The sequence below is a fragment of the Burkholderia sp. IO2 genome (assembly GCF_029522185.1).
Taxonomy (GTDB): Bacteria; Pseudomonadota; Gammaproteobacteria; order Burkholderiales; family Burkholderiaceae; genus Burkholderia; species Burkholderia cenocepacia.
Genome location: NZ_JAKWFH010000056.1, coordinates 1 through 48057, shown reverse-complemented (window position 1 = coordinate 48057; position 48057 = coordinate 1). Strand labels below are relative to the sequence as shown.

General features: G+C 69.5%; 43 protein-coding genes and 1 pseudogene. 20 read left to right on the top strand and 24 right to left on the bottom strand.

The window, feature by feature from the left end; translation table 11 throughout:
- The first annotated feature begins 344 nt into the window (after window positions 1-344).
- Entirely contained in the window at window positions 345-1700 is a 1356-nt protein-coding gene (locus MMB92_RS28415) for an allantoin permease (protein ID WP_006484074.1), read from the top strand.
- A 24-nt stretch (window positions 1701-1724) separates the two neighbouring features.
- Here the strand turns inward: MMB92_RS28415 and MMB92_RS28410 are convergent, their stop codons facing one another.
- The 5 genes from MMB92_RS28410 to MMB92_RS28390 all read right to left on the bottom strand — a co-directional run bounded on the left by MMB92_RS28410 (window position 1725) and on the right by MMB92_RS28390 (window position 5940).
- Window positions 1725-2813 (bottom strand): suppressor of fused domain protein, encoded by a 1089-nt coding sequence (locus MMB92_RS28410; protein WP_125332961.1) that lies wholly within the window; start codon window positions 2811-2813, stop codon window positions 1725-1727.
- A 61-nt stretch (window positions 2814-2874) separates the two neighbouring features.
- Window positions 2875-3600 carry a copper homeostasis protein CutC gene (locus MMB92_RS28405; RefSeq protein WP_006495447.1) on the bottom strand — a complete coding sequence of 242 codons (726 nt, stop codon included), beginning with the start codon at window positions 3598-3600 and terminating at the stop codon, window positions 2875-2877.
- A gap of 109 nt (window positions 3601-3709) precedes the next feature.
- On the bottom strand, window positions 3710-4114 hold the full coding sequence (locus MMB92_RS28400; RefSeq protein ID WP_277563103.1) for a hypothetical protein: 405 nt from the start codon (window positions 4112-4114) through the stop codon (window positions 3710-3712).
- Window positions 4111-4497, bottom strand: coding sequence for a hypothetical protein (locus MMB92_RS28395; RefSeq protein ID WP_077189569.1), 387 nt, complete (start codon window positions 4495-4497; stop codon window positions 4111-4113). The genes MMB92_RS28400 and MMB92_RS28395 overlap by 4 nt, the downstream gene beginning before the upstream one ends.
- Window positions 4498-4653: 156 nt before the next feature.
- Window positions 4654-5940 (bottom strand): EAL domain-containing protein, encoded by a 1287-nt coding sequence (locus MMB92_RS28390; protein WP_006484063.1) that lies wholly within the window; start codon window positions 5938-5940, stop codon window positions 4654-4656.
- A 308-nt stretch (window positions 5941-6248) separates the two neighbouring features.
- On the opposite strand from MMB92_RS28390, the gene MMB92_RS28385 reads away from it, so the two are divergent.
- Window positions 6249-7916 carry a Na+/H+ antiporter gene (locus MMB92_RS28385; RefSeq protein ID WP_277563102.1) on the top strand — a complete coding sequence of 556 codons (1668 nt, stop codon included), beginning with the start codon at window positions 6249-6251 and terminating at the stop codon, window positions 7914-7916.
- Between the two features lie 92 nt (window positions 7917-8008).
- Here the strand turns inward: MMB92_RS28385 and MMB92_RS28380 are convergent, their stop codons facing one another.
- On the bottom strand, window positions 8009-11581 hold the full coding sequence (locus MMB92_RS28380) for an indolepyruvate ferredoxin oxidoreductase family protein (RefSeq protein ID WP_062884282.1): 3573 nt from the start codon (window positions 11579-11581) through the stop codon (window positions 8009-8011).
- A gap of 1725 nt (window positions 11582-13306) precedes the next feature.
- A complete protein-coding gene (locus MMB92_RS28375) occupies window positions 13307-13864 on the bottom strand; it encodes a DapH/DapD/GlmU-related protein (RefSeq protein ID WP_048984858.1) in 558 nt (185 codons plus the stop codon).
- Window positions 13865-14218: 354 nt separating this feature from the next.
- On the opposite strand from MMB92_RS28375, the gene MMB92_RS28370 reads away from it, so the two are divergent.
- Window positions 14219-14833: a glutathione S-transferase gene (locus MMB92_RS28370; protein WP_277563101.1), complete on the top strand. Its 615-nt coding sequence runs from the start codon at window positions 14219-14221 to the stop codon at window positions 14831-14833.
- Between the two features lie 32 nt (window positions 14834-14865).
- Here MMB92_RS28370 and MMB92_RS28365 read toward each other — a convergent pair whose 3' ends face one another.
- The gene (locus MMB92_RS28365; RefSeq protein WP_006484077.1) at window positions 14866-15834 is read right to left on the bottom strand and encodes an ion channel; all 969 of its coding nucleotides are present in this window, start codon (window positions 15832-15834) and stop codon (window positions 14866-14868) included.
- 165 nt (window positions 15835-15999) lie between these two features.
- Window positions 16000-17019, bottom strand: a complete 1020-nt coding sequence (locus MMB92_RS28360) for a sulfate ABC transporter substrate-binding protein (RefSeq protein ID WP_006484066.1) — start codon at window positions 17017-17019, stop codon at window positions 16000-16002.
- Between the two features lie 451 nt (window positions 17020-17470).
- Between MMB92_RS28360 and dapA the strand changes: the two genes are divergently transcribed.
- A complete protein-coding gene (dapA, locus tag MMB92_RS28355; protein ID WP_006495455.1) occupies window positions 17471-18364 on the top strand; it encodes a 4-hydroxy-tetrahydrodipicolinate synthase in 894 nt (297 codons plus the stop codon).
- A 56-nt stretch (window positions 18365-18420) separates the two neighbouring features.
- On the opposite strand, the gene MMB92_RS28350 is transcribed toward dapA, so the two are convergent.
- From MMB92_RS28350 to MMB92_RS28340, 3 genes are all read right to left on the bottom strand, one after another.
- Window positions 18421-18801: a type II toxin-antitoxin system VapC family toxin gene (locus MMB92_RS28350; RefSeq protein WP_277563100.1), complete on the bottom strand. Its 381-nt coding sequence runs from the start codon at window positions 18799-18801 to the stop codon at window positions 18421-18423.
- The gene (locus tag MMB92_RS28345; protein WP_006484075.1) at window positions 18801-19010 is read right to left on the bottom strand and encodes a hypothetical protein; all 210 of its coding nucleotides are present in this window, start codon (window positions 19008-19010) and stop codon (window positions 18801-18803) included. Before MMB92_RS28345 ends, MMB92_RS28350 begins: the two co-directional genes overlap by 1 nt.
- A 114-nt stretch (window positions 19011-19124) precedes the next feature.
- Complete coding sequence (locus MMB92_RS28340) at window positions 19125-20177, bottom strand: LysR substrate-binding domain-containing protein (protein WP_034178329.1); 1053 nt, start codon at window positions 20175-20177, stop codon at window positions 19125-19127.
- 106 nt (window positions 20178-20283) lie between these two features.
- Between MMB92_RS28340 and MMB92_RS28335 the strand changes: the two genes are divergently transcribed.
- A complete protein-coding gene (locus MMB92_RS28335; protein WP_277563099.1) occupies window positions 20284-21555 on the top strand; it encodes an MFS transporter in 1272 nt (423 codons plus the stop codon).
- Between the two features lie 56 nt (window positions 21556-21611).
- On the opposite strand, the gene MMB92_RS28330 is transcribed toward MMB92_RS28335, so the two are convergent.
- Window positions 21612-22250, bottom strand: coding sequence for a glutathione S-transferase (locus tag MMB92_RS28330; RefSeq protein WP_006493377.1), 639 nt, complete (start codon window positions 22248-22250; stop codon window positions 21612-21614).
- Window positions 22251-22362: 112 nt separating this feature from the next.
- On the opposite strand from MMB92_RS28330, the gene MMB92_RS28325 reads away from it, so the two are divergent.
- Window positions 22363-23283, top strand: coding sequence for a LysR substrate-binding domain-containing protein (locus MMB92_RS28325; protein ID WP_058901861.1), 921 nt, complete (start codon window positions 22363-22365; stop codon window positions 23281-23283).
- A 9-nt stretch (window positions 23284-23292) separates the two neighbouring features.
- On the opposite strand, the gene MMB92_RS28320 is transcribed toward MMB92_RS28325, so the two are convergent.
- The 3 genes from MMB92_RS28320 to MMB92_RS28310 are packed head-to-tail and all read right to left on the bottom strand — an operon-like array spanning window position 23293 to window position 27290.
- The gene (locus MMB92_RS28320; RefSeq protein ID WP_277563098.1) at window positions 23293-25518 is read right to left on the bottom strand and encodes a xanthine dehydrogenase family protein molybdopterin-binding subunit; all 2226 of its coding nucleotides are present in this window, start codon (window positions 25516-25518) and stop codon (window positions 23293-23295) included.
- Window positions 25515-26516, bottom strand: a complete 1002-nt coding sequence (locus MMB92_RS28315; protein ID WP_277563097.1) for a xanthine dehydrogenase family protein subunit M — start codon at window positions 26514-26516, stop codon at window positions 25515-25517. The genes MMB92_RS28320 and MMB92_RS28315 overlap by 4 nt, the downstream gene beginning before the upstream one ends.
- Window positions 26517-26534: 18 nt before the next feature.
- Entirely contained in the window at window positions 26535-27290 is a 756-nt protein-coding gene (locus MMB92_RS28310; RefSeq protein ID WP_277563096.1) for a 2Fe-2S iron-sulfur cluster-binding protein, read from the bottom strand.
- Window positions 27291-27846: 556 nt separating this feature from the next.
- Between MMB92_RS28310 and MMB92_RS28305 the strand changes: the two genes are divergently transcribed.
- Window positions 27847-28128 (top strand): hypothetical protein, encoded by a 282-nt coding sequence (locus tag MMB92_RS28305; RefSeq protein ID WP_062884276.1) that lies wholly within the window; start codon window positions 27847-27849, stop codon window positions 28126-28128.
- A 259-nt stretch (window positions 28129-28387) separates the two neighbouring features.
- Here the strand turns inward: MMB92_RS28305 and MMB92_RS28300 are convergent, their stop codons facing one another.
- On the bottom strand, window positions 28388-29011 hold the full coding sequence (locus MMB92_RS28300) for an alpha/beta hydrolase (RefSeq protein WP_277563095.1): 624 nt from the start codon (window positions 29009-29011) through the stop codon (window positions 28388-28390).
- 345 nt (window positions 29012-29356) lie between these two features.
- Between MMB92_RS28300 and MMB92_RS28295 the strand changes: the two genes are divergently transcribed.
- Genes MMB92_RS28295 through MMB92_RS28280 form a run of 4 tightly spaced genes read left to right on the top strand, consistent with a single transcriptional unit; the run spans window position 29357 to window position 31999 of the window.
- Window positions 29357-30298 (top strand): glyoxylate/hydroxypyruvate reductase A, encoded by a 942-nt coding sequence (locus tag MMB92_RS28295; RefSeq protein ID WP_059721718.1) that lies wholly within the window; start codon window positions 29357-29359, stop codon window positions 30296-30298.
- Window positions 30299-30330: 32 nt separating this feature from the next.
- Window positions 30331-31263, top strand: a complete 933-nt coding sequence (locus MMB92_RS28290; protein WP_277563094.1) for a hydroxymethylglutaryl-CoA lyase — start codon at window positions 30331-30333, stop codon at window positions 31261-31263.
- A 26-nt stretch (window positions 31264-31289) separates the two neighbouring features.
- On the top strand, window positions 31290-31796 hold the full coding sequence (locus MMB92_RS28285) for a YbaK/EbsC family protein (RefSeq protein WP_006488642.1): 507 nt from the start codon (window positions 31290-31292) through the stop codon (window positions 31794-31796).
- Entirely contained in the window at window positions 31793-31999 is a 207-nt protein-coding gene (locus MMB92_RS28280) for a DUF1289 domain-containing protein (protein ID WP_277563093.1), read from the top strand. Before MMB92_RS28285 ends, MMB92_RS28280 begins: the two co-directional genes overlap by 4 nt.
- 252 nt (window positions 32000-32251) lie before the next feature.
- Here MMB92_RS28280 and MMB92_RS28275 read toward each other — a convergent pair whose 3' ends face one another.
- Window positions 32252-33154: a DMT family transporter gene (locus MMB92_RS28275; protein ID WP_006488637.1), complete on the bottom strand. Its 903-nt coding sequence runs from the start codon at window positions 33152-33154 to the stop codon at window positions 32252-32254.
- 112 nt (window positions 33155-33266) lie between these two features.
- On the opposite strand from MMB92_RS28275, the gene MMB92_RS28270 reads away from it, so the two are divergent.
- Window positions 33267-33758, top strand: a complete 492-nt coding sequence (locus MMB92_RS28270; protein WP_006488649.1) for an Lrp/AsnC family transcriptional regulator — start codon at window positions 33267-33269, stop codon at window positions 33756-33758.
- A 61-nt stretch (window positions 33759-33819) separates the two neighbouring features.
- Here MMB92_RS28270 and MMB92_RS28265 read toward each other — a convergent pair whose 3' ends face one another.
- Window positions 33820-34716 (bottom strand): alpha/beta hydrolase, encoded by an 897-nt coding sequence (locus MMB92_RS28265; protein ID WP_058901866.1) that lies wholly within the window; start codon window positions 34714-34716, stop codon window positions 33820-33822.
- 239 nt (window positions 34717-34955) lie between these two features.
- Here MMB92_RS28265 and MMB92_RS28260 point away from each other — a divergent pair, with 239 nt between their 5' ends.
- A complete protein-coding gene (locus tag MMB92_RS28260) occupies window positions 34956-35915 on the top strand; it encodes a nitronate monooxygenase family protein (protein ID WP_006488640.1) in 960 nt (319 codons plus the stop codon).
- A gap of 115 nt (window positions 35916-36030) precedes the next feature.
- Here the strand turns inward: MMB92_RS28260 and MMB92_RS28255 are convergent, their stop codons facing one another.
- The 3 genes from MMB92_RS28255 to MMB92_RS28245 form a co-directional block, all read right to left on the bottom strand.
- Window positions 36031-36993 carry a LysR family transcriptional regulator gene (locus MMB92_RS28255; protein WP_006488650.1) on the bottom strand — a complete coding sequence of 321 codons (963 nt, stop codon included), beginning with the start codon at window positions 36991-36993 and terminating at the stop codon, window positions 36031-36033.
- Window positions 36994-37176: 183 nt separating this feature from the next.
- Window positions 37177-38253 (bottom strand): porin, encoded by a 1077-nt coding sequence (locus MMB92_RS28250; RefSeq protein WP_006488646.1) that lies wholly within the window; start codon window positions 38251-38253, stop codon window positions 37177-37179.
- Between the two features lie 345 nt (window positions 38254-38598).
- Window positions 38599-39081 carry a peptide-binding protein gene (locus tag MMB92_RS28245; RefSeq protein ID WP_277563092.1) on the bottom strand — a complete coding sequence of 161 codons (483 nt, stop codon included), beginning with the start codon at window positions 39079-39081 and terminating at the stop codon, window positions 38599-38601.
- A 355-nt stretch (window positions 39082-39436) separates the two neighbouring features.
- On the opposite strand from MMB92_RS28245, the gene MMB92_RS28240 reads away from it, so the two are divergent.
- The 6 genes from MMB92_RS28240 (at window position 39437) to MMB92_RS28215 (ending at window position 46413) form a co-directional block, all read left to right on the top strand.
- Window positions 39437-40468 carry a bile acid:sodium symporter family protein gene (locus tag MMB92_RS28240; RefSeq protein ID WP_006482179.1) on the top strand — a complete coding sequence of 344 codons (1032 nt, stop codon included), beginning with the start codon at window positions 39437-39439 and terminating at the stop codon, window positions 40466-40468.
- A 185-nt stretch (window positions 40469-40653) separates the two neighbouring features.
- A complete protein-coding gene (locus MMB92_RS28235; protein WP_080322958.1) occupies window positions 40654-42498 on the top strand; it encodes a phosphodiesterase in 1845 nt (614 codons plus the stop codon).
- Window positions 42499-42880: 382 nt separating this feature from the next.
- Complete coding sequence (locus tag MMB92_RS28230; RefSeq protein WP_006482178.1) at window positions 42881-43900, top strand: LacI family DNA-binding transcriptional regulator; 1020 nt, start codon at window positions 42881-42883, stop codon at window positions 43898-43900.
- Window positions 43897-45177, top strand: coding sequence for an AGE family epimerase/isomerase (locus MMB92_RS28225; RefSeq protein ID WP_034201266.1), 1281 nt, complete (start codon window positions 43897-43899; stop codon window positions 45175-45177). Before MMB92_RS28230 ends, MMB92_RS28225 begins: the two co-directional genes overlap by 4 nt.
- A complete protein-coding gene (locus MMB92_RS28220) occupies window positions 45174-46082 on the top strand; it encodes a carbohydrate kinase (protein ID WP_006495474.1) in 909 nt (302 codons plus the stop codon). Before MMB92_RS28225 ends, MMB92_RS28220 begins: the two co-directional genes overlap by 4 nt.
- Before the next feature lie 109 nt (window positions 46083-46191).
- A complete protein-coding gene (locus MMB92_RS28215) occupies window positions 46192-46413 on the top strand; it encodes a hypothetical protein (RefSeq protein ID WP_006484657.1) in 222 nt (73 codons plus the stop codon).
- Window positions 46414-46467: 54 nt separating this feature from the next.
- Here MMB92_RS28215 and MMB92_RS28210 read toward each other — a convergent pair whose 3' ends face one another.
- The gene (locus MMB92_RS28210) at window positions 46468-46662 is read right to left on the bottom strand and encodes a DUF2905 domain-containing protein (protein ID WP_006484654.1); all 195 of its coding nucleotides are present in this window, start codon (window positions 46660-46662) and stop codon (window positions 46468-46470) included.
- Between the two features lie 13 nt (window positions 46663-46675).
- Window positions 46676-47866 carry an SAM-dependent methyltransferase gene (locus MMB92_RS28205; protein ID WP_277563091.1) on the bottom strand — a complete coding sequence of 397 codons (1191 nt, stop codon included), beginning with the start codon at window positions 47864-47866 and terminating at the stop codon, window positions 46676-46678.
- 13 nt (window positions 47867-47879) lie between these two features.
- Here MMB92_RS28205 and MMB92_RS28200 point away from each other — a divergent pair.
- Window positions 47880-48057 (top strand): annotated as a pseudogene (locus MMB92_RS28200) (short-chain dehydrogenase); the annotation flags it as partial.

Sequence of the window (48057 nt, the reverse complement as noted above, 5' to 3'; positions counted from 1 at the left end):
CAGCACGGCAACCGTGCGTTTTGTACTCAGTCACGGGCTCCAACACCCAAGCGCGGGGCAAACTGCACGGTCTCGTCTGGCTACCACCAGACTTTACCGTACTGGTCAGTACTGAACATACAAGCGCCACGCGCCCGGCCGTCGCGCCGGGCGCCGTGCGCCGCCATCCGTTTTCATCCTTCGCTTCCGTTTCCCGTCCGTGCGGCCGCGCGCGGCGCGGCGGGGACGCCTGCGCGCCGTTTTCGCCGGACCGGTTGCCCGCCCCGACGTCGGGGCAACCCCGCGGCTCGCATGGGCCGCGGCCCAGACGTCGTCCGCTGTTTCGCTCATCGAGGAGCACGCTCATGGCCAACCTGGCTCAGGCCCGCACCGACGAGGATCTCGACCTGTCGACGCTCGCCATTCCCGATCACGCACGCATGCCGCCCTTTGCGCTGACGATGGCGTGGTGGGCCGTCTGCAGCGCGGTGTTCTACATCGTCGTCGGCGCGACGCTCGCGCTCACCTACGGCGCGCGCAACGCGCTGATCGGGATGGCGCTGTCGGTCGTTTCGTACGGCATCGTCAATTCGATCATCAGCCGCTACGCGATCCGTACCGGCCTGTCGGTCGCGCTGTTCTCGCGCGTGCTGTTCGGCAGCGCGGGCGCGGCGCTCGCGACGCTGATCTTCTTCGCGACGGCGATCTACTACGCGGTGTTCGAGGGCTCGGTGATCGCGGTCGCCGCGCATCACCAGTTTCCGGCGCTCGACTACAAGTGGGCCGCGCTGATCGTCGTCTGCTACAGCGTGCCGCTCGTGTTCGGCAGCGTGCAGCACTGGCTCGACAAGTTCAACGGCGTGCTGCTGCCGTTCTACCTGTTCGGGTTGCTCGCGGCGGTCGGGCTCGCGACGGCCGAGTACGGCTATCACGCCGCGTGGCTCGATTTCGGGCCGGCGGGCGGCGCCCCGGCCGGCGGCTGGTGGCAGTGCTTCGTCTACTACATGGGCGTATGGGTGCTGATGATGTTCACGTTCGACTACGCGCGCTTCGGCCGCAAGGCCGACGCCCGCTATCACGGCCGCTTCAACTTCGGGATGCCGTTCTACCTCGTCACGTTCCTCGTCAACGGCGCGGCCGGCATCTATCTCGTCAGCACGATTCCCGGGCTCGGCACGCTGTCGGAAGTGTCGGTCGTGCTCGCGCTGCTGAAGCTGATGGGCGTGTGGGGGCTGCTGTTCGTGTGGGTCACGCAGTCGCGCATCAATACCGCGAACTACTACCTCGCGACCGTCAACATGCAGGCGTTCTTCCAGAAGGTCGCGGGGCTGCGCGCGCCGAAATTCGTGTGGGCGGTCGTGGTCGGCGCGGTCGTCTATGCGCTGATGATGGCCGACATCTTCTCGCGGATCCTGCAAGCGCTCGCGTACCAGGGCATCTTCGTCGTCGCGTGGGTCGGCGTCGCGCTCGCGCACATCCTGTCGGCGCGCTATGGGCAGCTCGTCGGCGACGACGTCGAATGCCGCGACGCGCACGTGCCGGTGTTCAATCCGGGCGGCCTGACCGCGTGGTTCGCGGGCGCGTTCGCGGGGCTCGCGCTGAATCAGGCGACCGGGTTCGCCGCGTCGCTGTCGGCGCCGGCCACCTTCGTCGTGTCGTGGCTCGTCTATCGCGCGCTGCTCGGCACCGCGAAGCGGACCTGGTTCGTGCGCAACACGTGACGCGCCGCGGCTCGGGCGCCGGCCCTAGCCGATCGTCTGCACCGGATGGCCCTGCGCGTCGCGGATCACCGTCGGCTCGACCCGCCAGCGCACGCCGTCGAGCCCGTCGATCGCATACTCGCCGGCGCGCGGCTTCAGCGTGCGCGCCAGCGCCTGCACCGTCGCGTCGGTGAGCCGCAGCGTCAGCGTGCCGTCTTCGTCGCTCACGCCGTTCGCGTCGCCGCGCACGAACCGCACCGCGCCGTCGTGACCGACGAGGCGAAACGGCCGGTCGAACGGCAGCCGCAGCGGCAGTAGCGTGACGAGTTCGTCGACCTGCCGCGCGCCGACGGTGATCTCGATCACCGGCGCGCGCAGCAGCCGCTTGCGGGTGCCCCAGCCGAGCACGTCGGTGAACAGGTAACCGCTCGCCGAGCCGTCGCGCTGCGTGCCCGCGTCGACCTGCTCGCGCACGTCCGCGCGTTCGAGCAGCGACGCGCGGCCGAGATCGGTCACCCACAGCGGCATGTGCGGCAGCAGCGTGTCGAGCAGCGCACGCGTGCGCCAGCGCTTCGCGGCGCGTTCCTCGTCGAGCGTCAGCCCGACGACCTGCAGGAACGCGAGACGGCCGTGCGGCGTGTCGATCGCCGGCAGCTCCGGATCGAACGCGAAGCCCATCGAGCAGAGCGCCGTATCGGTATCGAGCGTGATCGGGCCGTTGGCCGTCATCCAGTGGCCATCGTCGAACGCGTTGCCGCTCTGGAACACGTAGCGCGCGAGATTCTGCAGGAAGCTGAACACCCAGCGCGGCGGCTCGTCGTCGCCAGCCACGCACGCGACGCGCATCGTCAGCTCGAAGCCGAAACCGCTGGCGGCCGGATCGTCCGACTCCTTCGCATACAGCTCGCTCAGCCCGTACGTGACGAAATGCCAGTGCGGCACGGGCGCTGCGCGCCGCCACACGCTGATCCCGTCGAGCGGATCGGGGCCGCCGAGCCGCCACTTGACCAGCGTGCCGTAGTGCTTCGGCTCCTGGCCCGGATAAAGGCGCGCGAGCGCGGCGTCGATCGCGTCCCAGCCGGGCGCGGCATCGTCGTCCGCGCCGTCGTGCGTGTCGTGCGTGGCGTCCGTCATGTGGCCCGCTCTCCCCGATGATGTCGTGTGGTGTTTGTGTCGTGCGGTGTCGGGACGTGCGTCACACGTGCGACGCCGCGCCGTCGAGCGCCGCGCGCACGCGCTCGACGCGTTGCCCGTCGACGGGCGCCAGCACCTCGCCGCGCGGCCGCACGCCCGAGCCGAAATGCACCGCACGCACGCCGGTGGCGCGGACGAAATCGCCGACCGCGTCGATCGTGAGCCCCGAGCCGGCCAGCACCGTGCAAGTCGTGCCCGCCGCCTGCCGCACGAGCCGCGTGATCGTCGCAACCGCGTCGAGCACCGACGGATGACCGCCCGACGTCAGCACGGACGTGACGGCCGGCACGCGCAGCAGCGCGTCGAACGCGGCGTTCAGATCGCGCGCGACGTCGAACGCGCGGTGAAACGTGAGCGCGCGCCCGTCCGCGGCGGCCGCGATCCGGGCCAGCGCGCCGAGATCGACGTCGCCGCGCGAGTCGAGCGCGCCGAACACGACGCCGTTCGCGCCGGCCGCGACGGCCGCGCGCACGTCGCGCTCGATCACGCGCAGGTCGTCGGCGTCATAGACGAACGAGCGGCTGTGCGGACGCACGATCACGTTGACGGGAATCGGCACGGCGGCCACGACGGCCTCGATCAGGCCGACGCTCGGCGTCAGCCCGCCTTCGGTGATCGCAGTCACGAGTTCGAGGCGGTCGGCGCCCGCGCGGGCGGCGGCCTGGGCATCGCCGACGGTCGTGGCGATCACTTCGAGGAGGACGGAAGAAGCGGCATGTCGGTTCATGGGCGGCCCGCGAATCGTCTGGATAATTCGCGCATCCTAGCCGAGCCGCGTGACGGACGCCAGCGTGCCGGCGGCCGCGTATTTCAGTCGCGCATTTCAGCCATGTCCTTCAGCCGCGCCGCACGAGCCAGACGCCGACCAGCGCGGACAACCCCGTCACCGCGGTGCCGGACACGAACCGGAACATGCGCGCGTCGAAGTACGCGCCCTGCTGCTGCATCATGTCGACGATCGCGGGCGTGAGCAGGAGCATTCCCCAGCCGATCATCCCGAGCGCGGTGGTCGCGGCCGCGGCCAGCAGCGTGATGCCCGCGCCGCGCGCACGCGGCCGGAATGCGCCGGCAAACGCGCCCGCAGCCAGCAGCACGGCCGACGCTGTGAACAACACGGCGACGAATACGACCGTCGCGCCCGCGTGGCCGACTTTCAGGAACGCGGCCAGCTGCGCGGCCATCACGCCGAAGCCGGCGATCGTGAACAGCACGATCGCCAGCGCGTTGCGCACGACGCTCATGCAACGGTCTGCCTGAAATACGCAGTCGCCGGGCGCCGGAACAGCAGGTAGACGAACACGGCGAACAGCAGGACGCCCGGGATCAGCACCGCGAGCATCGACGCCGGCATGTTGATCAACGAGAACGCGATGCCGAACACGAACGTCACGATGTACGCCTTGCGCGACCACTCGCGCCCCTTGAGGATCGCGATGCCGATCACGACGTTCGCGGCTTCGATGATCACGCTGATGCCGAGCGTCGCCCAGACGGGCAGCAGGTAGTGCGACAGCAGCGCCTGGGTGGTCGGCATGCCGATCGAGAACGGCGTATACACGCAGGTGATCGCGTTGGTCACGATGATGACCCACGCGAGGATGGTCAGCGAAATCGGTCGTTTCATGGTTTTTTTCCTTTTTTATTCGCCGCCATGGTGGCCCCCGGGACGGCGCGCGCGGTCACGATGGCCGCGGTCGCGCCATTGTCGGGGAAGCCCGCGGTGAACGCAACGGCCGCCCCGCGCCCCGCTCGCTGCTCATCGCATGCGCGCCGTGCGTCGCTACGCGACTGGCGCGTCGTCGTCGACCCAGTCGATGTCGCCGCACAGCACGCGCTGCGCATCGCCGACACGCACGGCCACCGACAGCGTCACGCACGGCTGCGCCTCGTTGATCGACAGGTACGGCCGCGTGACCTGCACGCGCCCCGGTTCGGCGATCGCCGAGCGGAAATACGGCCGGCGCAGCCAGTTCGCGCCCTGCGCGTCCGCCAGCGGCGAAAAGCGCGCCTCGGCCAGCGCGCGATCCGCGCGCAGCACGACGTTGCGGCCCGACTGCCGGCCCTGCGCATCGAGCAGGAAACAGCGCGCGGCCGCGTCGAGCGCGAGGAAGTTCCAGCACACCTCGTCGAGCGGCTCGCCGGCCTCGAGGCGCTCGGCCGCCCGTTCGAACGCGCGCAGGTACGGCGCGAGCCGCTGCGTGTCGCGCCGCTCGCGCGCTTCGGTCTGCTGACGAAAGCGCTCGGTCAGCTCGCCGATGCAGCCGGTCGCGGCCGCGCTGTCGGGCAGCCCCGGCGCCGGCCGGCCGAAGTAGTAGCCCTGCACGAAATCGGCCTCGCACGACAGCGCGATCTGCGCTTCGTGCTCGGTCTCGATCCCTTCGACGAGCACCAGCTTGCCGGCCTCGTGCAACAGCGTCACGAGCCCGTGCAGGATCGCGGTCAGTCCCGTGCGATGTGCCGCATGCGACAGCATGATCCGGTCGAGCTTCACGATGTCCGGGTTCAGCTGCCAGATCCGCTCGAGGTTCGAATGGCCCGCGCCGAAATCGTCGAGCGCGATCAGGAAACCCTGCGTGCGGAACGCGCGCACGGCCTCCGCGAGCCGCTCGACGTCCTCCGCGCGCTGTTCGAGCACTTCGAGCACGATGCGCCGCGGCGGCATGCCGAGCCGCTTCAGGTTCGCGAGCAGCGCGGCCGCCTGGAACGGGTCGGTGAGCACGCCCGGATGGACGTTGAGAAACAGCCACTCGCGCTCGGCGCCGAGCAGCGCGAAGTTCTCCAGATGCAGCGCCTGCGCGAGCCGGTCGAGCTGCAGCAGTTCGCCCTGGCGCGCGGCTTCGCCGAACACGTCGAGCGGCGACACGGCGCGGTCGAGCGCATCGTGCGCGCGCAGCAGCGCCTCGTAGCCGACCGCACGCTGGTGCGACAGGCTGAATATCGGCTGGAACACGGTCGTGAGCGTCAGGTCGCGGTGCTGCGTCGCCAGCCGTTCGAAGCCGGAGCTCATCTCCCGCTCGAACCGGTACGGCGACGCGGCGGCCGGACGCTCCTGTTGCACGATCGTCATGCCCTTCTCCTGGTGATGCACTCGAACGCGCCGTCCGGCGTCACGGACGACGACCGGGACGGCGCGCGCAATGTCATGGTTGGACCCTCGGTTGCCCGGCGCGGGCCGGGCGGCTGCTCTCCCTCAAGCAAGCTCCGTGCAAGGTGCGCATGAGCCGTGCGCCGCAGGGTCGCGCCGGGCTGCCGCACCACCGTGGCGCGCCGTCGATGCACCATTTCCGTGCGCACGCACCGCCCGTTCGAGCGCATCCGTCACGTCGGCACGCTACACTCCGTACGATCGTTTCATTCTGCCTATCCGCCGTATCGATGGAAATCGTCTTCACCGTCCTCATTCTGCTGCTGACCGTCGCGCTGTCCGGCGCCGTCACGCGCCTCCTGCCGTTGCAACTGCCGCTGCCGCTGATGCAGATCGCGTTCGGCGCGATGCTCGCGTGGCCGAAGCTGAACCTGCACGTCACGTTCGATCCCGAGATCTTCATGCTGCTGTTCATTCCGCCGCTGCTGTTCGCGGACGGCTGGCGGATTCCGAAACGCGAGCTATACCTGCAGCGCCGCGCGATCCTGATGCTCGCGTTCGGGCTCGTGTTCATGACGGTACTCGCAGTGGGCTACTTCGCCCACTGGCTGGTTCCCGAGTTACCGCTGCCGATCGCGTTCGCGCTCGCGGCCGTGCTGTCGCCGACCGATGCGGTCGCGCTGTCGGGCATCGCCGGCAAGGGTCGCATCCCGCCGCAACTGATGCACATCCTCGAAGGCGAGGCGCTGATGAACGACGCGTCGGGCCTCGTCGCGCTGAAGTTCGCGATCGCGGCCGCGCTGACCGGCGTGTTCTCGCTGCGCGCCGCGTCGGTCACGTTCGTGATCGTCGCGGCCGGCGGGCTCGCGACGGGCGCGATCGTGTCCTGGCTGTTCAGCGCGCTGTCGACACGCTTCCTGAACGCCGAACAGGAAGGCGACCCGGCGCCCGGCATCGTGATGACGCTGCTGGTGCCGTTCGCGGCCTACCTGTTCGCCGAGCACCTCGACCTGTCGGGCGTGCTCGCGGCCGTGTCGGCCGGGATGATGATGAATTACACGAGCTTCTCGCGCAAAAGCACCGTCGCGTCGCGCGTGCGCGCCGAAAGCACGTGGGCGATGATCGAGTTCGTGTTCAACGGCATGGTGTTCATCATGCTCGGGCTGCAGTTGCCGCACATCATCGGCCGCGCGCTCGTCGACGCGCACCATACGAGCGACGCGCTGGTCGGCCGCATGATCTTCAACGTGTGCGCGATGATGCTCGCGCTGTATGCGATCCGCTTCCTGTGGGTATGGCTGCTGCGCTGGTTCGCGAGCCGCCGCGCCGCGCGCCAGGGCCTCGCCGGCACGATGGCCGGCGTACGCACGATCGCGGTGATGACGGTCGGCGGCGTGCGCGGCGCGGTCACGCTCGCCGGCGTGCTGTCGATCCCGGTCGCGCTGTCCGACGGCGCGCCGCTGCCCGGCCGCGACACCGCGATCTTCATCGCGTCGGCCGTGATCCTCGGCTCGCTGATCGTCGCGGTGATCGGCCTGCCGCTGCTGCTGCGCGGCGTGCGCTCGTCGCGCAACCCGCTCGGCGACGAGGAGCGCATCGCGCGCTCGGCCGCCGCGCAGGCCGCGATCCGCGCGATCGATTCGTCGCACGACGCGATTTCGGCCGATCTCGACGAATCGGGCGCGGCGCGCTGCGCGGACATCTCCGCACGCGTGATGGACCAGTATCGCCGCCGGCTCGCCGCGCTGGCCGAGGACGGCCCCACGCCGCGCGCGGAAGCGAAGCAGGCCGAAACGATGGAGCTGCAGATGCGGATCGCGGCCGTGCGCGCGGAGCGCTCGGCGCTGTACCGGCTGCGCAGCGACAGCAAGATTTCCGACGAGACGCTGACGAAGCTGATTCGCGAGATCGACCTGTCGGAAACCGCGCTGTCGACGCGCAAGAAAGGCATTCTTTGACGGGCTTGCAACGGCCTGCGCGCGGCAACCGGCATGCATGAAAAAACGGCGACGCACCCGCGTCGCCGTTTTCGCATCCACTCGCGTTCGCGTTACTTCGCGACGACGACCGGAATCCCCTTCAGCATCCCCGCACCCTTCATCTCGTCGAGCGCGTGCTGCACGGCCGCGCTCGTCGCCGCGTCGATGCCGAGCTGCAACGCGAGCTCGCGTTCCGCGCGCTTCACGCCGGCCAGGTTGCGCACCTTCACGTGACCGAAGCCGCGCACGCGGGCGTGCAGGTCGGCCAGTTGCGCGACCTGCGCCGCATTGCCGGGGGTCATCGCGGCGAACGCACGCGTGAGCGTGGTCTCGTAGTCGTCGGCCAGCGCGCGCTCCATCTTGCGCTCGACGGTGCGGCCGAACGGATCGAGCCACGTGCCGCGCAGGCTGCGCACGCGCGCCAGTAGGCCGAGCACCGGCCACATCCACTGGCCGAACACGCGCTTCTTCGGCGTGCTGCCGTCGCTGCCGGCCTTCGCGACCGTCGGCGGCGCGAGGTTGAACTTCACGCGGTACGCCTGCCCCGGCACGCCTTCGAACTGCGCTTCGAGCGCGGTGCGGAACGCGTCGTCCGTGTACAGCCGCGCGACTTCGTATTCGTCCTTCACCGCGAGCAACCGGTAGAACGTCGTCGCGACCGCGCGCGTCAGCGTGTCGTCGCCCTTCGCGCGCGCCGCACTCACCAGCGCCCGGTAGCGCTCGACGTAGCGCGCGCCGCCGTAGGCGTCGAGGCGCGCCTCGCGATCGGCGATCAGCTCGGCGAGCGTCTCCGGCGCGGCATGGACGGCCACCGTATGGCGCGCGTTCCACAACGCATCGAGGCCCGCCGCGTCGCCGGCCGCCATCCGGCCGATCGAGAACGCGAGCTTGTTCATCGGCACCGCGACGTTGTTCAGCTCGATCGCGCGCATCATCGCGGCGAGCGACACCGGCACGAGGCCGAGCTGCCACGCGTAGCCGAGCATCAGGATGTTCGCGCCGATCGAATCGCCGAGGAACTTCGCGGCGAGCGCCTGCGCGTCGCAGCTCGACAGGTAGCCGTCGCCGGCCGCGTGGCGCATCTTCTCGAGCAGTGCGTCCGCATGCAGGTTCGCGTCGGGGTTCTGCACGAACGACGCGTTCGGGATCCGGTGCGTGTTGACGACGATCCGCGAACGCTCGTGACGCACCGTCTGCAGCGCCTCGGCGCTCGCGCCGACCACCATGTCGCATGCGAGCAGCACGTCGGCCTGCTGCGTGTCGATGCGCACCTGGTTCAGCCAGCGGTCGCTCGACGCGATCCGCACGAACGACAGCACCGAGCCGCCCTTCTGCGCGAAGCCCATGAAGTCGAGCACCGACGCGCTCTTGCCTTCGAGATGCGCGGCCATGCTGATCAGCGCGCCGACCGTCACGACGCCGGTGCCGCCCACGCCCGTCACGAGCATGTCGAACGGCGCGGCATCCAGATGCGTCGCCGGCACCGGCAGCGCGTCGACGCGCGCGGCGAGCGCCGCTTCGTCGAACGCGGCGCCGGCGGCCTTCTTCAGCGCCGCGCCTTCGACCGTCACGAAGCTCGGGCAGAAGCCGTTCACGCACGAATAGTCCTTGTTGCACGACGACTGGTCGATGCGGCGCTTGCGGCCGAGCGGCGTCTCGAGCGGCTCGACCGACAGGCAGTTCGACTGCACGCCGCAGTCGCCGCAGCCTTCGCAGACCGCGTCGTTGATGAACAGGCGCTTGTCCGGGTCGGGGAATTCGCCTTTCTTGCGGCGGCGGCGCTTCTCCGCCGCGCAGGTCTGGTCGTAGATCAGCACGGTGACGCCCGGCGTCTCGCGCAATTCGCGCTGCACCGCATCGAGTTCGCTGCGGTGATGGAACGTCGTGCCCGTCGGGAACTGCCCGTGATGGCCGTCGTACTTCTCCGGTTCGTCGGACACCACGACGAAGCGCGACACGCCTTCCGCCTCGACCTGCCGCGCGATCTGCGGCACCGAGATGCTGCCGTCGACCGGCTGGCCGCCCGTCATCGCGACCGCGTCGTTGTAGAGGATCTTGTACGTGATGTTCGCTTTCGCGGCGACCGCCTGGCGGATCGCGAGGATGCCCGAGTGGAAGTAGGTGCCGTCGCCGAGGTTCTGGAACACGTGCTTCGTGTTCGTGAACATCGCGTGTGCGGCCCAGTCGACGCCCTCGCCGCCCATCTGGATCAGGCCCGTCGTGTCGCGCTCCATCCACGACGCCATGAAGTGGCAGCCGATGCCGGCCTGCGCGATCGAGCCTTCGGGCACCTTCGTCGACGTGTTGTGCGGGCAACCCGAGCAGAAGTACGGCGTGCGCTTCACCGCGTCGGCCTCGTTCGACAGGATCTGCGGCGCGACGAGATCGACGACGCGCTCGCGACGGTCGAGCGCCGGCTTGTGCCGCGCGAGCCAGTCGGCGAACACCGGCAGGATGCGCGACGGGCGCAGCTCGCCCAGCTCCGACAGCAGGCACCCGCCGGCCGCGTCGTGCTTGCCGAGCACGCGCGGGCGCGCGCCTTCGGTGCGGTTGTACAGGTAGTCCTTGATCTGCTGCTCGATGACCGGGCCCTTCTCCTCGATCACCAGCACTTCGGCCAGCCCGTCGACGAAGGTCTCGAGCCGCGTCATTTCGAGCGGATACGACAGGCCGACCTTGTAGATCCGCACGCCGGCCGCGTCGAGATCGGCGACCGTCAGGTCGAGGCGGCGCAGCGCCTCCATCAGGTCGAGGTGCGCCTTGCCGCAGGTGACGATGCCGACGTTCGCGTGGGTGCTCGGCGCGATCCATTTGTCGATGCTGTTGGCGCGCGCGAAATGGCGGACCGCGTCGAGCTTCGCGGCGAGGCGCGCCTCGATCGTGAGGCTCGGCAGGTCGGGCCAGCGGTTGTGCAGGCCGCCCGCCGGCGGCGTGAAGCCGGCCGGCGCCGGCCAGCGCGTCTGCAACGCATCGAGGTCGACGGTGGAGCCCGACTCGACCGTTTCCGAGATCGCCTTGAAGCCGACCCACGCGCCCGAGTAGCGCGACAGCGCCCAGCCGTACAGGCCGAATTCGAGCATGTCGGCGATGTTCGACGGGTTCACGACCGGCATGTGCCACGCCATCATCGCGAAGTCGCTCTGGTGCGGCATCGACGACGACACGCAGCCATGGTCGTCGCCCGCGACGACCAGCACGCCGCCGTGCGGCGACGAACCGTACGCGTTGCCGTGCTTCAGCGCGTCGCCCGCGCGATCGACGCCCGGGCCCTTGCCGTACCACATCGCATACACGCCCTCGACCGTGCGCTCGGGGTCGGCCTCGACCCGCTGCGTGCCGAGCACGGCCGTGCCGCCGAGTTCCTCGTTGATCGCCGGCAGGAAGCGCACGCCGCTGGTGTCGAGCAGTTTCTTCGCCTTCCACAGCTGCTGGTCGACCATGCCGAGCGGCGAGCCGCGATAGCCGCTGACGAAACCGGCCGTGTTGAGCCCCTGTTCGGTGTCGACCGTGCGCTGCATCAGCAGCAGGCGAATCAGCGCCTGCGTGCCGGTCAGGAAGATCCGGCCGCGCGTCGCGGTCAGGTTATCGGTCAGGCGGTAGTCGGACAGGGCAGGCGTGCCGTCGACGGGCAGGCGGGCGGTCATGAGGGGATGTCTCCGGATTGTGCTGTTCTGGGCCGTGCGCGGCGGAGCGTCGGATGACGCGCGGGTGCCGGCAGCGAATGGCTCTATTTTTTCGCGCGCCGGCGAGAATGTTTTTTCTCATCTTGCGCGGACCGGCCCGTGGCGAGAAAAACTGCGCAGCTTTTTGCCGTGATTTGAGAGAGTTTTCGCGCGGGTGGCGGGAGCGTGACAGGCGGCGCGTCAGGGCGGTCGAGTGGTTCGGCAGAAAAGCCGGTGCGTGCCGCAACGCTCGCCGCCAGCCGGGTGGAGGGCGCTCGAACCCCGAGCGGCAAGGGTTTCGGCGGCATCGGGACGTCACGCTCACCGTCGAAATACACAGCGTTCCGACTGGTCGGTGGCGGCGGATGTCCACAACGACGCGTCCTTCGGCCGGTCGGGCAAGCGCGCTCACCGTTCGATTGCACAGCGTTTCGAGTGGCGTCGGGGGCGGGATGTCCACCTCCGGAATCGGCATGCAGAGCGCTCGGAGGCCGACGCTCACCGTTGAAATTCACAGCGCGGCGAGTCGGTTTGTGGGCGGATATCCACATTGGAGCCCGCGCATTTCGTCGCTCGGCTGCTCGCCCTCACCGGTCGGATACACAGGCCCGCGAGTACGTCCGTCCGGCGGACGGTCGCGCCGGAATACGCCGGTCGAGGGACTATCGCTTCACCCTCACCGTTGAAATACACAGGACTTCGAGTGGTTGCCGCGACAGTTGTCCACGCCCGGACCAGCGTTGCCCGCCGGCCTGGCGCGCACCCTCACCGTCGAAAAACACAGCGCTTCGAGTGGTCCCGGGAACCGGATATCCACATGGACGAATGTGCCTGGATCGACGGAGGATGCACGCGTCGAAACCCATCGGCGACCGGCAATCCGTACCGGAAGCGGCACCGCGCCCGACGAAGCGCCGATGCTCACCGTCGAAAGTCACAGTGGCGAGAGTCGTTTCGGCGGCCGGATATCCACACGGGAATGCGTAGACGCCTCGCTCGCAACCTCGCGTCCAAGGGTGACACGGACGGTGCTTCGCGTGGCTTCATCGGTCGAGCGGCTGCTTCTTCGCGCGCTGCGCGCAGATCAAGGGTCCAGATTCACCGTTGGGTTACACGATGCGTCGAGTCCCGCGAACAGGCGAAGACGCGCACCGAAACCCGCATGTTGCGAACCACGCGCCGGCGCTCACCGTTAGAATGCACAGCCCTTCGATTGGGGCCGGAGCCGGATGCATACGTCCCCGGGCACGTATGCGGCAGTCACGCGCTCGCGACAGTCGGCTAGAATGCGCGGCGCGCCGAACCGCGGCAAACGGCGCGAAACCCGCGCCGGTGCAGGCGCCCCGCGTGATCGGGCGCGACACTCACCATCGAATTTCACAGCGTTTCGCTTCGTCTTGCCGCGAGTTGTCCACAACCTGCGTCATCTATCGCGCCGCATCCGGTCACCCTCACCTGTGAAAACCACAGCGCGCCGAGTCGTTTCGCGGCGCGGATATCCACAACCCGTACGCGACCGGATTTTCATCCGCCGTTCGGCGGATGCGTGGTTGGACGAAAGCAGCGGAAAGCCCGGAGGGCTTGTCCGGGCGGCCTCGGCGGCACGCTCACCGTTCAGATGCACAGCGTTTCGAGTGGCTGGGGCGACGGGTTGTCCACATCCGTTCGACGACGCCTCACCGCACCGGCACGCGCGCCCGGACGACGTTATTCGGCAATCGACCGGATGACCTTCGCCGGATTGCCGCCGACCAGCGTATTCGGCGGCACGTCCCGGGTGACGACGGCCGCGGCCGCGACGACCGCGTTCTCGCCGATCGTCACGCCGCCGATGATCGTCGCGCCCGCGCCGATCCACACGTTGCGTTCGATCACGATCGGCTTCGCGACCACGCCATCGCGCCGCCGCGAAGGTTCGACCGGATGACCGGACGTGATCAGGCTGACGTTCGGGCCGATCATCACGTCGTCGCCGATCTCGAGTCCGCCCAGATCGTAGAACGTGCAGTTCTGGTTGACGAACACGTTGCGCCCGAGCTTCATGCCGGTGCCGCCGGTCGCATGGAACGGCGGGATCAGCACAAAGCCGTCGTCGACCTGCGTGCCGATCAGTTCACCGAACAATGCGCGCACGTCGGCCGCATCGTCGAACGTCAGGCGGTTGAGCCGCGCGGTGATCGCCATCGCCCGTCTGACCTCGGCCACCATGGCCGCCGATTCGGGCGTTCTGCGCGGAACGAACGTGGTGCGATCGTCGTTTGTCATGCGTGATGTGTCTCCTCGTTATTGCGGCGGCGCGTTTCCGGTCGCAGCCGGACGATCGCGTTGCAGTATGCGCGGGTACGGCGGAATGCGGCCGGGCGCATCGTAACGATGCGGATTTGCGTTGAAACCTCTCGATTTTTATAACTAGTTTATAAATAACTAGTCATTCATTGAACTTCCATTGCCTAAGGCTTCACGAGGCATTTCGCCCGGTTCACCCGTGCTCCCGCGCACCGAATCAGGCACAGGCAACCGACCGGCGCCCCTGGCCGGGTTCCTCTGTCCGAACCTCCCGCGCTCGGGTACGCTTGAGCATCCACCGGATCGACAGCAGCACCCAAACGCGGAGGCGCGATGAAGCTCTACTACTGGCCGAAGACCCGGGCATTCCGGGCGCTGTGGATGCTCGAGGAACTCGGTGTGGTGTACGAACTCGTGCCGATCGACCTGCGCTCGCACGAGCAGGGCAGCGATGCGTTCGTGCAAGTCAACCCGATGGCCAAGCTGCCCGCGCTCGACGACGGCAGCGCGCCGTTCGCCGAATCGGGCGCCGTGCTGCTCTATCTCGCCGACCGTTGCCCGGGCGCCGGGCTCGGCGTCGCGCCCGACGATCCGCTGCGCGGCCGTTTCCTTCAGTGGATGTTCTTCACACCGACCTGTCTCGAACCGGCGATGGCCGAGAAATTCACCGGCGCGTCCGGCAATCCGGTCGCGTTCGGCTGGGGCAACATCGCGCGCGTGCAGCGCGCGCTCGCGCAAGCGCTCGCCCACAGCCGCTGGCTCGTCGGCGACCGCTTCACCACGGCCGACCTGCTGCTGGCCAGCACGCTGAAGATCGCGTTCGACGCACATCTGCTGCCGCACGAAGGCGTGCTCGGCGACTACGTCGCGCGCGCCGAGGACCGCGACGCGTTCCGCCGCGCGGTCGCGATCGAACAGCGCGAAGCGGCGCGTCTGCTGCACGCGTGACGCCCGAACGGGCGGCGCCCCGCCGCCCTCGATCACGCCTGCGCGGCCGGCCCCGGCGATGACGCGTCCGCGTCGATCACCACGCCCGGCGAACCACGCTCGTCCGTGTCGACGTCGATCGGCACGACTTCGTGAAAATGCGTGTAATCGATGTGCGTGATGCCGTCCTCGTCGTGCATCAGGTCGACATAGCGGTGGCGCCAGCGGATCTCGCCATGCGCCCACGCATGACGCGCCTGCATGACCTGCGCGGTGGTCTCGTCCGAGCCCTCGATCGTGATCAGCAATTGCGCGTCGCGCGCGGCGAGCGATTCGGGCGTCTCGCCGAACAGCGCGCTCGACTCGTCGATCACGTGCATCAGGTTCCAGCCGAGCAGGAAGATCGGATGCTCGCTGCGCACGAGCGGCAGGTCGTGAATCTTGCGCAGCGAGTAGCCCTCGTGCGTGCCTTCGACGCGCATCAGCCGCAGTTTCGCCTGCGCCTCGGCAATCACGTTCTGGCGGGCATTCGCGGCGCGCACCATCAGCGTCATCCGGCCGTTCAGCGGCCGCACGATCGCGTAGCGCGCGAACAGGATCTTCGCCTGCGGCCGCGAAAACCGCGCGAACACGAGCCCGGTGGCCAGCGCGATGCCCGACATCCCGACGAAGATCTCGAACGTCGCGACGAGGTGCGCATAGACCGTCTGCGGATGCATGTCGCCGTAGCCGACGGTCGCGAGCGTCTCGACGCTGAAGAAGAACGCGCCGCCGAAGCCCGCCGGCGACTGGTTCGCGATCGGCGCATGGCCGAGCAGATAGAGCGTCGCGAAGCCGCCGTTGAGCAGCAGGAACAGCACCGCAAGCGACAGGAAGAACACCGGCCAGCTCACCGTCAGCGCGCGATGGTAGAAGTCGCGCCAGCCGAGCGGCGGCATCCCGTACGCGATCACCGGGCGGGTGCCCGACCAGATCTTGCGGCCACGGCCGCGGGAGGCTGGGGAGGACGAATCGACGTTCATCGCGCGGCGCCGGTTGCAGGGAGGCGATGAGCGTAGCACGCGCGGCGGCGGCCGGGAATGCGGGCCGGCTCGGAACGGAAATCCGCCGCGCAGGCACAAAAAAAGCCGGCCGCGGGAGCGGCCGGCTGCGTCGTCATGCGAGGGCGCGCGTCGTGCGCGCCGCGCTCACTTCCGGTCGACGATCACCTGGTCGAACGTGCCGCCGTCGGCGAAATGGGTCTTCTGCGCGTTCGCCCAGCTGCCGAAGACCTGCTCGACGCTGAACGTCTTCAGCGCCTTGAACTCGGCCGCATGCTTCTTCAGCACGGCCGCGTCGCGCGGGCGCAGATGGTGCTGCGCGATGATCTCCTGCGCTTCCGGCGTGTACAGGTAATCCAGATACGCCTGCGCGACCTTGCGCGTGCCTTTCTTGTCGACCACCTTGTCGACGACGGCGACGGGCGGCTCCGCGAGGATGCTCGCCGACGGATACACCGCGTCGAATTGCGCGCCCGATGCGCCCGTGTCCATCAGCGCGACCTCGTTCTCGAACGTGACGAGCACGTCGCCGATGCCGCGCTGCGTGAACGTCGTCGTCGCGCCGCGGCCGCCCGAATCGAGCACCGGCACGTTGCGGAAGATCGCCTTCTCGAAGTCGAGCGCCTGCTGGTCGGTCGCACCCTTCTGCTTCTGGAAGCCCCATGCGGCGAGATACGCATAGCGGCCGTTGCCCGACGTCTTCGGGTTCGCGATGATCACCTGGACGCCCGGCTTCGCGAGATCGCTCCAGTCCTTGATCGCCTTCGGGTTGCCCTTGCGCACGAGGAACACCATCGTCGTCGAGTACGGCGAGCTGTTGTCCGGGAAGCGTGCGCGCCAGTCCTTCGGCAGCAACTGGCCGCGCTCGGCGAGCAGGTCGATGTCGTTCGGCTGGTTCATCGTCACGACGTCGGCCTGCAGCCCCTGCAGCACCGACAGCGCCTGTGCGCTCGATGCGCCGTGCGACTGCTTGATCGTGACCGTCTCGCCGGTCTTCTGCTTGTAGGCGGCGGCAAAGCTCGCGTTGATGTCCTTGTACAACTCGCGCGTCACGTCGTACGACACGTTCAGGATCGACGTGTCCGCGTGCGCGGCCGTCGCCGCCACGACCAGCGCCGCCGCCGCGCCCGTGTGCAGCCAGCGGCCGATCCCCTTGATGCTTGCCATCGTGATATGCCCCGTTTCCAGTGGTGGTGAGTGTGCGTGACCGCACGCGTACGCGCTGTCATCGAAACGTAAGCGGGCATTCTAGCGGCCGGGCGCGGCGCGCTTTCCAATCAGTCGTGGAAAGCAAATCTCGAATCCTGCTAAGCGGCGGCCGGGGCTCGCGCGCGCCGCCGCTCCGGTGTTAAGATCGCCGCTCAGCCCATTCACGGTTCATCCATGTCCGCTACCCTGCGCTCGCCCTCGATCCTCGCCGCCGTCGCGGCAGGTGCGCGCGCGGCCGGGCTGAAACTGAAAAAACGACTCCTCGACTGACGGGGACGTCGCGTCCCGTCAGGCGAATGCCGGACGGGATGCCCGCAGGTCGTTTCATTCTCCTTGCACGCACGCCTCGCTCCGGCACGCCGCCGGCGGAACGGTTCCTTCCCACTCCGTTTCCACCCTGAGGTTTTGCATGAACACACGTTTCGAAGGTATCTGGCTGCCGATCATCACGCCGTTCCACCACGGCGAGGTCGACCATGCGGCGCTCGCGCGGCTTGCGCGCCACTATGCGGCCGCGGGCATCGCGGGTTTCGTCGCGGGTGCGACGACCGGCGAAGGCGTGCTGCTCGACGCGCGCGAACAGGACGCGGTGTTCGCGACGCTGCGCGACGCGGCGCCCGGGCTGCCGATCGTCGTCGGGCTGACCGCGAGCGCGACGCATTTCGCGGCCGCCCGCGCACGGGAACTCGCGGCGCTGCGCCCGGACGGGCTGCTCGTCACGCCGCCCGTCTACGTGCGGCCGACCCAGGACGGCATCCGCCGCCATGTCGAGGCGATCGTCGACGCGGCCGACCTGCCGGTGCTCGTCTACAACATCCCGTACCGCACCGGCGTGAACGTCGAACTGGACACGCTGCAGGCGCTCGCCCGCGATCCGCGCGTCGCGGGCATCAAGGAATGCGGCGGCACGCTCGACCGGATGAGCCGGCTGGTGCACGACACGCCGCTCGCGATCCTGTCCGGCGACGACAACCAGAACTTCGCGGCGATGTGCGCGGGCGCGCACGGCGCGATCGCGAGCAGCGCGCACGTGCTGCCCGACTGGCATGTGCGGATTCACGCATGGCTGCGCGACGGGCGGCTCGCCGATGCGCGGCGCCTGTCGGTCGCGCTGCAGCCGCTTGTCGCGGCGCTGTTCGCGGAACCGAACCCGGCGCCGGTGAAGGCCGTGCTCGCCGCGCAAGGGTGGTGCGAGGACGGATTGCGGCTGCCGTTCGTGCCGGCGAGCGAAGGGTTGCGAGCACGGTTGGACGCGCTTTGCGCGGCGCTCGAAGCAATCGAGCCGGACGTCGCCACGGCATAGGCCGCTAAGCCACGCATGGCGCTGGCGGCAGATGAATCCCGCCCCGACGGATTATTTCAAACTGTCAAAACCAGGGACCGGCCATACCGAGCCAGATGCGCGTCGGCCGTCACAAGCCGAAGGGGTTCATGTCGCGCCTGCGCGACCAGCAATCGATCGAAAGGATCGCGATGGTGATGAGGCAAATCGCGCACCGCGGCTCCATGTACGGCGCGAACCGGTAATTCGCGAATCCCGCTTGCGCTGATTGCGCGGATCAGCTCGCCAACGTCGATGTCGAGCTTCCCAAGGCCGGCCTTGATGGCGGCCTCCCAGATGCTCGCGCTGCTGACGAAGCGTTCGTCAGCAGCCGAGATCAGTCTGCGCGCACGCGTGCTGAGCCTCGGATCGTTGGTCGCGATCCACAGGAAGATGTGCGTATCGAGCAACAGGCGCATCACCGTCCTTCGAAAGCATCCAGCAGATAATCGGGCAGCGGCGCATCGAAGTCGTCCGCGATCCGGACCTGTCCCTGCAGGACCCCGAACCGAACTGGTAGCGAGGCAGGCGCGGACTGATCGGCGGGTTCCCCGTCACTGCGGATCGAACCATCCGTCCGATGCGCAGGATCGATCGCGCCGGCACCGGGAACATTCGCTTTTTGCATGATGACCTCCGTTTCAGATGATCATCACTGTAGTCAGGTTCGCCCGATCGATCCATTCGGCCAATCGGCAGAGGGGCTGTCGGATAACCGGCAGTGACCATCGCGAACGTGTCGTCAGGCCGCCAACGCCGCGCCTTCCGCCCCCGTCGCCCCCCGCACCGCCTGCGTCACGATCCGTGCAAGCCGGTCGACCGTCGGCGTCGCCGACGACGTGCGCCGCAGCAGGATCAGCGGCAGGCCAGGCAGCGCCGGCAGCCCGCACGACGCCGCATCGAGCACGCGCACCGACGCGGGCAGCCCGTAATGCGAGCGCACCGTCAGCCCGAGGCCGGCCGCCGCGGCCGCCCATAGCCCGGCCAGGCTCGGCGTCGTGAACGCGACGCGCCACGGCACCCCCGCGCGGTCGAGCGCATCGGTCGCCGCGCCGAAGAACCGGCACGGCCGGTCGAACACGACGAGCGGCAACGGCTCGCCCGTCGCGTGCACGGCGCGACCGCCGGTTTCGTCGACACGGCCCGTCACGCCGGCATCCCCGCCGCCATCCGGCACACCGGCACCACCACCCGCCGCCGCGCCGATCCATTGCATCGGCACCTGCGCGATCGCTTCGCTGTCGATCCCCGCCCGCGACACGAGCGCCGCCGACGCCGGATCGCCCCACACGAGCGCCAGATCGAGCTGGTTCGCGTCGAGCCGGTCGAGCAGATCGGCGTTGCGCGCCACGCGCGCCTCGATCTTCACTTTCGGATGCGCACGCGCGAACCGCCCGAGCACGTCGGGCAGGATCGCTTCGCCGAAATCCTCCTGCAACCCGACGCGCACCCAGCCGTCGAGATTCACGCCACGCACGGCCGCGGCCGCTTCGTCGTTCAGCTCGATCATCCGCCGCGCGTAGTGCAGCATCGCGTTGCCGGCGTCGGTCAGCGCGAGCCCGCGTCCGGCCTTCACGAACAACGGCGTGCCGGCCTGCTCCTCGAGCTTGCGGATCTGCGCGCTCACCGCCGACGACGAGCGCGCGACGCGGTCGGCCGCCTTGGCGAAACTGCCGAGATCCACGCCCGCGACGAGGCTGCGCAGCGCCGCGACATCGAAGTTGGGCCGCGCCAGCGCGGCATCGGCCCCCGCGAGCGGCTCGCCGCCGTCGCGCGGCAGGTCTTGTCCAGGCATTTCAACCATCCTGTTTCATCGAACGATTCATCAAAAACTTTCCGATTTTCAGGATGAATGTAGGCCGCCAGACTATGGACGTCAACTTCGAACCGGGCCTGCCGTCATGGACACTTCGTGCATCGTTTCTCCTGCTTCGCCAGCCCGCGACGTGCGCGGGCCGGCCCATCGCTGGCGCGTGCTGGCCGCCGGCGTCGCCGCGAACATGAGCTTTTCGGCCGCCGCGGCCGGCATTCCGACCACGGCCGTGTGGATGCGCTCGGCCTATCACCTCGACAACGGCGCGCTCGGCCTCGTGCTCGGCGCGCTCGGCTTCGGCGTCGCGCTGTCCGAGCTGCCGTGGGGCATCGCCGCCGACCGCTTCGGCGACCGCCGCGTGCTGCTGACCGGGCTCGTCGCGACGGCCGCGATGCTCGCGCTGATGGTGGGCACGGTCGTCCCGACCGCGCACGCGGCGCCGCCGCTGATGCGGGTCGTCGCGGCCATGTGCTGCATCGGCCTGCTCGGCGGCAGCGTCAACGGCTCAAGCGGACGCGCGGTGATGCGCTGGTTCGGCGAGCGCGAACGCGGGCTCGCGATGAGCATCCGCCAGACGGCCGTGCCGCTCGGCGGCGGTCTCGGCGCGGCGCTGCTGCCGTCGCTCGCGTCGCATGCCGGCTTCGCCGCGGTGTTCGGGGCGCTGATGCTGCTGTGCGCGGGATCGGCCGCGCTCACCTGGCGCTGGCTGCACGAACCGCCTGCCGAGCCGGCCGCGGCGCCCGTCGCGACGCGCCGCATCGCCCAACGGCCACCGACCGCCGGCCACGCGCGCAACCCGCTCGCGAGCGGCCCCGTGTGGCGCATCGTGCTCGGCATCGGCCTGCTGTGCGCGCCGCAATTCGCGGTGCTCACGTTCGCGACGGTGTTCCTGCACGACTTCGGCCGGCTCGGCCTGGCCGGCATCAGCGCGGCGATGGTCGCGCTGCAGCTCGGCGCGATGGTGATGCGGGTGTGGAGCGGCCGCCATACCGACCGGCACGGCAATCGACGCGCGTACCTGCGCGGCTCCGTGTTCGTCGCGGCCGGGTCGTTCACGCTGCTCGCGGCGGCGACGGCCGGCAGCCCGCATGTGCCGCTCGCCGCGATCGTCGCGATTCTCGTGTTCGCCGGCATCTGCGTGTCGGCGTGGCATGGCGTCGCGTACACGGAGCTCGCGACGCTCGCGGGCGCGGACCACGCGGGCACCGCGCTCGGGATGGCGAACACGATCGTCTACCTCGGACTGTTCGCGACGCCGCTCGCGATTCCGCCGCTGCTCGCCGCGAGTTCGTGGAGCGTGGTGTGGCTCGCGGCCGCGCTGGTCGCGGGCGCGACCTATCCGCTGTTCGCGGCGAAATAACCACCGCCCGTTTCACTCGGACGTCGCGGCAAGGACCCGCGACGCCCGCTCCCCCGTCAGGCCGCCTCGCGCGCCAGCGCGCGCCGCGCGGCCGGCCGTTCGGCCTCGCGCTGCGCATGAGCGGTCCATGCGGGATGCCGCGTCATGTCGAGCCCGATCGCGACGCCCCACCGATACAGCACGAGCAGGAACGGATCGACGATCGAATGCGCGCCCGGCTCGGCCCACGTGCGCCCGTCGGCCAGCAGGGCTTCGATCGACGCGTTCGCGGCCTCGATCGTGCCGCGCCCATGCGCGCTGATCGCGCCGTGCAGCGCCGGATCGTCGATGAAGCGCCCCGGCCGCCACAGCGCGCCATACCCGACGCCATGCACCCAGCCGACCAGCCAAGCGAGCCATTCGTGGCAGCGCGCCTCGCGCAGCGGATCGTCGAGCGGCAGCAGTTGCGCGTCCGGATAGCGGCGCGCGAGATACGTGAGGATCGCCGGCGTTTCGGTCAGCACGCGCGGCTCGCCCGGAATCGCGAGCACGGGCACGCGCGCCTTCGGGTTGATCGCGAGATAGCGCGCTTCGAGGTTCTGCTGTTCGCGCACGGACACGATTTCGACGTCGAACGGCGCGCCGGTTTCCTCCAGCGCGATGTGGGCGGCAAGCGAGCAGGCGCCCGGCGAAAGGTAGAGACGATAGGCGTTCATGGCGGTGTGGCCCGATGGGGCTGTGGAAGACGGAACCGAGTGTAGGAACGCGTACCGATACGCGGCAAACGATGAATTGTCGTGCTAGGACATTAGTGTTACTAATACCCGTATGCGACGCATCCACCTCCCTCCGCTGCAGACGCTGCGCGCGTTCGAAACTGCCGTGCGGCTGCAGAGCTTCACGCGTGCGGCCGACGAACTCGCGCTCACGCAAGGGGCGGTCAGCCAGCACATCCGCGCGCTCGAGGCGCAGCTCGGCTATCCGCTGTTCACGCGCGAGCGCAACGGTGCGACGCCGACGCACGCCGCGCATGCCCTCGCACTGCAGGTTCGCCAGGGCCTGAGCGTGCTCGAACGCGCGTTCGAACCCGCGCTGGCGGTGCGCCGCCGCCCGCGCACCTGCGACGTGACGCTGAACGTCAGCGTGCTGCCGAGCGTCGCCGAGCGCTGGCTCGCGCCGCGCCTGCCGCGCTTCTCCGCCGCGCATCCGCACATCTCGATCGTGCTCCATCCGGACGTGGCGCTCGCGCCGCTGCGCAAGCGCGACCGCATCGACGTCGCGCTGCGCTACGGGCCCGGCACCTGGCCCGGCGTCGTCGCCGAGAAGCTGATGAACGAGACGATCTTTCCGGTCGCGAGCCCCGCCTACCGCAATCGCGACGGCGTCGCCCCGCGCACGCCGGCCGACCTCGTCCGCGCGACGCTGCTGCGCCATCCCGCGCAACCGTGGGAACCGTGGTTCCAGGCCGCGCGGCTCGACCTCACCGAATCCGCGCGCGCGCCCCGTTTCACCGATACGAACGCGCTGATCGACGCAGCACGGCAAGGCCGCGGCGTCGCGCTCGCGCGCCGCTCGCTGATCGAGCCCGAACTCGCGGACGGCACGCTCGTGCGCGTGTCGACGGTGCGCATCGCCGACGTGTATGCGCACTACGTCGTATGGCGCCCCGGCCATCCGCACGAGGCGGCGATCCGCACCTGGCTCGACTGGCTGCGCAGCGAAGTGCGGCGCAGGACGCCGCGGCGCTGACGTCGCGGCTCACGCACGCGTCGGCATCGCCACCTTGTCGAGCGTGATCGGCAAGTCGCGCACCCGCACGCCGGTTGCGTGATAAACCGCATTGGCGATCGCGGCCGGCACGCCGGTGATGCCGATCTCGCCGATGCCGCGAATGCCGAGCGGATTGAAATGCGTGTCGCTTTCGTCGACGAAACTCACGTCGAGCGCGCCGATGTCCGCGTTCACGGGCACGTGATATTCGGCAAGATTCGCGTTCGTGAAGCGGCCGTGGCGCACGTCGAGATGCGAACCCTCCTCGAGCGCGGTACCCAGTCCCCATACCATTCCGCCGATCAACTGGCTGCGCGCGGTCTTCGCGTTGAGCAGACGGCCGACGCTGTACACGCCGACGATGCGCGGGACGCGGATCGTGCCGAGCTCGGCGTCCACGCGCACTTCCGCGAACACCGCGCCGAACGAGTGAGACGCGTAGCGCGACTTCTCGTCGCCCGGCTTCGTCGTCGCCTGCGCGTCGATCAGTCGACCGCCCGCGCGCGCGAGCACCGCCGCGGCCGGATCGCGCCGCGACGGCGCGCCGCGATGCACGATCCAGCCGTTGTCGACCGTCACGTCATCGGCCGCGGCGCCGTGCAGCGGCGACCCCGGATCGGCGATCGCCAGCGCGATCAGCTTCGCGCGCGCCTGCCACGCGGCCTCGCGCACGGCCGGCGCCACGCTCGCCGCCGACTGCGAGCCGCCCGATACCGGCGCGCGCGGCAGGCTGGAATCGCCGAGCACGAAGCGCACGTTCCGCGGCGCGAAACCGAGCGCATCGGCCGCGACCTGGGTCATCACGGTGTAGGTGCCGGTGCCGATGTCCTGCGTGCCCGACGCGACTTCGGCCGTGCCGTCCGGCAAGATCCGCGCACGCGCCGACGCCTCGCTGCGGTTCGCCGGATACGTGGCGGCCGCCATCCCGAGGCCGATCAGCGTGTCGCCGTCGCGCATCGTGCGCGGCGCGCCGGCACGGCGCGACCAACCGAAGCGCTGCGCGCCGACGCGGTAGCATTCGCGCAGCGCGTTGCTCGACCATGGCTTGCCGTCCTGCGGATCGACTTCCGCGTAATTCGCGAGCCGCAGCGCGACCGGATCCATGCCGAGCCGCCACGCAAGCTCGTCCATCGCCGATTCCAGCGCGAACGAGCCGGACGCCTCGCCGGGCGCGCGCATGAACGTCGGCGTGCCGACGTTCAGCGACACGATCCGGTGCGTGGTCGCGTGGTTCGGCACCGCGTACAGGATGCGCGACGGCATCCCGCAGGTCTCCATCCAGTCCTCGAACGTCGACGTGGTGGCGATCGTGTCGTGGCGCATCGCCGTCAACGCCCCGTCCTGGCGCGCGGCCAGCACGATGCGCTGCTCGGTGAACGGCCGCCCGCCGACCGGGCCGAACATCTGCGGCCGCGTCAGCGCGAGCCGAACCGGGCGCCCGACCTGCTTCGCCGCCATCGCGCACAACGACACGTGCGACCACGACGAACCCTTGCAGCCGAAGCCGCCGCCGAGGAACGGCGAAATCACGCGCACCTGCTCCGGTGCGATGCCGAAGACCGCGGCCACCGCCGCGCTCGCGCCCGACACGCCCTGCGTCGCATCGTGCAGCGTGAGCATCGGGCCGTCCCAGCGCGCCATCGTCGCGTGCGGCTCGATCGGGTTGTGGTGCTGCATCGGCGTCGTATAGGTTGCGTCGATGCGCACCGCGCCTTCGCGCAGGCCGGCATCGAGGTCGCCGCGCAGCGTGTCCATCGCACGCCCCTGCTGTTTCGGCGGCACGCGCGCGCCGTGCTTCGCCTGCGCGAAATCGAGCACGGCCTCGCTCGCGCGATAGCGCACCTGCACGGCGTTCGCGGCGTCGGTCGCCTGCTCGAGCGTCTCGGCGACGACGACCGCGACGGGCTCGTTGCTGTAGCGCACCGTGTCGTCCTGCAACAACGTGAGCCGGCGCCCGGCGGGCGGCGACAGCGGCGGCCGGCCGCCGTCGGGCAGCCGCATCGCGTTCTCGTGCGTGATCACGATCAGCACGCCCGGCATCGCGCGGGCGCGCGCCGCATCGATCGATTCGATGCGCCCGGATGCGATCGTGCTCGTCACGAGCACCGCGTGCGCGAGCCGCGCATCGGCAAACTCGGCCGCGTAGTGCGCGCCGCCCGTCACCTTGAGTACGCCGTCGACACGGTCGAGCGGCTGTCCCGTCAACGTGTTCATGCGACACCTCCCGTCGTGGCGGCTGCCGTTGCGACCGCACGGACGATCGCCCGCTGCGCGAGCGCGACCTTGAATCCATTGCCGTCGAGCGGCCGCGCATCGCGCAACGCCAGCGCGGCCGCCTCGCGCAGCGTCGCGTCGGTCGGCGTGCGGCCCGCGAGATGCGCTTCCGCCTCCAGCGCCCGCAACGGCTTGTGGGCGACGCCGCCCAGCGCGATCCGCGCGTCGGCAACGTGCGGGCCGTCCATCCGCAAGGCGGCCGCGACCGACACCAGCGCGAACGCGTAGCTCGCGCGATCCCGCACTTTCAGATAGTGCGCATGGTCGGCGTAGCGCGGCGGCGGCAAGTCCACCGCGGTGATCAGCTCGCCCGGTTCGAGCGTCGTGTCGAGATCGGGGCGATCGCCCGGCAAGCGGTGAAACGACGCGATCGGAATCTGCCGTGCGCCGCGCGGGCCGCTCACCTGCACGACGGCATCGAGCGCGGCGAGCGCGACGCTCATGTCCGACGGGTTCACCGCCACGCAGTGCGGACTGGCGCCGAGGATCGCGTGCATCCGGTTGTGGCCGCCGATCGCCGCGCAGCCGCTGCCCGGCTCGCGCTTGTTGCACTGCGCGAACGCGGGGTCGTAGAAATACGGGCAGCGGGTGCGCTGCATCAGGTTGCCGCCGACGGTCGCCATGTTGCGCAATTGCGCGGACGCCCCGGCGAGCAACGCCTGCGACAGCAGCGGATAGCCGGCGCGCAGGCGCGGATGATCGGCCGCATCGCTGTTGCGCACGAGCGCACCGATGCGCATACCGCCGCCGGGCAGCGCATCGACCGTATCGAGGCCCGCGATCCGCGTGATGTCGATGAGCGTGACGGGCCGCGCGACGCCGCCCTTCATCAGGTCGAGCAGGTTCGTGCCGCCGCCGATGAAGGCCGTGCCGGGCCGCTGCGCCGCGCGCACGGCGCCGGCGACGTCGGTCGCGCGCTCGTAGGAGATCGCTTCCATTGCGGTGCCCTCCGTCGGCTAGCCGTGCGCCGCATGCGCGGCGCGCACGGCGGCGACGATGTTCGGGTACGCGCCGCACCGGCACAGGTTGCCGCTCATGCGCTCGCGGATCTCGTCGTCGGACAGGCGCGCGGGGCGACGCCGCACGTCGTCGGTGGCGGCGCTCCCGGCGCCGGCCGCGAACTCGTCGAGCAGCGCGGTCGCGGAGCAGAGCTCGCCGGACGTGCAGTAGCCGCACTGGAACGCATCGTATTCGACGAACGCGCGCTGCACCGGGCTCAGCACGCCGTCGCGCGCCAGCCCTTCGACGGTCGTGATCCGCTCGCCTTCGTGCATCACCGCGAGCGTCAGGCATGCGTTGATGCGCCGCCCGTCGACGAGCACCGTGCACGCGCCGCACTGCCCGCGGTCGCAGCCCTTCTTCGTGCCCGTGAGGCCGGCGTATTCGCGCAGCGCGTCGAGCAGCGTCACGCGCGGTTCGAGCTGCAGCGTGTACGCGCGCCCGTTGATGTCGAGACGCACGGGCTGCGCCGGCGCCGTATCGCGGCGCGGCGCGGCCGGCTGCGCTGCCGCGTGCGGCGGCTGCGAATGAACGTGCGATGCGGCGCTGACGGTCGCGGCAGCCGCCGCGGATTGCAGGAAGCGGCGCCGCGCGGCGCTGGACGGCGTATCGTGCGGCAACGGCGGCGCCACGGGATGGCCGGGCCCGAGCGGCGACGGGGCGGCATCGCGCGCCGGTTCGGCGGACGGAGAATCGGATCGATCGCTGGACATGGCTTGTGCTCGCTCCATGGTGGAGGGACGCGGATGTGCCGCTCGTACCCGGAAGGCAGCGCGGTCGGCACGCGGATCGGCAAACGAGCAATTCCGGTGCCGCGCCACCGCGGGAAGCCGCGCCCCTGCAGCGTGCCGGCGCCGGGCCGCGGCGCGCACAAGCGATCGCCAGGCTCGGGCGCCCGAGATCGCGCGTTCATGACGCCACGCTGACGCGCGGCTGGCAGTTCACTGACGAAGCGGCAATAACGCCCGGTTTTCGGGCGAAACCGGCCGCCCGTCGATCGCAAGTTGCCGGTCGCATCACCAATGGCGCGCATGGCGGCCGCTTCGCGGTGGCCGGGTTGGGAAGTTGCGCGCCGTGTAAATGCGCGCAGCATCCGCGTCTGCTGGAAAATTCCGCCATGCGTGCAGGCGGATCGCCGCGAAGGCGCGCGGTCGGCCTGACGAAAACATGTCGCGATCGCGCCCCGATCGCCAACGATTCACCGAAACGTCGCATCGCGGCGGCATACTCGAAAACGTTTCCCGATCAGCCTGCCAGGAGAGAGAAGTCATGCGTCGCGTTTCCGTCGCCGTCGTTCTGTGTGCCGCCGTATTCGCCGCCTGCAGCGACGACGCACCGCCCGACGCTCACGCGACCGACGCCGCGCCGCAGGCCGGCGCATCGAGCGGCGCCGCCAGCGCGTTCAACAGCGACGCGCCCGCGAACGCCGCCGCATCCGATGCCGCGCCGCTCGCGCCGCCCGTCGTGCACTACCCGCCCGATGACGACGACGATGCGAAGCCCGCCACGAACGCGGCCGCATCGAGCGCCGCCGCCTCGTCGCCGGGTTGATTCCTTCGTAACCTGACAGGAGTCGGCACCGCTCGCACAGAGCAGCAGGCGCTCGTGCGGAGGCGTGACGGGTATGACGTAACGGTGGGGTGGACGGCGGCGCAAACGGCACGTTCGCGCGCCGCTTCGCGAGCCACATCGAGAACGGCCGGCCGAGCGATTCAGCGCCGGCCGGCTTCAGGCCGGCGCGTCATCGGCGCGTCATCGGCGCGACATGCCGCGGCAGCCGCCGCGCAGCCTGCGCCGCGCGGCCAGCCCGTCAGACCGCGTGCGCGAGCGCGCGATCGACGAGCGCGGCCTCGAAGCCGTCGTCGGCGTCGCGAAAGCGCAGCGGCGCCGCGCAATGCACCAGCGTGTCGATGAAGTATTTCGCGCGCGGCCACGGCCCGAAGCCGGCCGCGGTGTTGATGTGCCCGGCGTCGCCGAGGTTCACGAACGCGCTGCCCAGGCGCTGCGCGAGCGTGCGCGCATCGGCGAGCGGCATCCACGGATCGGTCTCGCTGCCGATCACGATCGACGGCACCGCGAGCCGGCGCGCGTCGAACGGCCCGGCAAACGTGAATTTCTTCGGGCTGGCCGGCGCGACGAACAGCACGCCCGCGACATCGCCCACGTGCGGCCACTGCGCGAGCGCATGCGCGGCCGCGAGGCAGCCGAAGCTGTGCGCGGCGAGCACGAACGAGCCGCGCTCGCGATCGAGCAGCGCCCGCACCGATTGCGCCCAGCCCGCGAGATCGGGCGCATCCCAGTCGTGCTGCTCGACGCGCAACGAGCGCGGGAACTGCCGCTCGAGCCAGGTCTGCCAGTGGGCGCCTTCGCTGCCGTGCAGGCCCGGAACGGTGACGAGCCGCGGCGGCCACGCCGATTTGCTGCATGCGCGCATGATTGCCCTCGCTTGCTTGAAGACGAGGTTCGATTGTGGCGCCGGGTACGCGGCGGCCGAACCAATATTTTGTGCTTTGCTTTTGCACGACCGGTGCCGCGGTGGCGGCCGGTGGCCGCGTGACGGCGGCCCGCACCGGCCGCCCGTCCCGCACGACGGCGCGATGTGCCGCGAAACCGTAGAATGTGGGCTTCCCGTCAGCTTCACACGGAACCGGTCCCCGCGCCGACGCGCCGGACCGCTCGTCAGGAGACGCCCGATGTCCGCTACGTCCGCCGGTGCGCTGCACCCGGCTTCGCTTGCCGTTCCCGCGGCGCGCCTTGCCGGCGCGCGCGCCCTCACGCAATGAAGATCCTGTTCTACTCGCCGCATCAGGACGCCGGCGCATGGCGCGACGAGATCGCGCGTGCGCTGCCGGAAGCCGAACTGCGCGCGTGGCAGCCGGGCGATACGGCTGCCGCCGACTACGCGCTCGTGTGGCGCCCGCCGCGCGAGTTGTTCGCGCCGCGCGACGGCCTGCGCGCGATCTTCAACCTCGGCGCGGGTGTCGATGCGCTGCTCGCGCTCGACCGCGCGCATCCGGGCACGCTGCCCGCGCACGTGCCGCTGGTGCGGCTCGAGGATTCGGGCATGGCGCAGCAGATGGTCGAATACGTGACGCACGCGGTGCTGCGCTACCTGCGCCGTTTCGACGAATACGACCTGCAGCAGCGCGAGCGCCGCTGGCAGCCGCTCGAGCCGCATGCGCGCGCGAACTTCACCGTCGCGGTCCTCGGGCTCGGCGTGCTCGGCGCCGAAGTCGCCCGCGCGCTCGCCGCCCTCGGCGTGCCGGTGCGCGGCTACAGCCGCAGCGCGAAGCAGCTCGACGGCGTCACGACCTTCGCCGGCGACGGCGCGTTCGACGCGTGCATCGACGGCGCGAAGGTGCTCGTCAACCTGCTGCCGAGCACGCGCGACACCGACGGCATCCTGTCGTCGCGCGCATTCGCGCGGCTCGCGCCCGGCGCGTACGTCGTCAACGTCGCGCGCGGCGCGCATCTCGTCGAAGCCGACCTGCTCGACGCGCTCGCGAGCGGCCAGGTCGCCGCGGCCACGCTCGACGTGTTCCAGCACGAACCGCTGCCGGACGACCATCCGTTCTGGCGTACGCCGCGCATCACGATCACGCCGCACAGCTCGGCCGAGACGCTGCGCGCGGAAGCCGTCGAGCAGATCGCCGGCAAGATCCGCGCGTTCGAGCGCGGGGCGCCCGTCAGCGGCATCGTCGACTACGCGCGCGGCTACTGAATTCCGCCACAAAGAGAAACCAGGAGACAACCATGACGTTCCCCACCGCCGTCAAGATCGTCGAAGTCGGCCCGCGCGACGGGCTGCAGAACGAGAAGACCTTCGTGCCGACCGAGGTGAAGATCGCGCTCGTCGACCGGCTGTCGCGCGCCGGCTTCCGCAACGTCGAGGCCGCGTCGTTCGTGTCGCCGAAATGGGTGCCGCAGATGGCCGACGGCGCCGACGTGATGGCCGGCATCGAGCGTCGCCCGGGCACCGTGTACTCGGTGCTCACGCCGAACCTGAAGGGCTTCGAGAATGCGGTCGCGGCACGGGCCGACGAAGTCGTGATCTTCGGCGCGGCGAGCGAGGCGTTCTCGCAGCGGAACATCAACTGCAGCATCGCCGAGAGCATCGCGCGCTTCGAGCCCGTCGCGAAAGCCGCGAAGGATGCGGGCCTGCGGCTGCGCGGCAGCGTGTCGTGCACGCTCGGCTGCCCGTACCAGGGCGAGGTGCCGGTCGCGTCGGTGGTCGACGTCGTCGAACGGTTCGCCGCGCTCGGCTGCGACGAGATCGACATCGCCGACACGATCGGCGTCGGCACGCCGAAGCGCACGCGCGAAGTGCTCGCGGCCGTCACGCGCGTGTTCCCGCGCGAACGCCTGTCGGGCCACTTCCACGACACCTACGGCCAGGCGCTCGCGAACATCTACGCGGCGCTGTTCGAAGGGATCGAGATCTTTCACGCATCGGTCGCGGGCCTCGGCGGCTGCCCGTACGCGAAGGGCGCGACCGGCAACGTCGCGACCGAGGACGTGCTGTACCTGATGCAGGGCCTCGGCATCGAAACCGGCATCGACCTCGCGCAGGTCGTCGCCGCCGGCGATTTCATCTCGAACGCGATCGGCCGCGCGAACGTGTCGCGCGCCGGTCGTGCACTGCTCGCGAAAGCACGGAGCGCGGCCGACGCCGCGAACTGCGTCTGATCGCGCCACTCCACGGATTCATCAACATGACGACACCCGCTTCATTCGATTCCCTCCCCGATTCCGCGCGACGCGTCGCGCTGCTGCTGCGCGAGCGCGGCCATGCGAAAGGCATCGTGATGCTCGCCGAAACCGGCAAGACGTCGGCCGAGGCCGCGGCCGGGCTCGGCTGCTCGGTCGCGCAGATCGCGAAGTCGATCCTGTTTCGCCGGCAGGCCGACGGCGCGCCCGTGCTGGTGATTGCGAGCGGCGTCAACCGCGTGGACGAAAGGAAGGTCGCCGAACAGGTCGGCCCGGTCGGCCGCGCGGACGCGAAGTTCGTGCGCGACAACACCGGCTATGCGATCGGCGGCGTCTGCCCGATCGGCCATCTGGTCGAACCCGTCACGCTGATCGACGCCGATCTGCTCGCGCTCGACAGCCTGTGGGCCGCCGCCGGCCATCCGCACGCCGTGTTCAACCTGTCGCCGCACGAACTCGTGTCGCTCACCGGCGCGCCGGTCGCGGACGTCGCGTTGCGGGAGTCCGCATGAGCGACGTGACGATGCCGGTCGCCACGGTCGCGTCGCCGTGCACCGACGTCTGCCGGATCGATCCGCGCACCGACTGGTGCGCGGGCTGCCTGCGCACGCGCGGCGAGATCAAGGGATGGCATACGTCGGACGACGACGCGCGGCGCGCGCTGCTCGCGCGGCTCGACGCACGGCGGCGCCTGATCGCAGGCAGCGAGACATAAAAAAAAGCCGTTCAGCCTCACGGGCGAACGGCATCGAGATCGGAATCCTGTGAACGTGATCAACGTCACAGCCCGCATCATACGAGCGACGCGGCCGCATCGCATCGGGTGTTTCCCTACAACTTCTTACAGCGCTTTTCCGAGTGCGCGCGGCGTCCGCTGGGCGTCGTTTCAAGCGCAATCTCCGTTCCCGACTCGCCCCTTCGACGGCCGCTGCATGAGCCCGCCACGGCGCCGAATCGTCTGACCGTATCAGTTGCCGACCGCCGTGCGACGCGCCGGCACGATGCGCCAGCCGAGGTTCACGCCGGCCGCCGCGAGCAGGATCAAGAGCGCGCCGACCACCTGCGTCCACGCGAGCGTCTGCCCGAACGCGACACGATCGACGACGATCGCAACGACCGGATAGACGAACGACAGCGCGCCCGTCATCGCGGTCGGCAGCTTCTGGACCGCGCCGTACAGCAGCACGTACATCAGCCCGGTGTTGACGATGCCCAGCACGATCAGGTCGGCCCATTGCCCGACCGTCGCCGGCAAGGTGTCGAAGTGTGCGAACGGCGCAAGCAGCAGGACGCCGAGGCCGACCTGCAGCAGTGCGAGCAGATGCGGCGGCGTGCCCTTCAGGTGCTTCGTGATGATCGACGAGATCGCATACAGGAACGCCGCACCGAGCGACAGCGCGACCCCTTCCAGGTATTCGCCGGGCACCGCGAGCACGGCCGGCTCCACGCGCACCACGAACACCAGCCCCGCGAACGCGAGCACGAGCCACGCGACCGTCGACGCGGTGATCCGCTCGCGGAACACGATGGCGCCGAGCGCGACGAGCATGAACGGCTGGGTGTTGTAGACAGCGGTCGCCATCGAGATCGACGCGCGCGAATAGGCGGCGAAGAGCAGCAGCCAGTTTGCGACGATCGCGAGGCTGCCGAACATCGTGAGCACGAGCATCCGCGGCGAGAACAGCGAGCGGCGCAGGAAACCGAACGCCGCACAGACGATCGCGAGCGTCGCGGTGCCGAATACGCAGCGGAAGAACACGACATTGGTCAGCGGCTGCTGCGACGACATCACGAGCCAGCCGATCGTGCCGGACATCAGCATCGCGACGATCATCTCGGCGGCGCCGCGGCGAATTTCATTCGTGGCCATCAGGAACTCCGTTGAAGAGAGTGGATGACTTCGATTCTAGAAACTTGCTTTCGCCGCAACCACGGCTAAACTGAAGTGAATCAGCCGATTCACCTTCGAAAGCAAAGCAATCATGCCGAAACGCCTTTCCCCGCCTGCCGTCGCGTCGCTCGACGCGACCGACCGCGCGATCGTCGCCGCGCTGGCCGACGACGCCCGCATCGCGACCAGCGAACTCGCCCGGCAGATCGGGTTGTCGGCGCCCGCGACCGCCGACCGCGTGCGGCGGCTCGAGGCGCAAGGCGTGATCGCCGCGTTCACCGTCGAGCTCGACCCGCGCGCGCTCGGCTACACGCTGCAGGCGATCGTCCGCGTGAAGCCGCTGCCGGGCCAGTTGCATCTGGTCGAGGAGTTGCTGCGGCGGATTCCCGAATTCGTCGAATGCGACAAGGTCACCGGCGACGACTGCTTCATCTGTCGGCTCTACCTGCGCACGATCGAGCATCTCGACGACATCCTGTCGAAGGTGACGGAGCGCGCGGAGACGAGCACCGCGATCGTGAAATCGACGCCCGTGCCGCGCCGCCTGCCGCCGCTCGCCGAAGACGAGCACGCGCACCGCTGAGCCGCGAGCGGCACGCCCCGCCGAGGCGCGGGCGACCCGCGCCGGCCGCCTGCACGCACCGTCACGCAGCCGCGTCGCGCGCGTCGAAGAATGCGAGCAGTTCGTCGATCAGCGCGGCCGGCGCCTCTTCGGGAATGTAGTGCCCGCAGTCGAGCGCACGGCCGCTGACGTCGCGCGCGACGCGCCGCCATTCGTCGAGCGGATCGAAGCAGCGGCCGACGATCCCGTGCTCGCCCCACAGCACGCGCAGCGGGCACGCGACCTTGTTGCCGCGTTCGAGATCCGCACGGTCGTGCTCGAGATCGATCGTCGCCGACGCGCGGTAGTCCTCGCACATCGCGTGCACGGCGCCCGGCTGCGCGAGCGCCGCCCGGTACGCGTCGAGCGCCTCCGGCGCGAACGGCGCCAGCCCGGCCGACCGGTTGCCCATCACGCGCTCGATGTACGCATCGGTGTGCGCGCCGACCAGCGTCTCGGGCAGCGGCGCCGGCTGGATCAGGAAGAACCAGTGGAAATACGCGGTCGCGAACGCGCGATCGGTTTTCTCGTACATCGCGAGCGTCGGCGCGATGTCGAGCAGCATCATCCGCTCGACGGCATCCGCGTGATCGAGCGCGAGCCGGTGCGCGACCCGCGCGCCGCGATCGTGCGCGCATACGTGGAAATGCTCGAAGCCGAAATGCCGCATCACGGCGACCTGGTCCGCCGCCATCGCGCGTTTCGAATACGGCGTGTGCCGCGCGTCGCTCGGCGGCCGGCCCGATGCGCCGTAGCCGCGCAGGTCGGTGGCGATCACCGTGAAGTGATCCGCGAGCGTCGCGGCAACACGATGCCAGATCATGTGGGTCTGCGGATGGCCGTGCAGCAACAGCAGCGGCGGCCCCGTGCCTCCTTTGACACCGAAAATGTCGGTGTCCTGCACCGTCACGCGAAACGGTGCAAACGCCTCAAACGACATGGTTTGTTTCTCGTTGGTTTGTTATGGCGGCTATTTTAGGAGCGCCGGCGCGTCTTCACAGCGGGGTAAGCACCCGAAACCATAGAAAGAGAACACTCACTCGATTGCCGGCACACCGCGCAGTTTGTTAAGCTCGCGTAGAATCGCACGACCGTTCGTATTAATATGAACGAACGCATTCCACAGCTACACTCGAATCACCGTCCGACCGCAACGCCCCCGGAGACTGGAGACATCACATGGCATTGCCCACCGTCCTGCAGAACCTGACGCTCCCCGTCATCGCGTCGCCGATGTTCATCGTCAGCTACCCCGAACTCGTGCTCGCGCAATGCAAGGCGGGCATCGTCGGCTCGTTCCCCGCGCTCAACGCGCGCCCGGCCGAACTGCTCGACGAGTGGCTCACGCAGATCCAGTCGGAACTCGCCGACCACAAGGCGAAACATCCCGATGCGGTGATCGGCCCGATCGCGGTCAACCAGATCGTCCACCAGTCGAACGCGCGGCTCGAACACGACGTGCGCGTGTGCGTCGAGCACAAGGTGCCGATCTTCATCACGAGCCTGCGCGCACCGGCGCGCGAGATCGTCGACGCGGTGCACAGCTACGGCGGCATCGTGCTGCACGACGTGATCAACCTGCGCCACGCGCAGAAGGCGCTCGAAGCGGGCGTCGACGGGCTGATCCTCGTCGCGGCCGGCGCCGGCGGCCACGCGGGCACGACGTCGCCGTTCGCGCTGGTCGGCGAAGTCCGCAAGATCTTCGACGGTCCGATCGTGCTGTCCGGCTCGATCGCGAACGGCGGCTCGATCCTCGCCGCGCAAGCGATGGGCGCCGACTTCGCGTACATGGGCACGCGTTTCATCGCGACGCAGGAAGCGCACGCGATCGACGACTACAAGCACGCGATCCTGAACGCGAAATCGTCGGACATCATCTACACGAACCTCTTCACGGGCGTGCACGGCAACTACATCCGCGAGAGCATCGAGAAGGCCGGCCTCGATCCGGACGCGCTGCCGGAATCCGACAAGACCAAGATGAATTTCGGCAGCGACAAAACGAAGGCGTGGAAGGACATCTGGGGTGCGGGCCAGGGCGTCGGCCTGATGGACGACCTGCCGAGCGTGGGTGCGCTCGTCGAGCGGCTCAAGCGCGAATACGACGACGCGAAGGCGCGGCTCGGCATCCCGCGCTGACGGAGGCGGCGGCCATCGCGGCCGCCATCGACGCGAAATCGTCGAGCCAAGCAAAAAGCGCGAACCGCAGCGGTTCGCGCTTTTTTTATTGCCCCGCCGCGGCGGACGATGCGGGTCAGACCGCGCGCTTCATCCGCGTGATCGGCAGCACGCGCAGACGCGCTTCGATGGACGGGCACAACGACTGCCCTTCGAAGCGCGCAGCCAGGAAGTCGACGAACGAGCGCACCTTCGCGGACACGTGACGACGGCTCGCGTACACCGCGTAGATCGGCGCCTCGTGCGGCGGCACCGAATCGAGCAGCACCGGCACGAGCCGACCCGACTCGATGTCGTCGCCGACCACTTCGGTGCCGAGCAGCGCGATGCCCGCGCCGGCGAGCACGGCCGCGCGCAGCCCTTCGAGATGGTTCACGATCAGGTTGCCGTTCAGGCTCACGCGCGACGCGGCGGCCGCGTCGATCACCAGCGAATCGAGCATCGTCGAATTCGAATCGCGCCGCAGGTAGTTGTGGTTCGCGAGATCGGCGATCGTCTGCGGCGTGCCACGCTTCTCGAGATACTCGGGCGACGCGACCAGCAGGATGTGCGCGGTCGCGATCTGGCGCGCGACCAGCGACGACGATTTCAGGCCGTTCGGCGCCGCGCGCACCGCGACGTCGTAGCCTTCCTCGATCAGGTCGACCACGCGATCGGAGAGCGTCATGTCGACCGTCACGTCCGGGAACCGACCCGCGTAATCGGTGACGGCCTGCATCACGTGCCGCAGCCCGAACGCGGACAGCGACGTCACGCGCAGCCGGCCCTGCGGCACCACGCTCGCGGCGCCGACGGCCTGACCGGCTTCGTCGAGTTCGGACAGCGCCTGCACGAGGCGCTCATAGTATTCACGTCCGGCCTCGGTGGGCGCGACGCGTCGTGTCGTGCGATGCAGCAGCCGCGCGCCGAGCTGCTGCTCGAGGTGCATCACGTGCTTGCTCGCCATCGCCGCCGACATCTGCATGCGCTCCGCCGCGCCGACGAAGCTGCCCACTTCGACGACGTAGCGAAACACATTCATGCTGACGAGGGTATCCATCGAACTAGCTCGCAATCCCGGGGGAATCAACCAATTACGAGATAGGGTAACAAAGGCGAGGAAACAGAAAGGTCAAGAAAGGCAAAACGGCGCCGCGGGTGGCGGCGCCGTTTCGGGCGGGAAAACATGCAGCCAAAACGCGCGATTGACGCGCGCGGCCGGCGCGCCGATCGCGCGTGCGCGTCAGAACTTCGCGCGGATGCCTGCGCCGAACGTGTTGCCGGTCGACAGGCCGCTGATGTGGTCGTTCATGTAGGCCGCGTAGACGTCGGTGCGCTTGGACAGCGGATAGTCGTAGCCGACGGCCCAGGTCTGGCGCGTCTGGTCGAGGCCGCCCGCGTCGCGCGAGTACGCATACGACGCCATCGCGTTGCCCACGCCGAGCGGCACCGACACGCCGCCCTGCGCGGTGTTCACGTGCCAGCTGCCCGCGACCTGGTCGTTCTTCGTGTACATGTACTGGCCGAACAGCTTCACGAGCTTCAGGTCGTAGGTCGCGCCGACCAGCGCGATGCCCTGGCTCTTCATGCCGGTCACGAGCGCGCTCAGATCCTGCGGGCCGTTGTTGAAGTTCACGTACTGATAGACGGCGGTCGCCGCGAACGGGCCGTTCGCATAGTTGAACTGCGCGCTCCACTTCTTCGAACGGTTGTCGCCGGCCTGGTTGCCGAGTGCGTACATCGCGCCGAAATTCAGGCCACCGAACGAAGGCGACGTGTACGACAGCGCGTTGTTCCAGCCCGAATCGCCGACCGCGCCCTGGTCGCTCGGATAGGTCGGGAACGTGCCGAGGCCGAGGAACACGTGGTACACCATCGGCGAGAAGGTGTACGAGTCGTAGAACGGGTTGAACAGGATCGTCGACAGGAACAGGTGCGTCGTCAGGCGGCCTGCCGTCACCGTGCCGTACGGCGAGCTGATGCCGACGTACGCGTTGCGCGCGAAGAACGTGTCGCCCTGGAAGCGGCCGTACTGACCGTTCTGCGCGCGGAAGAAGCTCTCCATCGTGAAGATCGCCTTGTAGCCGCCGCCGAGGTCCTCCGCGCCGTGCAGGCCCCAGTACGACGTCGACATGCCGCCGCCCGACACGTTCCACGCCCGATTGCCGCCCGGGAACTTGGTGGCGCCGACCCATTCGTCGACCTGACCGTAGAGCGAGACGCTCGACTGCGCATGGACGGGTGCGGCGGCCGCCACGCAGGCGGCTGCGGCGATCAGCTTGACGGACGTGCGCGACGCACGGCGAGCGAATGCTTTCATGGGATCTCCAGGTTTTGTCGAATAGTCGATAAGTGGCGCGAGCGTTGTTTTTTGGAGCCGAGTGCTTGCGTCGTATGGGGCGCAGCCATCTTTACGGATCATTCGTCCGGTCAAAATTGCGCACACTTATTGCTGGTATAGCGCCAGCCTTAACTTCGCGGAACGTATCCATGGCCGGATGCACGGCGGCGGCCCGGCGCGAACGCGGTCGCACGGGCGGGCGGCGGCGTGGCATGCGCGTGCCGGGCGCGAAAGATAGCGCAATGCGGCGGGAAAATCAGCGGAAATCTGCGCGCGACTGTGGCGAATTCGCATCAGCCGGCGAGGGGACGCGCGCCGGGGCGCTCAGTTTCGGTAGAACGGGGAGAAAAACGGCGAGTGCGCAGGCTCTTCCTGCGAGCGGGGCGGCGGCATCGGACGACCGCCGCGCTCCTCGTTGTAGCGGGCGACGTCGGCGCGGATCGAACCGGCGCGCAACGGGACGTTGCCGCCGCCCGGCGGGCGCGGCATCTGGCGGACGTCGGCGCTGATCGGCCGATACGGGCTTTGCGCGGCGTAATGGCCGTACGACGGCGTCGGGCGCAGCCCCCAGCGGGAGCCGGAGCCGCTGACGCCGCCGGGACGTACGCCGGCAGGCGGCGCGGCGCGGCGCCAGACGGGACCGCCGGCGGCCGCCTGGCCGTACGCGCGCATGTCGCCGCCACCGAAGCCGTGGCCGCCGAACCCGTGACCGCCATGGGGCGGCTGGGCGAGCGCGAGCGGCATCAGCAGCGTGCCGAGCACGCCTGCCACCCATCGTCCGATCTTCCGTTTCACCCGTTCCGTCATCGTTCCGTGCCCATCGACGCCCGCCGTCGGCTCCTTTCGGCCGACCCAAGGCTTTCAGCAGTAATTTATGAGCGGGCGGAAAGTGTGTCGAGCCAAAAAGTGTTATGTCGCCGGCATCGGTGTAACACCATGTTACTGCTAGGTTTTTTCACTTCGGGGCGCGATCGCGGCAGAACATTCTTCTGCTGTTTTGCGGGGGGCCGGACAGGTGTGGCGGACGCCATTGCATGCAACGGATTCATCAATCGATTCGCACAATGAATTTGTGTAGTGAATCGCCAACCGCGACAATGACGCCATCCGCGCGCGCGACGCGCGCCTTTGCCGCCCGTGCTGTTTCCGAATCGAGTTCCCGATGGCCCGTCCCCGTTTTCTTCCCGACAACTTCACGCTCGCGCTGGTCGGCACCGTCGTGCTCGCGAGCCTGCTGCCCTGCCGCGGCCCGGCCGCCCATGCGTTCAACTGGGCGACCAACATCGCGGTCGGCCTGCTGTTTTTCCTGCACGGCGCGAAACTGTCGCGCGAAGCCGTCGTCGCCGGCGCGACCCACTGGCGGCTGCACGCGGTCGTGCTGCTCAGCACGTTCGCGCTGTTCCCGCTGCTCGGCCTCGCGCTGAAGCCCGTGCTGCAGCCGCTCGTCACGCCGACGCTGTATGCGGGCGTGCTGTTCCTGTGCACGCTGCCGTCGACGGTCCAGTCGTCGATCGCGTTCACGTCGATCGCGAAGGGCAACGTGCCGGCCGCCGTGTGTGCGGCATCCGCGTCGAGCCTGCTCGGGATCTTCGTCACGCCGGCGCTCGTCGGGCTGATGATCACGTCGCAATCGGCCGCCGCCGCGTCGCCGTGGAGCACCGTCGGCAGCATCGTGATGCAGCTGCTCGTGCCGTTCATCGCCGGCCAGTTGCTGCGGCCCGTGATCGGCGGCTGGATCGACCGCAATCGCGGCGTGCTGCGCTTCGTCGACCAGGGTTCGATCCTGCTGGTCGTCTACGTCGCGTTCAGCGAGGCCGTCAACGAGGGGCTGTGGCACCAGATTCCGCCGCGCGCGCTCGGCGGGCTGCTGGCCGTCAACCTCGTGCTGCTCGCGATCGCGCTGCTGCTGACCGCGTTCGTCAGCAAGCGGCTCGGCTTCAACCGCGCCGACCAGATCACGATCATCTTCTGCGGCTCGAAGAAGAGCCTCGCGGCCGGCGTGCCGATGGCGAAGGTGATCTTCTCGGCGAACGCGGTCGGCGCGATCGTGCTGCCGCTGATGCTGTTCCATCAGATCCAGCTGATGGCGTGCGCGGCGCTCGCGCAGCGCTGGGGCGCGCGCGACACGAGCGGCGAGCAGGACGAGGGTGATGCGACGGCCACGTCGGGCGCGTTGAGTACCGGCAAGCGCTGACGTGTCTCCGGGGGGCCGGATGGCCGCCGCTGGCGGCCTCCTGCCTTCCGCCCCTTCCAGCCACACCCCAACGCGCTCGCGACGCGATGCACCAACAACGCCCATCGCGTCACGAAATCTTCATTCAATTCTCCGCGAGCGGTGCCGTTAAGTCGGGCGTCCCGTCGATTCGGCTGCCCTCGCCCATGCCCGCGCTTCCCTCCGATTCCGCTGTCGCCCGCACCACGCGCCTGATCGCGGATCGCGCGCTCGCCGCCGTGTTCCAGCCGATCGTCGACCTCGGGTCGGGGACGGTCGTCGGTTACGAGGGGCTGATCCGCGGCCCGCGCGGCACCGACCTCGAACCACCCGCCGCGCTGTTCGCGCAGGCCGCGCGCGAAGGCGAAACCATCGCGCTCGAACGGGCCGCCGCGCTCACGTGCCTCGACGCGTTCGCGGCGCTCGGCTGCGACGGCAAGCTGTTCCTCAATTTCAGCGCGGGCACGATCCTCACGCTCGCCAGCGAACGCGAGCGCACCCGCCAGTTTCTCGGCCGTGCGCGCGTCGGCGCCGAGCGCATCGTGATCGAGCTCACCGAGCAGAACGCGATTCCCGACGTCGCGCACATCGGGCCGGCGGTCGCGTCGCTGCGCGACGCCGGCATCCAGTTCGCGCTCGACGACTACGGCACCGCGAACGCGAGCATGAACCTGTGGCTGCGCCTGCATCCGGACGTCGTGAAGATCGACCGTTTCTTCATCCACGACATCGCGCGCGACCCGCTCAAGTTCGAAGCGGTGAAGGCGATGCAGCACTTCGCGCAGGCGAGCGGCGCGCAACTGATCGCGGAAGGCATCGAGAACGAATGCGACCTGATCGTCGTGCGCGACATGGGCATCTGCTGCGTGCAGGGCTTCCTGCTCGGCCGGCCGAACGCGCAGCCGTCGCGGGTGGTCGCGCCGGCCGCGCGCGACGCGATCCGCGCGCCGCACATCGCGGTGTTTCCCGGCGTGACGCGCGCGGTGCGGCCGGCCGGCACGATCGCCGGGAAGATGCTCGTACCCGCCCCGGCGCTGCCGCGCGACGCGACCAGCAACGACGTGCTCGAGCTGTTCAACCGGATGCCCGACCTGCACGCGGTCGCGCTCGTCGAGCGCGGGCGGCCCGTCGCGCTCGTGAATCGCCGCGGCTTCATCGACCGCTTCGCGCTGCCGTATCACCGCGAGGTGTTCGGCAAGAAGCCGTGCCTGCAGTTCGCGAACGATGCGCCGCTGATGATCGACGTCGCGACGACCTTCGAGCAGCTCGCGATGCTGCTCGCGAGCCACGACCAGCGCTATCTCGCGGACGGCTTCGTGATCACCGACCACGGCCGCTATGTCGGGCTCGGCACCGGCGAGAGCCTCGTGCGCGCGGTGACCGAGATGCGCATCGAGGCCGCGCGCTACGCGAATCCGCTGACGTTCCTGCCCGGCAACATCCCGATCAGCGCGCACATCGACCGCCTGCTCCAGCGCGACGCCGGCTTTCATGCGTGCTACGTCGACCTGAACCAGTTCAAGCCGTTCAACGACCAGTACGGCTACTGGCAGGGCGACGAAGTGCTGAAATTCGCCGCGACGGTGCTGGCCGGCGTGTGCGACCCGCAGCGCGACTTTCTCGGCCACGTCGGCGGCGACGATTTCCTCGTGCTGTTCCAGCGCGACGACTGGCGCGAGCGCGCCGCCGACGCGATCGCGCGCTTCAACGACGGCGCGCAGCTCTTCTACACGCAGGCCGACCGGCAGGCGGGCGGGCTGCGCGGCGAGGATCGCCACGGCAACCCGGCGTTCTTCGGCTTCGTGACGATGGCGATCGGCGCGGTCGGCGTGCCGGCCGGCGCGCACGGCGCCAAACGCTACGGCAGCGACGAGATCGCGTCGGTCGCGGCGCTCGCGAAGCGGCGGGCGAAGCAGCAGCCGGACGGGCTCGCGGTCGTCGATCTCGATGCCGGCCGCGCCGCGCTGCGCCATCGCGGCGAACCGCCGGCCGTGGCGGTGGCGGCAGGCTGAACCGCGCGCTGCCGCGGACGCACGGAACAGCTAGACGCCTGCGCACCGTGCGAGGAAACCGATGCCGGTGCGACGCAAGGTTCGGCGGTTGCGCCGCCGGCCCTCATCGTCGCGCGCGAAGTCCACGGGGCAGCACGCCTTCATGCGCGCCGCCGGCCCGCGCTCCTTCCGCTGTTTCCCGCGGCACCGTCGATGCCGCCCGATACCCGCACACGCACCTTGCCTTTTTCGCGTTTTGTTTAGTATTTTTAGTAACGGCGTTTTCGCAGATTAGCGCTTAAAAACCCGTTATTTTCGGGTATTCCCCGGTTATCCGGCCCGAATTCGGCGATGTGTTTTACTATACAATCGCTTTCACCCTAAACAAACCGGACCCCGAACGATGGGTACGACCATTCGCGATGTGGCGCGGGCGGCAGAGGTCTCGATCGGCACCGTCTCCCGCGCGCTGAAAAACCAGCCGGGCCTGTCCGAAGCGACGCGTGCGCGCATCGTCGAGATCGCGCAGCAGCTCGGCTACGATCCCGCGCAGTTGCGGCCGCGCATCCGCCGGCTCACCTTCCTGCTGCACCGCCAGCACAACCGCTTTCCGGCCAGCCCGTTCTTCTCGCACGTGCTGCACGGCGTCGAGGACGCCTGCCGCGAGCGCGGCATCGTGCCGACGCTGCTCACGGTCGGCCCGAACGACGACGTGCTGCGCCAGATGCGTCCGCACGCGCCCGACGCGATCGCGGTGGCCGGCTTCATCGAGCCCGAGACGATCGAGGCGCTCGCCGCCACCGGCCGGCCGCTCGTGCTGATCGACCTGTGGGCGCCCGGGTTGCGCTCGGTCAACATCGACAACGCGACGGGCGCGGCGCTCGCGATGCGCCACCTGCTCGCCACCGGCCGCTCGCGGATCGCCTTCATCGGCGGCTCGCCCGCGCACTACAGCATCGCGCAGCGCGCGATCGGCTACCGGCGCGCGTTCTTCGAAGCCGGGCGGCTGTTCGATCCCGCCTACGAAGTGACGATCGACGCGGGGCTCGACCCGGACACGGGCGCCGCGCGCGCGATGGAGCAACTGCTCGACGCGCCGGGCCCGCGCCCCGAAGCCGTGTTCGCGTACAACGACGCGGCCGCGCTGGCCGCGCAGCGCGTGTGCACCGCGCGCGGCCTGCGGATTCCGGACGACATCGCGATCGTCGGCTTCGACAACATCCCGGCCGCCGCGCACGCGAGCCCGCCGCTCACGACGCTCGCGGTCGACAAGGAAGCGCTCGGCCGCCGCGGCGTCGAGCTGCTGCTCGCCGAAGCGCCCGAGCGCACCGAGATTTCCCTGCCCGTCGAGCTGATCGTGCGGGCCAGCAGCCAGCCCGCCGGCTCCCCGGCACTCGATACCGTAACGGCCACCGAATCATGAACATGCCTCCGGTCCAACCCTGCACGGCCGCGCCGGCCGCCCACACGCAAGCCGCACCGTTCGTCGCGAGCTTTCGCGATCCGTCGTTCCTGCTGTCGCACATCGAAGACACGCTGCGCTTCTACGCGACCCACGCCTTCGACCCGACGGGCGGCTTCTACCATTACTTCCGCGACGACGGCAGCATCTACAACCGCACGTCGCGCCACCTCGTCAGCAGCTGCCGGTTCGTCTTCAACTACGCGATGGCGTACCGCCATTTCGGCGATCCGCGTCACCTCGACTACGCGCGCCACGGGCTGCGCTTCCTGCGCGACGCGCACTGGGACGACACGCTGCAGGGCTACGACTGGGAACTCGACTGGCGCGACGGCGCGAAGCGCGCGACGCTCGACGGCACGCGCCACTGCTACGGGCTCGCGTTCGTGCTGCTCGCGGCCGCGCACGCGACGATGGCCGGCATCGACGAAGCGCGCCCGCTGATCGCCGCCACCTACGAACTCGCCGAGCACCGCTTCTGGGATGCGGCCGCGGGCCTGTATGCGGACGACGCGACGGCGAACTGGAACGTGTCGTCGTATCGCGGCCAGAACGCGAACATGCACATGACGGAAGCGCTGCTCGCCGCGTACGAGGCGACCGGCCACCTCACGTACCTCGATCGCGCGGAAAAGCTCGCCACCCACATCACGCAGCGCCAGGCCGCGCTGTCGGGCGGCCTCGTGTGGGAGCACTACCATGCGGACTGGTCGATCGACTGGGACTACAACAAGGAAGACAGCTCGAACATCTTCCGTCCGTGGGGCTTCCAGCCCGGACACCAGACCGAATGGGCGAAGCTGCTGCTGATCCTCGAGCGGCACCGCCCGCTCGACTGGCTCGCGCCGCGCGCGGCCGAGCTGTTCGACGCGGCGCTCACGCACGCGTGGGACGCCGATCACGGCGGCCTGTACTACGGCTTCGGCCCCGACTTCACGATCTGCGACCACAACAAGTATTTCTGGGTGCAGGCGGAAACCTTCGCGGCGGCCGCGATGCTCGGCGCGCGCACCGGCAGCGAGCGCTTCTGGGACTGGTACGACGAGATCTGGCGCTACAGCTGGGCGCATTTCGTCGATCACCGCTACGGCGCGTGGTATCGAATCCTCACCTGCGACAACCGCAAGTACAGCGACGAGAAAAGCCCGGCCGGCAAGACCGACTATCACACGATGGGCGCCTGCTACGACGTGCTCGCGACCCTCGCGCGCGCGCAACGCAGCGAGCCGACGCAATGAGCGGCGGCACGTTTCCGGCTTTCGTGTCGGCGGGCGACATCCTGACCGACATGGTGCGCGCGGGCGATGCGCAGTGGACGTCGGTGCCGGGCGGCGCCGGCTGGAACGTCGCGCGCGCGGTCGCGCGGCTCGGCGTGCCGAGCGCGCTCGCCGGCGCGATCGGCGAAGACTGCTTCTCCGACGTGCTGTGGCACACGAGCGAAGCGGCCGGGCTCGACCTGCGCTTCCTGCAGCGTGTCGCGCGGCCGCCGCTGCTCGCGATCGTCCACGAGACGCGCCCGCCCGCGTACTTCTTCATCGGCGAAGCGAGCGCCGACCTCGCATTCGATCCCGCCCGGCTGCCGGCCGGCTGGACCGAACACGTGAAATGGGCGCATTTCGGCTGCATCAGCCTCGTGCGCGAACCGCTCGCGGGCACGCTGGCCGCGCTCGCGGCCGACCTGCACGCGCGCGGCGTGAAGATCAGCTTCGATCCGAACTGCCGGAACCTGATGACGGCCGCGTACCGGCCGACGCTCGAGAAGATGGCCGCCCTCGCCGACCTGATCAAGGTGTCCGACGAGGACCTGCGGCACCTGTTCGGCGGCGACGGCCCCGACGCGATCGCGGCGGTGCGCGCGCTGAATCCGCGGGCGGCCGTGCTCGTCACGCGCGGCGCGCAGGCGGCGACGCTCTACGCGGACGGCGACGTGCACGAAGCCAGCCCGCCGCGCGTCGAGGTGGCCGACACGGTCGGCGCGGGCGACGCGTCGATCGGCGGGCTGCTGTTCAGCCTGATGGCCGCGCCGCAGCGCGGCTGGCGCGAGCATCTCGCGTTCGCGCTGGCGGCCGGCGCCGCCGCGTGCCGGCACACGGGCGCGCACGCGCCGACGCTCGACGAGGTCGTCGCGCTGCTCGAAGGTTGAAGGGACGTTGAAGGAACGGTGACCGGTCGCTGATCGGTCACCGATAAACCGCACTCACCATGCTGCGCCGCAGTGCTACGATGAAGCGTCCTATTGCGGGAGAGGCACGATGGACACGAACACGTTCACCAAAGGCATCTATACGGCCAAGGCGCATACGCACCGCGCGGACAACGGCGAGTTTCAGGGCTACGTGATCCTCGCGCGGGACGACGGCGACGAGACGGAGAACATGCGCTACGACGTTCACACGACGAGTTCGAGCGAGGAAGAAGCGTTCGAGGAAGCGAAGGCGCTCGCGCACCGGATTCTCGGCGAAATCGAACTGTAAGGCGCGAGCCGTCATGCGCGCGCCGCGGCCCGGCCGCGACGCGCCGCCTGCGGCTCAGAGCAGCCGCGCCACCATCGATACCAGCATCGTCAGCACCAGCGTCGACATGAACGGGAACGGGTAGCGCCGCCCGCCGAGCGTCAGCGTGACGTCGCCCGGCATCCGGCCGATGCCGAGCTTGCCGAGCCACGGCCAGCAGCGCGTCAGGATCATCACCGCGACAAACGACGCCATCAGCCAGCGCAACATGAGGGATGCCTCGTCAGAGCGCGTGCGAGCGGTCGCCGCGCGCGAACGCGTCGAGCGTGCCGTCGATCCCGCGCGAAAACGCGATCACCTTGAACAACTCGCCCATCTCGGCTTCCGAGATCAGCTTCTGCACCGCGTTCGCGGCCGGCAGGAAGGCGTGGATGTCGGACGGATCGATCGCGGCCAGCGCGTCGGTGATGCCCGCGTTCAACAGGAAGCGCGCCTGAGACGTATAGCCGAGCAGCTCGGCGCCGGTGGCGATCGCGGCCTCGTAGATGCCGGTGAATTCGACGTGCGCGGTGATGTCCTGCAGGCCCGGGTACACGAACGGGTCGTCGTGCGCGTGATGGCGGTAGTGGCACATCAGCGTGCCGCGGTCGCGCTGCGGGTGGTAGTACTCGTGCGCGGGGAAACCGTAGTCGACCAGCAGCACCGCGCCGCGGCCGAGCATCGTGCAGACGGTGCGCGTGAACGCGAGCGCCGCCTCGTGCGTTTCGGTCACGTAGCCGTCGCCGACGTCGAGCGCCGCGAGCACCGCCGGCAGGCCGGCCGCGCCGACCGGCCGGTCGTCGAACACGAACGCGTGCCGCGCGTCGAGCGCGACGCCGCGCTCGCGCCATGCGCCATCCGCCTTCGCGAACAGCCGCACCGGCATCGCATCGAGCACCTCGTTGCCGACCACGACGCCGTCGAACCGCTCGGGCAGCGCGTCGAGCCAGCGCACCTTGGCGGCCAGCGCCGGCACCGCGGCTTCGATCGTGTCGCGCTGCCGTTCGCGCAGCTCGCCGGACAGGTCGACGATCAGGTATTCGTCGAGCTCGACGCACGGCGCGTCGAGCGCCGCGAGCAGCCCGGCCGCGAGCTTGCCCGTGCCGGCGCCGAATTCCATCACGCGGCGCGTGCCGCTCGCCGCGAGCGCCTCGGCCACCGGTTGCGCGAGCGTCTGCGCGAACAGCGGCGACAGTTCGGGGGCGGTGACGAAGTCGCTGCCGTCGTCGGCGCGGCGCCCGAACTTGCGCGCGCCGCCGCTGTAGTAACCGAGGCCCGGCGCATACAGCGCGCGCTCCATGAAACGGTCGAACGGCAGCCAGCCGCCGGCCGCCGCGATCGCGTCGCGCAGTTGCGCGGCAAGGGTTTCGGACTGCGCGAGCGCGTCAGGGCCGGGAGCAGGTAAACTAGCGGGTTCGTGAGCTTTCGGGTTCATCCCGGCATTGTAAATGACCGTTTCAGCCGATACGTCGACCCCACGCGTGGTGCTCGTCACGGGCGCCCTGGGCAGCGCGGCCGACGCCGCGTCGATCGGCCGTGCGCTCGCGACGGGCTTCGCCCGCCGCGGCTGGGACGTCGCGCTGCAGCGCAGCCACGGCGCGCCGCGCGCGGCCGCCGACGCGCTCG

Coding starts and splice junctions, on each gene's coding strand:
- MMB92_RS28415 (WP_006484074.1), top strand. CDS start 345: ATGGCCAACCTGGCTCAGGCCCGCACCGACGAGGATCTCGACCTGTCG.
- MMB92_RS28410 (WP_125332961.1), bottom strand. CDS start 2,813: ATGACGGACGCCACGCACGACACGCACGACGGCGCGGACGACGATGCC.
- MMB92_RS28405 (WP_006495447.1), bottom strand. CDS start 3,600: ATGAACCGACATGCCGCTTCTTCCGTCCTCCTCGAAGTGATCGCCACG.
- MMB92_RS28400 (WP_277563103.1), bottom strand. CDS start 4,114: ATGAGCGTCGTGCGCAACGCGCTGGCGATCGTGCTGTTCACGATCGCC.
- MMB92_RS28395 (WP_077189569.1), bottom strand. CDS start 4,497: ATGAAACGACCGATTTCGCTGACCATCCTCGCGTGGGTCATCATCGTG.
- MMB92_RS28390 (WP_006484063.1), bottom strand. CDS start 5,940: ATGACGATCGTGCAACAGGAGCGTCCGGCCGCCGCGTCGCCGTACCGG.
- MMB92_RS28385 (WP_277563102.1), top strand. CDS start 6,249: ATGGAAATCGTCTTCACCGTCCTCATTCTGCTGCTGACCGTCGCGCTG.
- MMB92_RS28380 (WP_062884282.1), bottom strand. CDS start 11,581: ATGACCGCCCGCCTGCCCGTCGACGGCACGCCTGCCCTGTCCGACTAC.
- MMB92_RS28375 (WP_048984858.1), bottom strand. CDS start 13,864: ATGACAAACGACGATCGCACCACGTTCGTTCCGCGCAGAACGCCCGAA.
- MMB92_RS28370 (WP_277563101.1), top strand. CDS start 14,219: ATGAAGCTCTACTACTGGCCGAAGACCCGGGCATTCCGGGCGCTGTGG.
- MMB92_RS28365 (WP_006484077.1), bottom strand. CDS start 15,834: ATGAACGTCGATTCGTCCTCCCCAGCCTCCCGCGGCCGTGGCCGCAAG.
- MMB92_RS28360 (WP_006484066.1), bottom strand. CDS start 17,019: ATGGCAAGCATCAAGGGGATCGGCCGCTGGCTGCACACGGGCGCGGCG.
- dapA (WP_006495455.1), top strand. CDS start 17,471: ATGAACACACGTTTCGAAGGTATCTGGCTGCCGATCATCACGCCGTTC.
- MMB92_RS28350 (WP_277563100.1), bottom strand. CDS start 18,801: ATGCGCCTGTTGCTCGATACGCACATCTTCCTGTGGATCGCGACCAAC.
- MMB92_RS28345 (WP_006484075.1), bottom strand. CDS start 19,010: ATGCAAAAAGCGAATGTTCCCGGTGCCGGCGCGATCGATCCTGCGCAT.
- MMB92_RS28340 (WP_034178329.1), bottom strand. CDS start 20,177: ATGCCTGGACAAGACCTGCCGCGCGACGGCGGCGAGCCGCTCGCGGGG.
- MMB92_RS28335 (WP_277563099.1), top strand. CDS start 20,284: ATGGACACTTCGTGCATCGTTTCTCCTGCTTCGCCAGCCCGCGACGTG.
- MMB92_RS28330 (WP_006493377.1), bottom strand. CDS start 22,250: ATGAACGCCTATCGTCTCTACCTTTCGCCGGGCGCCTGCTCGCTTGCC.
- MMB92_RS28325 (WP_058901861.1), top strand. CDS start 22,363: ATGCGACGCATCCACCTCCCTCCGCTGCAGACGCTGCGCGCGTTCGAA.
- MMB92_RS28320 (WP_277563098.1), bottom strand. CDS start 25,518: ATGAACACGTTGACGGGACAGCCGCTCGACCGTGTCGACGGCGTACTC.
- MMB92_RS28315 (WP_277563097.1), bottom strand. CDS start 26,516: ATGGAAGCGATCTCCTACGAGCGCGCGACCGACGTCGCCGGCGCCGTG.
- MMB92_RS28310 (WP_277563096.1), bottom strand. CDS start 27,290: ATGTCCAGCGATCGATCCGATTCTCCGTCCGCCGAACCGGCGCGCGAT.
- MMB92_RS28305 (WP_062884276.1), top strand. CDS start 27,847: ATGCGTCGCGTTTCCGTCGCCGTCGTTCTGTGTGCCGCCGTATTCGCC.
- MMB92_RS28300 (WP_277563095.1), bottom strand. CDS start 29,011: ATGCGCGCATGCAGCAAATCGGCGTGGCCGCCGCGGCTCGTCACCGTT.
- MMB92_RS28295 (WP_059721718.1), top strand. CDS start 29,357: ATGAAGATCCTGTTCTACTCGCCGCATCAGGACGCCGGCGCATGGCGC.
- MMB92_RS28290 (WP_277563094.1), top strand. CDS start 30,331: ATGACGTTCCCCACCGCCGTCAAGATCGTCGAAGTCGGCCCGCGCGAC.
- MMB92_RS28285 (WP_006488642.1), top strand. CDS start 31,290: ATGACGACACCCGCTTCATTCGATTCCCTCCCCGATTCCGCGCGACGC.
- MMB92_RS28280 (WP_277563093.1), top strand. CDS start 31,793: ATGAGCGACGTGACGATGCCGGTCGCCACGGTCGCGTCGCCGTGCACC.
- MMB92_RS28275 (WP_006488637.1), bottom strand. CDS start 33,154: ATGGCCACGAATGAAATTCGCCGCGGCGCCGCCGAGATGATCGTCGCG.
- MMB92_RS28270 (WP_006488649.1), top strand. CDS start 33,267: ATGCCGAAACGCCTTTCCCCGCCTGCCGTCGCGTCGCTCGACGCGACC.
- MMB92_RS28265 (WP_058901866.1), bottom strand. CDS start 34,716: ATGTCGTTTGAGGCGTTTGCACCGTTTCGCGTGACGGTGCAGGACACC.
- MMB92_RS28260 (WP_006488640.1), top strand. CDS start 34,956: ATGGCATTGCCCACCGTCCTGCAGAACCTGACGCTCCCCGTCATCGCG.
- MMB92_RS28255 (WP_006488650.1), bottom strand. CDS start 36,993: ATGGATACCCTCGTCAGCATGAATGTGTTTCGCTACGTCGTCGAAGTG.
- MMB92_RS28250 (WP_006488646.1), bottom strand. CDS start 38,253: ATGAAAGCATTCGCTCGCCGTGCGTCGCGCACGTCCGTCAAGCTGATC.
- MMB92_RS28245 (WP_277563092.1), bottom strand. CDS start 39,081: ATGACGGAACGGGTGAAACGGAAGATCGGACGATGGGTGGCAGGCGTG.
- MMB92_RS28240 (WP_006482179.1), top strand. CDS start 39,437: ATGGCCCGTCCCCGTTTTCTTCCCGACAACTTCACGCTCGCGCTGGTC.
- MMB92_RS28235 (WP_080322958.1), top strand. CDS start 40,654: ATGCCCGCGCTTCCCTCCGATTCCGCTGTCGCCCGCACCACGCGCCTG.
- MMB92_RS28230 (WP_006482178.1), top strand. CDS start 42,881: ATGGGTACGACCATTCGCGATGTGGCGCGGGCGGCAGAGGTCTCGATC.
- MMB92_RS28225 (WP_034201266.1), top strand. CDS start 43,897: ATGAACATGCCTCCGGTCCAACCCTGCACGGCCGCGCCGGCCGCCCAC.
- MMB92_RS28220 (WP_006495474.1), top strand. CDS start 45,174: ATGAGCGGCGGCACGTTTCCGGCTTTCGTGTCGGCGGGCGACATCCTG.
- MMB92_RS28215 (WP_006484657.1), top strand. CDS start 46,192: ATGGACACGAACACGTTCACCAAAGGCATCTATACGGCCAAGGCGCAT.
- MMB92_RS28210 (WP_006484654.1), bottom strand. CDS start 46,662: ATGTTGCGCTGGCTGATGGCGTCGTTTGTCGCGGTGATGATCCTGACG.
- MMB92_RS28205 (WP_277563091.1), bottom strand. CDS start 47,866: ATGAACCCGAAAGCTCACGAACCCGCTAGTTTACCTGCTCCCGGCCCT.